Genomic DNA, 57,671 nt, shown 5'->3' with positions numbered 1-57,671 from the left:
GCGCAGGGGTCAGCGCAGGCTCCTGCCTGACCGGATCCGGTGCGGCTGCGGCGGTCTCCACGACCGGCTGGGGGGTAGCAGGCGCGGCCGAAGCGGCAGACACAACAGGATCAGAGGTTGGCGCCGCTGCTACGGCCGCCTCTACCTGGCGGAACAGATCCGCGGGCACCGACTGCGGCAACGGCGCGGAGACCGAGCCTCCCAGCGCCAGAGAAGAGGGTTTCTCGGCGCCGGGATTTAGCTGATTGAGGATCGCCCAGTCGCCGTGTTCCCGCGTGGCGGCTTGCGAAGAAAGATCCTGAAAGTTGAGGTTTTGCGTCCGCGTTTTTTCTTGAAAGCGCTGCAGATCATCATAATGGTTCATTGATAACCTCATGATTTTAAAAATTTCATATTAAGTTTGTTGTTATTTTCTGGGTATATTAAAAATATCGTGACGCTTCTGGGATGGCAGATAACGCGCCGATGGTGACGTACCAATGCACACGATTGACAGGGTTATAATAGTTTAGAATTTGATTTTCGGGATGATTCCACGGCAGAAGTATCGCTACACTAACATTTCCCTTGCAGAAGGGTAGCCCCATTTTTTAGGTATGCGTACATCCTTAACTTCCCGCAATCACCACGCTTCCCAGTCGTTTTTATATAAAAGTATTAGGTCATGATGAAATCATAGCGTCAGATCAGCGAAAGAATAAACCTGAACCATTTTAATTTCTCTTTAATTCTATAAAAATGGACTGAAAGGCTTATTTTTTCGGATAATCTACGAAGAATGCTCTGAGAGCGTGACATAAACTGCGGCAATATGCGTAAGCGCCCGGTTTTATCCACGGCGGGAGAGAAGCTCCCGGCCATGGGACCGGGAGCGCGCCATCAGGCGTGGGTCTTTTGCGGATTCTCATCCTGGTCGACGGCAAAGCAGGCCACCAGCTGGCCGCCGTAATCCTTCAGCTGCGGCTGGAGCTGAGTGCAGGGGCCAAAGCGACGGCGACAGCGCGCGTTAAAGGCGCAGCCCGGTGGCGGATTTAGCGGGCTCGGCAGTTCGCCGGTCAGCTTGATCCGCTCGCGCCGGTCGTCTGGGTTCAGACGCGGCGTCGCCGACAGCAGCGCCTGGGTGTACGGATGACGCGGATTGTTGAAGATCTGGTCTTTGGTGCCCTTCTCCACGCAGCGGCCGAGATACATCACCATCACTTCATCGGCGATGTGCTCGACGACCGACAGGTCGTGGGAGATAAACACGTAGGACAGCCCTAAATCCTGCTGCAGATCCATCATCAGGTTCAGCACCTGGGCGCGTACCGAAACGTCCAGCGCGGAGACCGGCTCATCGGCAATCACCACATCTGGATCCAGCATCAGCCCGCGAGCAATAGCGATACGCTGACGCTGACCGCCGGAGAACATATGCGGGTAGCGATCGTAATGCTCGGTTTTCAGGCCCACTTTCGCCATCATCGCCAGCGCTTTTTCACGCCGCTGCTCTTTGCTCAGGCTGCTGTTAATCAGCAGCGGCTCCTCCAGAATCTGCCCCACTTTTTTACGCGGGTTCAGCGAACCATACGGGTTCTGGAACACAATCTGGATTTTTTGCCGCCGCAGCTTCTGCGCCTGCGGGTCGTGCTTAAGCAGATCCTGCCCCTGATAATAGAGCTCGCCGCCGGTGGGGATCTCAATCATCGTCAGCAGACGACCGAGGGTCGATTTGCCGCAGCCCGACTCCCCCACTACCGCCAGCGTTTTACCGCGCTCAAGGGTAAAGGAGACGCCGTCCAGCGCCTTCACCAGCCGTTCCGGGGCGAATAACCCCTTCTTCACCGGATAGTGTTTTTTCAGATCAATGGCCTGCAACAGCGGTTGTGGCGTGGCGGCCTTTTGCGTACTCATAATCCAGGCCTCCCGGCATCATCGAGTGGGTAGTGACATTTAGACTGGCGGCCGCCGGTCAGATCCGCGAGCGCCGGCTCTTCGCTACGGCATTTATCCGTGGCATAGGGGCAGCGCGGATTAAGCAGGCAGCCGTTGGGACGGTCATATTTCCCCGGCACCACGCCCGGCAGCGAGGCCAGACGCGCTTTATCCTGGGCGAATTCCGGCAGCGCGCGCAGCAGCGCCTGGGTATAAGGATGGCGCGGCGCGCGGAAGATATCTTTCGCGTCACCGGTCTCCACCACCTGACCCGCGTACATAACGATAATTTTATGCGCGGCTTCCGCCACCAGCGCCAGGTCGTGGGTGATCAGCACCAGCGCCATATTCTCCTGCTGCTGCAGATCCAGCAGTAGCTCAATGATTTGCGCCTGAATGGTCACGTCCAGCGCGGTGGTCGGTTCATCGGCAATCAGTAGTTTTGGCCGACAGGCAATCGCCATCGCGATCATCACGCGCTGGCTCATGCCGCCGGAAAGCTGATGCGGATAGACGTCCAGCCGCGAGGCCGGATCGGGAATGCCCACCAGGTTCAGCAGGTCGATGGCCCGCTGGCGGCGGGTTTGCTTATTACCACCCTGATGGACCTTAATCGCTTCCATAATCTGGTAGCCGACGGTAAAGCACGGGTTGAGGCTGGTCATTGGATCCTGGAAGATCATCGCCACTTCCGCCCCCACCAGCTGGCGCCGCTCTTTTTCAGAGATGCGCTGCAGATCGCGGCCGTTAAATTCCAGTTTGTCCGCCATCACCCGGCCGGGATAGTCAATCAGCCCCATAATCGCCAGCGAGCTGACGGATTTACCGGAGCCGGACTCTCCGACGATACCGACCACTTCACCCTGCTTCACGCTATAGCTGATGCGGTCTACGGCGCGGAACGGCGCGTTTTCATCGCCGAAATGCACCGATAATTTATCTACATTCAATAACGCCATCTCGAACCTCTTACTGCTTCAGTTTGGGATCGAGCGCGTCACGCAGACCGTCACCCATCAGGTTAAATGCCAGCACCGTCAGCAGGATCGCCACGCCCGGGAAGGTGACTACCCACCAGGCGCTCTGCGCGAACTGCAACACGTCGGAAAGCATGGTGCCCCACTCCGGCGTCGGCGGCTGCGCGCCCATGCCGAGGAACCCCAGCGCTGCCATGTCGAGAATGGCGTTGGAAAAGCCCAGCGACGCCTGAACGATCAGCGGCGCGAGACAGTTAGGGAGAATATTAACGAACATCTGGCGCATCGCGCCGGCGCCCGCTACGCGGGAGGCGGTCACGTAGTCACGGTTGACCTCCACCAGCACCGCGGCGCGCGTGAGACGCACATAGTGCGGGAGCGCCACGAAGGTTAGCGCCAGCGAGGCGTTGACGATGGAGGGCCCGAAGATTGCCACCAGCACCAGCGCCAGCAGCAGACTCGGCAGCGCCAGCATAATATCGACGACGCGCATGATGATTGAGTCCACCACTCCGCCGAAATAGCCCGCCACCAGGCCGAGCACCACGCCGAGGATCAGCGACAGAACCACCACCAGGCAGCCCACCAGCAGCGACAGGCGGGCGCCGTACATCAGGCGCGACAGAATATCGCGGCCCACGTCGTCGGTGCCGAGCAGATGCGCCATGCTGCCGCCGTCCTGCCAGAACGGCGGCGCCAGCAGCGAATCACGGAACTGATCCGCCGGGTTATAGGGGGCGAGGAAGTTGGCGAATACCGCGATGACGATCATCACCACCACGTATACCAGCCCGACGACCGCCCCTTTGTTGCGTTTGAAATAGTGCCAGAACTCCTGCAGCGGAGTCATGGGTACCGGCGCAGCGATAACTTTATTTTCAGTAACTTGTGACATGATGGCCCCTTACTTCTTATGCCGGATACGCGGGTTCACCACGCCGTACAGCAGGTCGACCAGCAGGTTGACGAGGATAATCATCGTCGCCACCAGCAGCACCCCGCCCTGCACCACCGGATAATCGCGACGCTGCAGCGCGTCGATCAGCCAGCGACCTAAACCAGGCCATGAGAAAATGGTTTCCGTCAGGATGGCGCCCGCCAGCAGGGTGCCCACCTGCAGACCAATCACCGTGACCACCGGCAGCATCGCGTTACGCAGCGCGTGGATCACGATCACCCGCATCCGGGTCAGGCCTTTAGCGCGCGCGGTACGGATATAGTCTTCGCCAAGCACTTCCAGCATCGACGAACGGGTCATACGCACGATCACCGCCAGCGGGATGGTGCCCAGCACGATAGCGGGCAGGATCATATGCATTAAGGCGTCAATAAAGTCGCCCTGCTCGCCCCAGATGGCGGTGTCGATCAGCATAAAGCCGGTCAGCGGCAGGGTATCGTCAAGGAAGACCGTATCGCTGATACGCCCGGAGACCGGCGTCAGGTTTAGCTGCACCGAAACCAGCATAATCAGCATCATGCCCCACCAGAAGATAGGCATTGAGTAGCCGGTCAGCGCCAGGCCCACCGCGGTGTGGTCAAAGATGGAGCCGCGTTTTACCGCAGCCAGCACGCCCACCGGAATGCCGACGGCGACGGCGAAGATCATCGCGCAGACGCCCAGCTCAAGAGTGGCTTTAAAGCGCGGGACAAACTCCTGCCACACGGGAATGCGGCTTTTCAGCGAGATGCCTAAATCGCCGTGCAGCACGCCCCAGATATAGTGGGCATATTGCTGCCACAGCGGCTTATCAAGGCCCATTTCGGCCAGCAGCTGCGCGTGACGTTCGGGGGAAATACCACGTTCGCCCGCCATAATCATCACCGGATCGCCGGGGATCATATGGACGAAAGCAAAGGTGAGAAGGGTGATACCGATAAATGTCGGGATGACTAGTCCCAGACGTCGGAGAATAAACTGCAACATAACCCGGATTCTCTCTAGTGACGCCCCGCCTGGCGACAGGGCGTCTGTATTGCTCACAAAAGCATTCCCCGGAATAGCGGGAATACGCCCCCCGCCTCTCCCACGCGGGGAGAGGGGGTCAGGCATCGTGCTTATTATTCGACAGAGACGTTATCGAAGTGGTGTTTGCCCAGCGGGTCCACCACATAGCCTTTGACTTCTTTACGCACCGGCTCATAGACGGTGGAGTGAGCAATGATCAGCGCCGGAGCCTGGTCATGCATCACTACCTGAGCCTGTTTGTACAGTTCAATACGCTTGTTGTGGTCGTCGGTAGCGCGGGCCGGCTGAATGAGATCTTCAAACGGCTTATAGCACCAGCGCGAGTAGTTGGAGCCGTCTTTCGCCGCGGCGCAGCTGAACAGGGTCGCGAAGAAGTTATCCGGATCCCCGTTGTCGCCGGTCCAGCCCATCATCACGCTCTGGTGCTCGCCCGCTTTCGCCCGCTTCAGATACTCGCCCCACTCGTAGGTGACGATCTTGGCCTGGACGCCAATCTTGGCCCAGTCAGCCTGAATCATCTCCGCCATGCGGCGGGCGTTCGGGTTGTACGGACGCTGTACCGGCATCGCCCACAGATCGATGGTGAAGCCTTTTTCCAGGCCCGCTTCTTTCAGCAGCTGCTTCGCCTTCTCCGGATCGTAGGTGTAGTCCTTAACGTCGTCGTTATAGCCCCACATGGTCGGCGGGATCAGGTTCTTCGCCGCCTGGCCTGCGCCCTGGTAAACCGCTTTGATGATCGCTTCTTTGTTGACCGCGTAGGTCAGCGCCTGACGTACTTTGACGTCGTCCAGCGGTTTCTTCTCGGTGTTAAAGGAGAGATAACCAACGTTCAGACCCGGCTGTTCCAGCAGGGTAATGTTCTTATCTTCCTTCATGCGCGCGATGTCCGCCGGGTTCGGGTACGGCATCACCTGGCACTCATTTTTCTGCAGCTTGGCATAGCGCACGGAAGCGTCCGGGGTGATGGAGAAGACCAGACGATCGATCTTCGGCTTGGTGCCCCAGTAGCCCGGGAAGGCTTTATACAGAATGCGGGAATCTTTCTGGTATTGCAGCAGCTGGAATGGGCCGGTACCGATAGGATTGAGATCCACTTTTTCCGGCGTGCCGGCTTTCAGCATGTTGTCAGCATACTCTTTCGAAAGAATGGAGGCGAAGTCCATGGCCAGATCAGCGAGGAACGGCGCTTCCGGACGGGTCAGGACGAACTGGACGGTATTATCGTCCACTTTCTTCACTTCGCTAATCAGGTCCGGTAAGCCCATCCCTTCAAAGTATTCATAGCTGCCGCCAGAAACTTTATGGTACGGGTTATTAGTATTCTTCTGGCGATCGAAGGAGAACACCACGTCATCGGCGTTCAGGTCACGGGTTGGTTTAAAGTCTTTATTATCCTGCCACTTCACACCCTGACGGAGGTGGAAAGTATAGGTTTTGCCATCCGCACTGACTTCCCATTTCTCAGCAAGTCCTGGAATAACTTCCGTCGTACCGGTTTTAAATTCGACCAGGCGGTTATAGATCGGTACGGAGCTGGCATCATAGGTGGTGCCAGAGGTGAAGAGCTGTGGGTTAAATCCTTCCGGCGAGCCTTCAGAACAATAAACCAGGGTTTTCGCTTGCACGCTGGCGGCGACGGTCATGGCGACCAGGCTCAGACCAAGCTTCAGCATCCCTGATTTCTTCAAGGAAATACTCATTATTCTGCTCCAAAATTGTGATGTTGTTTGCATATATCCGCCGGACCTTTATTTATTTTTTACCCGGTCCGGTCGGTGGTGCCCGAAGGCGTAGAGAGAGATGGGGATTCCTTTCGCAAAAACGACTGAGTTGCAGTACGGATTCTCCATGAAATGCCCCTCATGCCCTACAATCTGTCAACAGAATGGGGAAACGTCAATACAGCCAGCCGGGTTTTACATCCAGCGTGAGAAACGGCAGGCAAAGATTAAAAAAACTTCAGGACGCTATTTTCAGCAGAGAAATTTATGCTACTGGCAATTCAGCAGAATAAAGACCTTATTAATTTGCAACACCCAGTGGGAAACAATGCCAGCAAATGAGAAAAATTTCTTGCTGTGTGACCAATATGTGAGCGATTAATAGCGTGAACGTTAAAACGCACAGCGGAAAATGCTGCATTCAGCCATAAGCTTCGCGAAAAAAGATCTGTTCATCGATAAAAAAATGCAATGGAAGATGTCACAAAATAGCGAATAGCCGGCTGAAAACCTGAGTAAAGACGTTTATTGTGATTTTGGTGGTATTTTTGGCCAGTTGTGCACTGATGATGCCCGGCGGCGCTGCGCTTGCGCGGGCCTACGAAACGCGAGTCGAACCTCCTGCCCCCGGAGGTTCTCATCCTCACAGGCCCCAGATGCAAAAAAGCCTGCTCATTGAGCAGGCTTTTCGAATTTGGTCGGTGATAGAGGATTCGAACCTCCGACCCCTTCGTCCCGAACGAAGTGCGCTACCAGGCTGCGCCAATCACCGAATGCGGGGCGCATCTTACTGCTGGGATGCCTACCCGTCAATGCCTTATTTTCAAAAAATCGCTCAACCGGCGAGAAACTCAGCAGCCTGAGCAGCGAATCGCCGGTTGCTCAACGTTTTTAGCGGCAGTTGACCTCAAACGTTTTGCGATACTCGGATACCTTACATGTCACCGGCTCGCCGAGATAGGTTGCGCCCGCCGGGGTGAATGTAAACTCTCCCAGTAGCATCGTCAGCTCCCCCAGCTCCGGGCAGGATTGCTGATGACGCATAATATCCGGGCGGGTATCGTTATTCACCGCCCGGGCGATGTCGCTGTATGCCAGCTTGTCGGCAAAGGCATTAGCACAAAACTGCAGTTCGCTTTGCGCCATATGCGCGGCCTGCCCCTTCAGCTCGGCATGCTGTGCCAGCAGCAGTTGGCGAACCTCGCCGGCCCGGCTGTAGCCAATCGCCGTATAGCCGGCCTTATTGCTGAGGTTGACGCTGGCACCAGCCGCAAGCAGCGCCTCGACATTGGCTTTATTATTCATTTTGACCGCCAGCATCAGCGGGCTGAGATCGTTGGCGGAAAGCTGGTCCACCTTTGCGCCGCGCTGCGCCAGCGCCGCGATCACCGCAGGCGCCCCCTGACCCGCCGCCACCTGCAGCGCCGTGAGTCCTTCACGGTTCGGCTTATCCACTTCCACCCCGGAGGCCGACAGCGCCAGCACCAGATCGGGATCATCCCCCGCCGCCGCCAGCATCAGCGGTGTGGTGCCGGATTTATCCGCCAGGCTGGTGTCCGCCCCGGCGTTGGCCAACGTCGTGATGGTTTCCGCCGATCGCGCGTGATCGACAGCGAGGAAAAAGGCCGATTCCCCGGACGCGTTGACGGCCTTCACGTCCGCGCCGTGCTTGAGGAGCAGCGCCACTATCTCGTCGACGTTCTTCTTAAACGCGCCGGGCGCCAGTTGTAACGCCATGTCTTCGGTCATCAGCGCGCGATTGCCCGTCGCCAGCGATTTCGCCGCCGTTGCGCCAACTATCTTGTCCAGCGTACTCTCCTCTTCGACAGGCGCATCGGGCTTTTTCATCGCAAGAATATGCTGATAGTCGTTTCTGACGTCCCCGCCGTCGGAGATGGCGGACATCAATGCCGTACTCTTGTCGATGGAGGTCTGATTCACCGACGCTCCCGCCTGGAGAAGATCGCCGATAATCGCGGTAGCGCTGCCACGCGCCGCCGCCAGCATCAGCGCCGTGACGCCCTGGCGCGTCTGGAGGTTCGGCTTCGCCCGACGCTTAAGCAGCAATTCAACCACATCGCGTCGATTTTCCGCAGCAGCGACCATCAGGCCGCTTAAGCCGGTTTTATCCTGACCATCCACATCAATGCCATTATCCAGCATGGCTGCGATCGTCGCTGGCGCATCGTATTTACAGGCCAGCAGGAACTGGCTGGTCTCTTCCTCAGACTGGCAGCCCGCGAGCATCATCAGGCACAGTAGGACCAACCCCTTTATCACCTTCATCCTTTCTCTCCATGAAAAGTTCATGCACAGGGGAAGCGAGGAAACAGGGGTAATCAAAGAAGAAGAGGTCACCTGCCAGACACGTCCACTGTGCGAAAAAAATCCCTCGCGCGGCGTCGGCCGGCGAGGGATTAGCTTATCCTGGGCTCAGGAAAGGAAAACAGACCCGAGAATCTGAAAACTATCGGGCCTTACTTTTTCCACCGGCACCAGTTGTTGTTCTCATTGATCCCGCCATCCGGCGAGGTATAGCCGAGGCAGCCCATAATGGTGTCGTACAGCTCGACGTGACGGCGCGGCACCTTCATCGCGGCCTGCTGCTGCAGATGGGCAAACGCGGCGGCGTGATCGGGATTTTCCAGGTACTTATCCGACATCCACACCATCATCGGCACGCGGAACTGCTCCGGCGGCGCCATCTTGCGCGGCGTACCGTGCAGGTGTTCACGCTCGTTAATCGACTCCCCGTGGTCGGCGGCATAGAACACAATCGCTTTCTTATCCCGCAGCTGGTCGAGGACGCTGACGATAAAGTGATCGACATAGGTCACGCTATTGTCGTAGGAATTGATCAGTTCCGCTTTCGAGCACTTGTTGTCGACGCCGACGCACTCCGGTTTCCACTGGGCGAAGCTGCGCGGGTAGCGTTGGGTGTAGTTAAAGTGGGAGCCTTTGGTGTGGAGAATGATCAGATGCTTACCGGAGGCGTTGCCCTGCGCCATACCGCGCTTCATCTCATCCACCAGCAGCATATCGTCAACGCTCTTACCGCGGTTGCGCGGCTCGGCGCCAATCTGCTCGCGGTAGGCGATATTGTTGGCCATCGTGTTGCTGTAGAACCACATCTCGCTCTGCATGGCGTACAGATTGCCGCTGAAGCCCAGCTGATGCAGCACGGCAAAGACATTCTGCTCTTTGAGCGTCCGCTGGGGGTTATCTTCCGCCCCGCCCTCGCGCACAAACATGCAGCGTAACGACAGTTTGGTAGCGGTATCGCACGAGTAACCGCGGAAGGCGACGAGATTCTTCTCTTTCTCCAGCTCTGGCGTGGTATTGCGGCTATAGCCGAGGATGCCCATATGGTCCCAGCGGGTCGTTTCGCCAATGATAAACACCACGTAGGTATCATCCAGACCTTCCGGCGCGACGTAGGTGAACTTCTTCGCCGGGTTAATCAGCGATTTGTTGTCTGAGGATTCATCCACCTGCGCCCAGGCGTACAGTCCCAGCGCCGACAACCAGTTCGACGGCAGGTAAGAGTTGGCGATCACCCCGCCATAGCTCGGCATATCCACTTCCGAATGGCGCTCCACATCATGCTGGCGCAGCTCTAGCAGGCGGATGGGTCCCCAGACAATCAGTCCGGCCAGCACCACGATCAGCACGTTTTTAACCCGCTGGCCCGGGGTTCGCAGCTGGCGCAGCAGCGTATGGCGGCAGCGGTTGCTCCAGATGAACAGCAACGGCGGCGCGCTCACCGCCACCAGCCAGAGGATCAGGTGCCAGCCGATGACCTCTTTCGACAGGTCGATATCGGTGGTCATCACCGAAGCGATAATCCCGTAGCCAATCACCACATTGAGGAACGTCATGTAGTAACTCGCCGCGGCGGAAAACAGGACAATCAGCGTCGCCAGAATGCGCCAGATACGGCGGCCGAACAGCGACAGAAGACGTAACAGGAAGAAGGTGACAAATACCGTGGCAACCAGTTCAACAACACCGGAAAGCCCTTTCCAGAAAGTGAACTCTTGAGCATAACCATCGAAACGCCGGAAAAAAACGGCGACGTTCATAAACCAGCCGATGTACAGCGCCAGCCAAAAACTAAGCTTCTGCTGCGTCATCGTTCTAATATATTTCATGCAAGCAAACCTGGAAAAAGAAGAATAAAACACCGCCTGACGCTGTGGCACGAGTCAGTAGGCTAATAGGGTGCGTTAGGGTTGGTTATCAGAAACCTCTACAAACCGCGATAAGTAGACCACAGGGAACGAGAAAAGTATCAGGAGGGAATGTGATCCAGCCAAACATTTACAAAACATTTGGCTGGATTGGCACTATTTGCTTAGGGAAATAACCAGGGGCACGTTTCACGCTGCAGGTTTCAGGCGTGCGCCTCGTTATATACCGTGCTTTTCGGCTGACGAATGGTGGTGGATAACGCCAGCGAGAGGATCAGCAGGGCGAAGATCACGCAGAAGGTCACGTAGAAACCGCCGAACAGCGAAGCGATGAGAGAGCCGCAGATGCTGCCGATACCGAAGCCCAGATAAATCACGCCATAGTTTTTCGCCAGATTGTTCAGACCAAAGAACTCACTCACCAGCGACGGGAAGACGGTAATGGTGCCGCCGAAGTTAAAGGCGACGCAGGCGATGGCGGCGAAGAAGGTCAAGGCATTCAGCGGGGCGAACAGCAGCGCGGCCATCCCCACCAGCGACACGACCTGACCGATGGTAATCACGCGAATGCGGGAGATTTTATCAGACAGGATACCTAACACCAGGCGACCACTGAGGTTCGCAATCGAGATAACCGTTACCGCGTTGGCCGCCGTGGCGACATCCAGGTGGACCATTCCCTGGGCAATATCTTTCGCTACGCCAATTACGTACAGACCGCTCATGCAGGCCGTCAGGAACATCACTGCCAGCATCCAGTACTGCGGTTTACGCATCGATTCGGCGAGGGTGAAGTCGTTTTCCACGACGCCGTTGGCCGCGGTGGCTGCCGGGTGATTTGGCGCATCTTTCATCAGGGTCGCGCCAAAGACGATCATCACCAGCACGATAGCGCCCCAGATAACGAAGGTTTTTTCCAGGCCAACGGTGGCCAGCAGGTGGGAATCAATGAATTTGAACCCCAGGCTGCCGAGACCATAGGAGCCAATGGAGAAGGCGGAGATCAGCCCTTTACGTTCCGGGAACCATTTCACGCAGTTCGACAGGGTCAGCAGGTAACCGGCGCCGTCCGCCAGCCCCACCAGCACGCCCGCGCTCAGCCACAGCATCATCAGGCTGCTGGAGTGCGCGGTCAGGAAGAAGCCCAGGCCGAGCAGGATCCCGGAGGCCATGGTGACGCGCTTCACGCCAAAGCGCTCCTGCAGCTTGCCGGCGACCGACGAAGAGAGCGCCAGCCCGAGGCTCAGCAGACCAAAGGAAAAAGCCACCTGACTGACCGGCTCGCCCAGTTTGTCAGACAGCGAACTGTTAAACAGGCTCCAGGTATAAACCGAACCGAGAGCGAATTGGGTGATGATGGTGCCGATCAGTGTCAGCCAGCGGGTCGATTGACGGTTTGCAGCGTTCATAGCAGTTGTCCTGATAAATTAACTGCCGCCACAATAGCGAAGGCCCCTCATCCAGTGGGGGAAAAAGGCATGAACTGCCATCAGCGGGGAATGAAATGCATTAATGTTGGAATGAATGGCATTGCATAACATTCATTCCGTAAATTACAGGCAAAAAGTTAGTGTGCGCTATCTCACAGAAATGCGCCATTGCTGAGATTTAACAATAACCACATCGTTTCAAATGCGTAACAATTCCCGATTAAAAATTGGCGCTGACCCCCATCAAATAGAGCGTATTTTCCCCTGACGGCAGGTTATCCGCCTGCGACAGCGTTGCCCATGCCGCCACGTGGGATCCCAACCGCATATCAGCGCCCAGGGTGACATCGCTCCAGCCTCCCTCCCTGGCACGGGTCATCGGCGCCCAGACATCGCTGGCGAGCGACTGGTTATAGCTCACCTGCGCCCAGGGATGCACGCCCCACAGCGCCTGATAATCCATGCGCCAGCCGAGCGTGTTAACGTAGCCCGCCTCGCCTGCGCTTCTCACCGTCGGCGCGGTGACGTCGCTGCGCAGGCTGGCCACCGGCCCGGAGGTTACGCCGTTTGCCAGCGGATAATTCCAGCCAACGCTCAGGCCGCGGCCGCTGTCCGGCGGCGCCAGCCCCTGGTTTAACGCCAGCCCGCCGGGCGTCTCAGAGGACTTCATCCGCTCGGCGAGAATATCTTCATAACGTGGTTGGTGATCGCTATCCCATGTATAGCGTTCCGACGTATTACTTTTTGTATCGATAGCGATATATTCCTGTTGCCAGGCATTCGCTCCAGAGACACATGACACCCAGACGGATACGCTCGCCGGGATCAAGAACACCCGGAGGCCATTGCATTTCTTTATTATCATTAATGCGACTCCAGAAAAGAGCCGAATCGGCAATATTGCTGTGTTTTTAGTGGGGATACGATTTCCCTGTATTAACTATTATCTTTATCTTTCAGCCGTCAAGGCGGGCGTCCACTTTTTTAGCGCAGAGGGAGAAACAGCTATGCAGCGTTGCGGATGGGTGAGTCAGGATCCGTTATACATCGAGTATCACGATACCGAATGGGGTGTGGCGCAAAAAGAGGGTCGCCAGCTGTTTGAAATGATCTGCCTTGAGGGCCAGCAGGCCGGTTTATCGTGGATCACGGTGTTAAAAAAACGGCAGAACTACCGCCAGGCTTTTCACCAGTTCGATCCGGTGCGCGTGGCGGCGATGGGTGATGACGATATCGAGCGACTCCTGCAGGATACCGGCATCATTCGCCATCGGGGAAAAATCCAGGCCATTATCGGCAACGCCCGCGCCTATCTGGCGATGGAAGAAAATGGCGAGTCGTTCACTGATTTTGTCTGGTCCTTCGTCGACAATGCGCCACAGGTGACCCGCGCTGCGACGCTGGCGGAAATTCCCACCACGACGCCGGCCTCCGATGCGCTGTCGAAGGCATTGAAAAAACGCGGCTTTAAGTTTGTCGGCTCGACAATCTGTTATTCCTTTATGCAGGCCTGTGGGCTGGTCAACGACCATGTCACCGGCTGCTTCTGTCACCCTGGAGGTCAGGATGATCCGCAAGTGGGACACTGAAGATACCGCGCCGCTGCTGGCGCTGTGGCTGGACAGCACGATTCATGCCCATCCTTTTATCAGCGAAAGCTACTGGCGCGACAGCGTCGCGGTAGTACGGGATGTCTATCTTCCCGCCGCCAGCACCTGGGTCTGGGAGCAGGATGGCGAGTTAAAAGGCTTTGTCAGCGTGCTGGACTCCCGTTTCGTCGGCGCGCTGTTTGTCGCGCCGGGCGCCACCCGCCAGGGCATTGGCCGGGCGCTGCTGGATGAAGTCAAACGGCACTACGCCTGGCTGAGCCTTGAGGTTTATCAGAAGAACGAATCGGCGGTCAGTTTCTACCATGCGCAGGGCTTCCGGATTGAAGACTGCGCATGGCAGGACGATACTCAGCACCCGACGTGGATTATGCGTTGGCCGGCGGATCAAATGCCGTAAGCGGCAGCGCCGGGCCGGTATATTTCTCCAGCCACGCCAGGGCGGTGTTCCCGGCACAGCCGTTGCCCAGCCGGGATGTCGGAATATCTTTGGTTAAGACGTTCACCGCCCCGTTTTTGCAGATGCCGACCTGCGGATCCAGGTCGGGCCACGCTCCTTCATGCAGGCAAATCACCCCCGGGCGGATCCCCTCCGTCACCACGGCGCCGGCCAGCACCTGACCGCGGGCGTTCCATACCCGCACCAGATCACCATCGACAATCCCGCGCGCCTGCGCATCCTGCGGATGAATAGTCACCGGTTCGCGCCCGGCGACGGCATAGCGCTCGCGCAGCGCGGTGTGGTTCAGTTGACTGTGCAGACGGTGGGCCGGATGGGCCGACAGCAGCTGCAGCTGCCCCGCCTCTGCGTTGCCATGCCACTCGTCGGGCTCCAGCCACATCGGATGCGGCGGACAGTCGGCGTAACCAAAAGCGGCGATGGTCGGCGAGTGGATCTCTATTTTACCGCTCGCCGTTTTCAGCGGGTTGGCCTGGGGATCGGCGCGGAAGGCGGCGAAACGCGCAAAACGGGCATTCTCCGGCTCCTCCGGCATCTCAATCAGCTGGTTAGCCTGCCAGAATTCGGCAAATGGCGGCAGCGTCACCTGCTGCTGGGCGCCGCGCCGGGCGGCCATCTGATAGAAAGTCTCCAGCCACTGCAAATCACTCTTCCCTTCGGTGAAGCGTTCGCGGCCACCCGCCTCCCAGCGTTCGCTGAGGTCGGCAAAGACCGCGAAATCGTCGCGCGCTTCATCTCGCGGGGCAACCACCTGCTTCATCGGCACCAGATGCTGGTTACTGTAGTCCCCGGTCATGGTCAGATCGTTGCGCTCAAACGAGGTGGTCGCCGGCAGGACGATATCGGCATGGCGCGCGGCGGCGGTCCAGAAGCATTCGGAAATGACGATAAGCTCCGGTTTCTGCCACGCCTGAATCAGTCGGTTGGTGTCCTGATGATGAGTAAAGTTGGCGCCGCCGGCCCACCAGATAAAGCGAATATCGGGAAAGCGCCGCGCCATGCCGTTGTGCTGATACTCCGCCCCCGGATTCTCCAGCGCCTCGACAATTCGTGCGACCGGGATCTTCTCCACCGCGTCCACGCCTCCGGCCACGCTCCCCTGCATCGAGCCCAGCACCGCCGCGCGGCGGGTCGGGTTGCCGCCGTTGGCAAAATGATAGGAAAGACCAAACCCGCCACCGGGGGTGCCGATCTGTCCCAGCATGGCGGCCAGAGTGACCAGCATCCAGTGTTTCTGCTCGCCATACTGCTGACGCTGCATGCCCCAGCCGGCCATCAGCATAGTGGTATTTTCGTGGAAAAGTTGCGCCAGTTCGCGGATTTTATCTGCTTTAACGCCGCAGATCGCTGCTGCCCACTCAGCGGTTTTCGCTACGCCGTCGCTTTCGCCGGTCAGATAGCGGGCAAAAATATCGTAGCCGCTGGTGCAGCGGGTAAGAAACGCATCATCCTGCCAGTCATTTTCCACCAGCGTATGGGCGATCCCCAGCATCAGCGCGACGTCGGTGCCCATATGCGGCGCGATCCACTCCATCGAATCGCCAAAGAAATCGACGGTTTCCGATCGCATCGGATCGATGCAGATCAGCCGCTTACCGCTCTGGCGCAGCCGATCAAACCACGGGATCCCTTGCTCGTCGGAGGCATTCCAGGCAATTTTCAGCGTGTTCAGCGGGTTGGCGCTCCACAGCACCACCACTTCGCTGTGCTCGAGCACCAGCGGCCAACTGGTCTGCTGCTGATACACCTCATTGCCGCCAACGACATAAGGCATGATCGCCTGCGCCGCGCCGGTGGAGTAATCGCCAAGATGGCCGGTATAGCCGCCCGCCAGGCTCATATAGCGCTGCAGCAGCGTCGCCGCCTTATGCAATACGCCGTTAGAGCGCCAGCCGTAGGAGCCGGCAAAAATGGAGGCCGGACCGTAGCTGTCGCGGATCCGCCGATGCTGGGCATCGATCAGATCCAGCGCCTGCTCCCAGCTCACCCGCACGAATTCATCCTGACCGCGGACCCCCTGGGGCTTGTCCGGTGAAGCAAGGAAGCCTTTACGCATCATTGGATAGCGCACGCGGGTTTTGCTGTGCACCTGATCGCGCACTGCCGTTTGCAGCGAGTTGGCAAACGGTGTCGCCAGCGCGCCGCGGGAAGAGAGGACGTTTTCCCCGTCCGTTTCCACCAGCATCGGTCCCCAGTGGGCGGCGGTTAAGATGGTTTTGGTTGCAGATGAGGTTGGCAAGGGCGGCTCCTGGTCAGCGAATGCAGGTGTCATGACGGCGTGATGGGCAACCGTTCAATGTTATTTACAAAAAGAGATGGTATCCGGGGAATTTTCTCCGTAATCGCGCGTCATAATCAACCGTCACGTTCGCTGTGACAAAGAATAAAAAGGATTAAGGACATTAAATGAAAAAACGCGTACTTATGATTGCGGCGCTGGTCAGCGGCACTCTGGCCATTTCTGGCTGCACCACCAACCCCTATACCGGTGAACGTGAAGCAGGCAAATCCGGTATTGGCGCAGGTATTGGCTCCTTAGTGGGCGCTGGCGTCGGCGCGCTCTCCTCTTCCAAACATGACCGCGGCAAAGGCGCGCTGATTGGCGCAGCGGCCGGCGCGGCGCTCGGCGGCGGCATTGGTTACTACATGGACGTGCAGGAAGCGAAGCTGCGCGACAAAATGCAGGGAACCGGGGTCAGCGTGACGCGAAATGGCGACAATATCGTGCTGAACATGCCGAATAACGTCACCTTCGACAGCAATAGCGCCAACCTGAAGCCGGCCGGCGCCAACACCCTGACCGGCGTGGCCATGGTGCTGAAAGAGTATGAGAAAACCGCCGTTAACGTGGTCGGCTATACCGACAGCACCGGCAGCAAGGATCTGAATATGCGTCTGTCGCAACAGCGTGCGGACAGCGTCGCCAGCGCGCTCATCACCCAGGGCGTGGCGGCCAATCGCATTCGCACCACCGGCATGGGCCCGGCGAACCCTATCGCCAGCAACAGCACAGCGGAAGGCAAAGCGCAGAACCGTCGCGTGGAAATTACCCTCAGCCCGCTGCAGTAAGCGCAACCTCATGTCGCCCGGCAGCCGCTCTGCCGGGCAAAATGCTTGATATCGCTATTTTTCGCGCTAAGGTGTTGGCAGATTTTCAGCAAAGGAAGCCACCATGGCGAAAGCGGCGCGTGCAACTATCAGCGATGTGGCGAAAGCCGCAAAGACCGGCAAAACCAGCATTTCACGTTATCTTAACGGCGAGAAGCATCTGCTTTCCGACGACCTGTTATCACGTATTGAAAAAGCCATTGCCGAACTCGACTACCGCCCCAGCCTGATGGCCCGCGGCCTCAAGCACGGCCGAACCCGCCTCATCGGCCTGATCATCGCCGATATCACCAATCCCTACTCGGTCAACGTCATGAGCGGCATTGAAGCAGCCTGCCGGGAAAAGGGCTTCACCCTGCTGGTGTGTAATACCAATAACGAGCTCGATCAGGAGCTGCACTACCTGGACCTGCTGCGCAGCTACCAGGTGGAGGGTATTGTCGTCAACGCGGTCGGCATGCGGGAGGATGGTCTGAACCGCCTGCAGCAGTCGGCCCTGCCGATGGTGCTGATCGACCGTAAAATCCCCGATTTCGCCTGCGATGTGGTCGGGCTTGATAACGCCCAGGCCGCCACCACCGCCACCGAACATCTGGTGGAAAAAGGATTCGAGGCCATCCTGTTTCTCAGCGAACCGCTGGGCTCGGTGAATACCCGTCGCGAGCGCCTGAGCGCCTTTCGCGCCACGCTTGCCCGCCACCACGGCGTGGTGGCCGAAAACGCCGAGGTGCAGCTTAACGACGGCGCGATGCTGGACAACGTCCTGCGTCAGTTCCATGCCCGCCACCGCGGGATGCGCAAAGCGGTCATCTCCGCCAACGGCGCGCTGACGCTGCAGGTAGCCCGCGCCCTGAAGCGCGTCGGCCTGATCTGGGGGAGCGATATCGGCCTGCTGGGCTTCGACGAACTGGAGTGGGCGGAGCTGGCCGGCGTCGGTATTACCACCCTCAAACAGCCGACGTGGCAGATCGGCTACGCGGCGGTCGAACAGGTTATTCGGCGCATTGCCGGCACTAACGACCCCATCCGCGAACGGGTATTTTCCGGCGAGCTTATCGTCCGCGGATCAACCTCCCGTTAACGATCCTTCGTGATGCCGATCATAAATTAAACATCTCGCCCTTTCTTATGGAACCGATACCATCTAGCGTATTAAGGAGATTAAGCAACAAACGCCGGGAGTAAGAGCGCGATGGCCAGAAAAATTATTGTCGTTACCGCTGCGTATGGTAATGACCATGTTAAATCCTTAGGCGGGCAGGCCGCCGTCCTGCCGTTTATCGCCAACGCCGGGGCGGACGGCGTCGAAATCCGCCGCGAGCTGTGCAGCGCGGAAGAGCTCAACGCTCTGCCCTCGCTGGCGGCCACCATTGAGCGCCACGGCCTGCTGGCCTGCTACTCCGCGCCGCAGGCGCTGTTCACCGACAACGGCGAGCTTAACCCGGATCTCCCGACGCTGCTCGCGGAAGCGCAAACTCTGAACGCTCTGTGGCTGAAGCTCTCCCTTGGCCATTTCCTCCACAATCAGCAGTTGGATGAGCTGCGCGATATCCTCAGCGACAGCGGCATGGCGTTGGTGGTAGAGAATGACCAGACCGACTGCGGCCAGCTGGCGCCGATGCAGCGCTTCAAAGCCGCCTGCCGGGTCCATCAGCTGCCGATCACCTTAACATTTGATATGGGCAACTGGCTGTGGGTTGGCGATTCGCCGGAAGAGGCGGCACGTCATCTTGCGCCGGCGGTCAGCTATATTCATGTTAAAGCGGCGGAGCCTCATCATGAGAAATTCCGCGCTGTACCGCCGGATCAGGCCGCCGAACGCTGGCTGGCCCTGCTCGATAATCTTCCCGCCGACGCGCCGCGTGGAATCGAGTTTCCGCTGACTGGCCATGACCTGACGGCCGTGACCCGCCGCTACGTCAACCTGTTACGCGAGGATTAAGTCGTGGAAAATTTAGATGTCATCACCATCGGCGAAGCTATGGCCATGTTTGTCGCCACCGAAACCGGGGATCTGGCCGAGGTGGAGCATTTCATGAAACGTGTCGCCGGCGCCGAGCTGAACGTCGCCACCGGCCTGGCGCGCCTGGGTCTGAAAGTCGGCTGGGTGAGCCGCGTCGGCAACGACAGCTTTGGCCGCTTCGTACTGCAATCGCTGGCGAAAGAGGGGATCGATAGCCACGCTGTGGCCATCGACAACCGCTTCGCTACCGGTTTCCAGATGAAATCGAAAGTCGAAAATGGAACCGATCCCATTGTGGAGTATTTCCGCAAAGGATCCGCAGCCAGCCATCTTTCGCCGGACGATTTTCGCGCCGACTACTTCACCAGCGCCCGCCATCTGCACCTGAGCGGCGTCGCGGCGGCCCTTTCTGAGAGCTCTTACGCGTTGCTGGAGCATGCGGCGAAGGTAATGAAAGCCGAAGGAAAAACCCTCTCTTTCGACCCCAATCTGCGCCCGGTGCTGTGGAAAAGCGAAGCCGAGATGGTGGAGAAACTCAACCGTCTCGCCTTCCAGGCTGACTGGGTTTTGCCAGGCTTAAAAGAGGGCGTGATTCTTACCGGCCAGCAGACCCCGGAAGGGATTGCCGATTTCTATCTCTCCCGCGGCGTCAAGGCGGTAGTCATTAAAACCGGCTGCGACGGCGCCTGGTTCAAGAGCGCCAGCGGCGAACAGGGAACGGTCGATGCCATTAAAGTCGATAACGTCGTCGATACCGTCGGCGCCGGCGACGGCTTTGCCGTCGGGGTGATTAGCGCCCTGCTGGAAGGCAAAACCCTGCTTCAGGCGGTGAACCGCGGCAATAAAATCGGTTCGCTGGCGATTCAGGTCCAGGGCGACAGCGAGGGGCTGCCCACTCGCGACGCGCTGGGCGAGTAACTTTTCTACGCAACGATAACAGCCGTCCTGTACCCTACCTGCAGCGCGGCACAGCAGCGTCCGTTTCGACGGACGTATGTCTCCTCATTGACAGAGGCAAGCCTATGAATAGCTCAACAAATGCAACGAAACGCTGGTGGTACATCATGCCTATCGTGTTTATCACGTATAGCCTGGCGTACCTCGACCGCGCCAACTTCAGCTTCGCCTCCGCGGCAGGCATTACCGAAGACCTGGGCATCACCAAGGGGATCTCCTCCCTGCTGGGGGCGCTGTTCTTCCTCGGCTACTTCTTCTTCCAGATCCCCGGCGCTATCTATGCGGAGCGCCGCAGCGTTCGCAAACTGATCTTTATCTGCCTGATCCTGTGGGGCGGTTGCGCCTCCCTGACCGGTATTGTGCATAATATCCCGGCGCTGGCGGCGATCCGCTTTATCCTCGGCGTCGTCGAAGCCGCGGTGATGCCGGCGATGCTTATCTATATCAGCAACTGGTTCACCAAATCAGAGCGCTCTCGCGCCAACACCTTCCTGATCCTCGGTAACCCGGTGACGGTCCTGTGGATGTCGGTAGTCTCCGGCTACCTGATTCAGGCCTTCGGCTGGCGGGAAATGTTCATCATCGAAGGGGTGCCGGCGGTGATCTGGGCCTTCTGCTGGTGGGTGCTGGTGAAAGATAAGCCGTCGCAGGTGTCCTGGCTGGCGGAGAGTGAAAAAGCGGCGCTGCAGGAACAACTGGATCGTGAACAGCAAGGCATCAAAGCGGTGCGTAACTATGGCGAAGCCTTCCGCTCCCGCAACGTGATCCTGCTCTGCGCGCAGTATTTTGCCTGGAGTATCGGCGTATACGGCTTTGTACTGTGGCTGCCGTCGATTATCCGCAGCGGCGGTGAAAATATGGGGATGGTGGAAGTGGGCTGGCTCTCTTCTGTCCCGTACCTGGCGGCCACCATCGCCATGATCGTCGTCTCCTGGGCCTCGGATAAACTGCAAAACCGTAAGCTGTTCGTCTGGCCGCTGCTGCTGATTGGCGGACTGGCCTTCATCGGTTCCTGGGCGGTCGGCGCCAACCACTTCTGGGTCTCCTACACCCTGCTGGTGGTGGCCGGGGCGGCAATGTATGCGCCTTACGGCCCCTTCTTCGCCATTATTCCGGAAATGCTGCCGCGCAACGTCGCCGGGGGCGCCATGGCGCTGATCAACAGCATGGGCGCGCTGGGCTCCTTCTGCGGCTCGTGGTTTGTCGGCTACCTGAACGGCGCCACCGGCAGCCCCGCAGCGTCCTATATTTTTATGGGGGTAGCGCTTTTCGCCTCAGTATGGCTGACTTTGATTGTTAAGCCTGCTAATAATCAAAACCTTCCACTTGGCGCTCATCACGCCTGAACGACTCATACTACGGAGATTCGCATGAAGCCGTCTGTCATTCTCTATAAAACGCTTCCCGACGACCTGCTACAGCGTCTGGAGGAGCACTTTTCCGTCACTCAGGTGAAAAACCTGCGGCCGGAGACCGTTTCGCAGCACGCTGAGGCCTTCGCCCAGGCTGAAGGCCTGCTGGGCTCCAGCGAAAAGGTTGACGCCGCGCTGCTGGAGAAGATGCCGAAGCTGCGTGCGACCTCCACCGTTTCCGTTGGCTATGACAACTTCGACGTCGAGGCGCTGAACGCCCGCCGGGTGCTGCTGATGCATACCCCGACCGTGCTGACCGAGACCGTCGCCGATACGGTCATGGCGCTGGTGCTGAGTACCGCGCGTCGGGTAGTGGAAGTGGCGGAGCGCGTCAAAGCGGGTGAATGGACGAAGAGCATTGGTCCGGACTGGTTCGGCACGGATGTTCACCATAAAACCTTAGGCATCGTCGGCATGGGCCGCATCGGTATGGCGCTGGCGCAGCGCGCCCACTTCGGGTTCGGCATGCCGATCCTGTATAACGCGCGTCGCCAGCATCCGCAGGCGGAAGAACGCTTCAATGCCCGCTATTGCGATCTCGATACCCTGCTGCAGGAGGCTGACTTTGTCTGCCTGATCCTGCCCCTGAGCGAAGAGACTCACCATCTGTTCGGTCAGGCGCAGTTTGCCAAAATGAAATCTTCCGCCATCTTCATTAACGCCGGGCGTGGCCCGGTAGTGGACGAGCAGGCGCTGATCGCCGCTCTGCAGAACGGTGAGATCCACGCTGCCGGTCTCGATGTGTTCGAACACGAACCGCTGGCCAAGGACTCACCGCTGCTGAGCCTGCCGAACGTCGTCGCGCTGCCGCATATCGGCTCCGCCACCCATGAGACGCGCTACAATATGGCGGCCTGTGCGGTGGACAACCTGATCGACGCCCTGAACGGCAACGTAGAGAAAAACTGCGTCAATCCGCAGGTAAAATAAGCCATAAAAAAACCCGGGTAACGGCGGCAACCGCCCTCCCCGGGTTCTTTTTGCATCCTGTCCATCATCCTGCCCGTTCGCCACAGCCAACGTCAGCCAGATGAAGCATTAACGGGTGGCGTTCACCGCCGCCGTCCATGCCTGATTAAACGCCTGATGCTGCGCCGCCAGCGGCCCAATCAGCGCATTGTACTGGCTGGCCTGCTGGGAGGTCGGGAACTGAATGCCGTTGGCCACAAAGCTCACCTGCGTCCCCTGCTGAGCGACAAAATCCCCAACCTGAACCAGCTGCTGGGTAAAGATCTGCGCGGCCGGGATCAGCGGCTGCAGCGCGTCGGCTGGCGCCGTCACCACCTTGGCGTAAACCTGATCGAAGACCGGCTTGAGATCGTCAGCCTGCTTCAGCGCGCCATGCGCGGCATCGGCCTGCATTTTCGCATTCTGCAGCTGCTGGCTGAGCACGCCCAGCGCGCCGTTCGCCTGACGCAGCGGCTCACGCTGGGTCATATAATCCTGCGGGACGCGGATCGCATTGACGCTGTCCACCACCGGGCGCAGACCAGCGTCCATCGCCTGGCTCACCTGCTGCGAGTAACCGTAGATCACCGCGTAGTCAGAGACAAAAGGCCCAAACTGTTTTTTCTGATCGGCGGTCAGCGTCGGCAGACGTTCACCGCTACGCATCGCCGTATTCTGCAGGAAGTCGATAAACGCTTTGCGCTGATCGCCCTCTTTATCAAAACACCCACTCAGGCTAACCACCATCAATAAGGCCGCCATAGCCGCAAACCAGCGAGAGCAGGACTTTCCTGTCGCCATTTTTTTACTCCTTTCAGCCAAAAAAAGCGCACAACGGCACACACGTGCCAGACGCTGACAAGGATAGTCCAGCTCGGCCTCGCAGGATACCCTTTCCTGCTAATCTTACGCGGGAAAAACACCATTTTGCACGCCATCGTCGCGCTGTAGAACGTCTGTTATGCGCATCACAAATATGGTCTTAAAATCAGGTGGGCCAGAACCTCATAATCCATTGATATTAATATAAATAAAAAGCCACAACCCGGCACTGCGCCTTAAAGCGGACGATAATCGCACGCTTTGGCACGCGTCTGGATTGCCTGCCTCGCACTTCAATGATTTGATGAATGAGCGATTAACGGCGACATGTTCGATTATCGCACAAATCAAACTCAACGACGCGAAGGCGACGATAATAATAAACCTCTGTCCCTCGCTCAGTCTGCCAGGAAAGCCGTATGACTAAGACAACCATCGACATTCAGGCCTTTATCAACGAGCACCCCTTCACCCGCTACCAGTGGATGATCCTTGCGCTCTGCTTTATCACCGTCGCGATGGACGGGTTCGATACCGCAATTATCGGGTTCATCGCCTCCGACCTGGTGCAAGAGTGGGGCGTGGAAAAATCGGCCCTCGGCCCGGTGATGAGCGCCGCGCTGCTGGGCCTGGCGGTCGGCGCCTTAACCGCAGGGCCGCTGGCTGACCGCATCGGCCGCAAAAAAGTGCTGATCATGTCGATCGTGGTGTTCGGCGGATTCAGCCTGCTCACCGCCTTCGCCACCAGCCTTAATCAGCTGACGCTGCTGCGCTTCCTGACCGGTCTGGGCCTTGGCGCGGCGATGCCGAATGCCGCGACGCTAATGAGTGAATATGCGCCGGAGCGCCGTCGGGCGCTGCTGGTGAACCTGATGTTTGTCGGCTTTCCGATGGGATCTTCGCTGGGCGGCTTTTTATCCGCCTGGATGATCCCGCACTATGGCTGGCAGAGCGTGCTGGTGCTGGGCGGCGTGATGCCCCTCCTGCTGGCGGTGGCATTAATATTCCTGCTGCCAGAGTCCGTCCGCTATCTGGTAGTGAAGCAGCACCCGGCGCAGCGCATTGCTGCTATCCTGCGCCATATCGCGCCGCTGCCGAAGGCAGTGGAATTTGTACTACGCGAAGCAGGCCAGGTGAAAGAGAAATCCGCGATCGGCGTCATTTTCTCTCCTCGCTACGCGGTGGGTACCGTGATGCTGTGCCTGACCTACTTTATGGGCCTGCTGATTTTCTATCTGCTGACCAGCTGGCTGCCGCTGCTCATCCGTGAAACCGGCGCCTCGATGAGTCAGGCCTCAATTATCACCGCCCTGTTCCCGCTCGGCGGCGGGATTGGCGTGCTGATCCTCGGCGCCCTGATGGACAAGATCAACCCCAATAAAGTGGTGGCCGTCGGCTGGCTGCTGACCGGCGTTTTTGTCTGCCTGGTGGGCTTCTCCACCAGCAGCCTGGCGCTAATGGGAGTGATGGTCTTTATCGCCGGCAGCATTATGAACGGCGCGCAGTCGTCGATGCCGGCGCTGGCGGCTGGCTTCTATCCGACGCAGGGGCGCGCCACCGGCGTCGCCTGGATGCTGGGTATCGGCCGCTTCGGCGGCATCCTCGGCGCGTTCAGCGGCGCCTTCCTGATGCAGGCTCAGCTCTCCTTTGAGACCATTTTCACCCTGCTGGCCATCCCGGCGTTCCTGTCAGCCTTTGCGCTGCTGATCAAGTACCGGGTCAGTAAATCCGTGCCGGCGACGACAGATGAGGCGAGAAGCCTGCAGAAAGCCTAACCCTATAAGCCGGCGCCCCGCGCCGGCTTTGCCGCTTTTTTCTTATCCGTTTACAAAAATTTTCGAAGCCACCTCATCGCGTTAATAATCATTCTTTTAGGCTACGCTGCCGTTTGGCTGTCGGGGCAGATTCGATAGCCTGTTGGCAAATAATCACCGACGTTACCATCCCTTGCGCCATTTTCTGACTATTCTTAATGAGCTATAGAAAAATCTTTTCCGCTGTGTGATAAAAGGAGTTCTCAATGGAATATAAAGATCCCGTGTTTGAACTGCTGAGCAGCCTGGAACACATCGTTTTTAAGGATGATAATCAGAAACTTACCTCAAACCGTAAGTCCACTGTATTTAGTGAATTTGAACAGCTGCGTAAAGGCACTGGACTTAAGATTGACGACTTTGCCAACGTCATGGGCGTGAGCGTCGCCATGGTAAGAGAGTGGGAGTCGAGACGGGTCAGACCGTCTCCCACCGAGCTGAAATTGATGCGCCTGATTCAGGCCAATCCACAGCTTTCACGACAATTACTCGATTAATCTCGCGCGCAGCGGCAAAGGCCAGTAAGGGAGCTTTTGCCGCTGCACCGTAAAAAAAGTTTGCTATCAGGTGCTGAACGTGCGTTAATGCTCGCAGGTTTGATGTACAGACCACAGAGCAGTCGAATAGAGCAGTCCTTCTAAGGTTATCCAAAGATACCCCCGTAGTGAACTTTCCCTTTATCGCTTTAAATCTGTAGTCCAGACCCCTACGCCGCAAGGCTCACTTATTTTTTTAAAGGTAATTCACTATGTCCGGTAAAATGACTGGTATCGTAAAATGGTTCAACGCTGACAAAGGCTTCGGCTTCATCACTCCTGACGATGGCTCTAAAGACGTGTTCGTACACTTCTCTGCTATCCAGAACGATGGCTACAAATCCCTGGACGAAGGTCAGAAAGTATCCTTCACCATCGAAAGCGGCGCTAAAGGCCCGGCAGCTGGCAACGTAACTTCTCTGTAAGTTCAAGCCGCTAAGAATCGAGAATCCCTGCCTGATGGCGGGGATTTTTTTTATCTGTCGCCAGTAGCCGCCAGCATAAGATGGCGGCTACTGGGCATTCAGAGCAGGGAAAAGTGCCAGCCCGTCTCCCGCCACGCCAGACTATGGGTCAGCTTCAGACCTTGTAAAAACGCTTCATCATGCGACACCACCAGCATCGCGCCGGGAAACGCCGCCAGCGCGCTTTCAATAGCCTGCGTCGATGCTAAATCGAGATGGTTGGTCGGCTCATCCAACAAAAGCAGTTGGGCAGGCTCGCGTCGCCAGAGCACGCACGCCAGCGCCGCTTTCAGGCGCTCGCCGCCGCTGAGCGCCGACAGCGGCAGAGTGACCTTATCCGCGCCCAGCTGGAGCTGCGCCAGGCGGGTGCGCAGGAGGCCCTCATCCAGTGGGGTATCTTCCAGGCTCAGGTGCGCCATTACCGACAGGGATAAATCCAGCTGCGTCAGATGTTGATCGAGGTAAGCGGCGCTCACCGAAAGCCGGACATCGCCTGACGCGGCCTGCTCCAGCCCCAACAGCGTTTTCAGCAAAGTGGTTTTGCCACAGCCGTTTGGCCCCTTTAGCGCGATGCGCATCGGGCCATCGATACGCCAGTTCAGCGGCGCAGCCGGCGCATGGTCGAGCTGCAATGCTTCCACCACCAGAACCTGCTTGCCGGCGGCCACTTCGCTACCCGGCAGGGTAAACATCACTGGGGTCTCTTCCTCAACCCGCTCCCGCGCCTGCTGCACGGCGGCATTCAGACTGCTGTTCTGTTCACGATGCTGACGGCGCAGCGCTCCCGGGCGCTCTTTTGCCGCGCCTTTGTACTTCACGCGTTCGAAGGAGGCGATATTTAGCGTATCAACGGTACGCAGCGTCTGAGCCGAGCGCCGCTGGGCGGCGTCATGCTCCTTTTGCATTCGCGCGCGGGTGCGCCGTCGGTCGGTCACGGCATGCTCCAGCGCCGCGCGCGCGGCCTGCTGCTCCGCCATACGCTGGCGCTGATATTCATCATAGTTGCCGCCGTAGCTGCGCAGCGCCGTCGGCGTCAGCTCAATAATCCTCGGCATCCGCGTCAGCAGCTCGCGGTCGTGGCTGGCGATCAGAGCCCCGCCCTGCCAGCTTTCCAGTTGGTGATAGAGCCACTCCCGCCCCTGGCGGTCCAGATGGTTGGTAGGCTCATCCAGCAGCAGATAATCGGCGCCCGAGACGAAGGTGCCGCACAGCAGAGCCTTCATCCGCTCGCCGCCGCTGAGTGAAAACGCGGGGCGATCGGCAGAGAACGGCGGGAGATCGGCTTCACGGAACGCTAAACTCAGGCGATCGGTGAGATCCCAGTGACCATCTAACAGATCGAAATCGTCGGCCAGCCCTTGGCCCTGTTCAAGGCGAGACAAGGCGGCAAAAACCGACGCATAGCCCAGCAGCGTAGCGAGGGTGGTCTCCGGCGTGAGCGTCGGCTGCTGCGCTACCCAGGCAACGGCGGCGGCGCGCTCAATATGGCCGCCGGCAGGAGAATCAAGGCCCGCCAGCAGACGCAGCAGACGCGTCTTGCCGACGCCGTTCCGGCCAACCAGGCCGCAAAGCGACGGTGCCAGCGATAAATTCAGCGGACCGAAAAGCGTATCTCCCGTCGAAAACTGACAGGTGACCTGATGCAAAATAAAAGAAGGGGATTGGGCGCAATGAGCCATAAGCACTCCTGAATGAAATCAATACTCCCCTACCCGCAACGTCTGCGAGGTAAGGCGTGAAATTCATCAGTCGTGTTTGTTCATTTGTGGGGCGCGCTCCGGTGAGACGAGGGATTCGTCGGGACATAGGATAGCCACACTCCGGTATGCGTTGCAAGCCTGTTTTATTCAACGATCTTGTAAAAATAAAAAGGCCTCCTGATATCAGGAGGCAAAGGATTTATTTGGTGAACAATGAAAGGGTGCATTGAGAATGCCTGACACCGCAAGCATGGTGGGGACAGATCCCCACCAAATGCTCTTACTGTTTAATATCACAGGCTAAGAATGCCACCAGCTCAATATTTCCCTGCCTGATCTGTAATTCACATAGCGAATCACGAACCATCCAGGTCAATAATAAAATAGTGAAGCAAATCACTACTAAGCCAAACAACAGATACTTTTGCGGCATTCCTCGCCTCCAGTGTTGATTTTCAACAAGTAAGAGGCTACTCTTATGGTGTTGATGCATAGGGGAGCCTCACTTTGATTACTATCAGGTGGGGCTTTTCTCTGTGTGTCTCCCGCTGAATACCTGAGACACACAGTCTCAAGCACCCGCCGCCATTCTAGCGTAAATACCTCACGGAATTATGTTTATATATTCCTAAAACATTTCTTATCGATGAATGTAAATAATGAAGATATCAATGACAGAATTATTAGCGGTTCGGCTACCTATATTTTACGTATAAAAAAACCTGCACCGCGGCAGGTTTTTTATTATTACCGATACGCTTACTGCAGCAGAGAAATATCCGCCACCTGCAGGAACAGTTCACGCAGTTTGGACAGCAGCGTCAGACGGTTGATGCGAACATCTTTGTCTTCAGCGTTAACCATCACGTTCTCGAAGAACTCATCCACCGGCTCGCGCAGCGCGGCCAGCTCAATCAGCGCATCCTGATAACGGCCTGCGGCGAAATACGGCTGCAGCTTGTCGCGCAGCACCACCAGATTACCCGCCAGCTTAATTTCCGCCGCTTCTTTCAGCACCGAAGCGTGAACGATGTCGTTCAGCGTCTCATCGGATTTCGCGAGGATGTTGGAGACACGTTTGTTTGCCGCCGCCAGCGCGGAGGACTCTTCCAGAGTACGGAAGTGCGATACCGCCTTCATACGCGCATCGAAATCCGCCGGGCGGGTTGGACGACGCGCCAGTACCGCCTGGATCGTGTCGACGCCGTAGCCTTCGTCCTGATACCAGGCACGGAAGCGGCCCAGCATAAAGTCGATCACATCATCAACCACGTTGGCGTTGGTCAGCTTCTCACCGTACAGACGAACCGCTTCTTCGGTCAGCGTCTGCAGATCGAGATCCAGGTTCTTCTCAACGATGATACGCAGCACGCCCAGCGCGGCGCGACGCAGCGCAAACGGGTCTTTATCGCCTTTCGGATGCTGACCGATACCAAAGATACCCGCCAGGGTGTCCATCTTATCGGCAATCGCTACCGCGCAGGCCACCGGATTAGACGGCAGCGCGTCGCCAGCAAATCGCGGCTGATACTGCTCGTTCAGCGCCACGGCCACGTCTTCCGCTTCGCCGTCATGGCGCGCGTAGTGCATCCCCATCACGCCCTGGGTGTCGGTGAACTCGAAGACCATGTTGGTCATCAGGTCGCACTTGGACAGCAGGCCCGCGCGGGTTGCGTGGTTCACGTCAGCGCCAATCTGTTCGGCAATCCAGCCCGCCAGCGCCTGGATGCGATCGGTCTTGTCGCGCAGGGTGCCCAGCTGCTGCTGGAACAGCACGGTTTCCAGACGCGGCAGGTTATCTTCCAGACGTTTTTTACGGTCGGTATTGAAGAAGAACTCGGCATCGGCCAGACGCGGACGGACCACCTTCTCGTTACCGGAGATGATCTGCTGCGGATCTTTGGACTCGATGTTGGCCACGAAGATAAAGTTCGGCAGCAGTTTGCCGGCGTTGTCGTAGACCGGGAAGTACTTCTGGTCGCCCTTCATGGTGTAAACCAGCGCTTCAGACGGCACCGCGAGGAATTTTTCTTCGAACTTCGCCGTCAGCACCACCGGCCATTCCACCAGCGAGGTGACTTCTTCCAGCAGGCTTTCGCTCAGATCGGCTTGACCGCCGATCTTACGCGCCGCCTCTTGCGCATCAGCTTTGATTTTGGCTTTACGCTGTTCGTAATCGGCAATGACTTTACCGCGCTCCAGCAGGATCTGCGGGTACTGGTCGGCATGGTCGATGGTGAACTCCGGCTCACCCATAAAGCGATGCCCGCGAATCACGCGATCGGACGGAATACCGAGGATAGTGGCCGGGATCACTTTGTCACCCAGCAGCAAAGTCACCGTGTGTACCGGACGCACGAAGTGGACGTCAGACGCGCCCCAGCGCATCAGTTTCGGGATCGGTAGCTTCGCCAGCGAGCTGGCAATCATGTTCGGCAGCAGCGCTTCGGTGCTTTCGCCCTTCACATGGGCGCGATACAGCAACCACTCGCCTTTGTCCGTGGTCAGACGTTCGGCCTGATCGACGGTGATACCGCAGCCGCGCGCCCAGCCTTCGGCCGCTTTGCTTGGCTTGCCTTCGGCATCGAACGCCTGGGCAATAGCCGGGCCGCGTTTTTCCACTTCGCGATCGGCTTGCGCCGCCGCCAGGTTGGCCACCTTCAGCGCCAGACGACGCGGGGCGGCAAACCATTCCACTTTACCGTGCGCAAGGCCAGCGTTATCCAGCTCCGCGGTCACATTCGCAGCAAAAGATTCCGCCAGGCTGCGCAGCGCTTTTGGTGGCAGCTCTTCAGTGCCGATTTCCACCAGAAAAGTATTCTCAGACATGGCCGCCTCTTATTTATTCTTGTTGCACATCGGGAAGCCGAGCGCTTCACGGGAAGCGTAGTACGCTTCCGCCACTGCTTTAGTCAGGGTGCGAATGCGCAGGATATAGCGCTGACGCTCGGTGACGGAGATGGCTTTACGCGCATCCAGCAGGTTGAAGCTGTGAGCCGCTTTCAGAATACGCTCGTAGGCCGGCAGCGGCAGCGGGGTCTCCAGCGCCAGCAGCTGCTGGGCCTCTTTCTCATACTGTTCGAAGCAGGTGAACAGGAAGTCGACGTCGGCATATTCGAAGTTATAGGTGGACTGCTCCACTTCGTTCTGGTGGAACACGTCGCCGTAGGTGGTTTTCCCCAGCGGGCCATCGCTCCAGACCAGGTCATAGACGCTGTCCACACCCTGGATGTACATCGCCAGACGCTCCAGACCGTAGGTGATCTCGCCGGTCACCGGCTTACACTCGAGGCCGCCGACCTGCTGGAAGTAGGTGAACTGCGTCACTTCCATGCCGTTGAGCCACACTTCCCAGCCCAGACCCCAGGCGCCTAGCGTCGGGTTTTCCCAGTTGTCTTCGACAAAGCGAATGTCGTGGATAGTCGGGTCCATACCCAGCTCTTTCAGCGACCCGAGGTACAGCTCCTGGATGTTGTCCGGAGAGGGTTTAATCACCACCTGGAACTGATAGTAGTGCTGTAAACGGTTCGGGTTTTCGCCATAGCGGCCATCGGTTGGACGACGGGAAGGCTGTACGTAGGCGGTCGCCATCGGCTCCGGTCCTAACGCGCGCAGGCAGGTCATCGGGTGAGAGGTGCCGGCGCCGACTTCCATGTCCAGTGGTTGAACAATGGTGCAGCCCTGACGAGCCCAGTAATCCTGTAAGGTCAGGATCAGGCCCTGGAAGGTCCTGGTATCAAACTTTTGCATATGATTTCGTGCTGGATACGTGTGGATTTAAAGGAAGGAGTCAGTATACCCGCTGGCTGCGAGATATACAGTACGAAACGGCGTTGTTTCAGGAAAACGGACGAAATTTACGCCAGGCGGGGTCGATTCAGCGCATCGAAAGATGCATAAACTGGCCGTCCGGGTCAAAGGAACAGATGAAACGCTCATTCTTGCCGGTACGGCCAGAAAGCTCATAGCTCGCCTGGAATTGTTCAAAGTGGTTCACGTCAACGAGCTGCGTTTGCGTGTTATAGCGGATAGCCGCCTGATCCTTGCAAAGCTGCGCCATATTGAGCGTGGTTTGCGGCGTAATACGAGCGCGCTGCGCTTTTTGCGTCGGCGGGGAGACGGTCTCGCTGCAGCCCGCGAGGAGCAGCACCAGCATGACGGAAACAACACCTTTCACCACGTTCTCCTCCACCGCCTTGTTAGCAAGTTGTTATCCTAAAGATTCAGTATTACAGGTATTTTGCGAATATCATGAAACTGCGACAAGTCTGTGACCGAAAACTCAGACTAATCTATTGCGACACCGGGAAACCGGGCAGGTCATATCTTATTTCGCCAGCAGACATTGAGGGACTGATGCAAGAAAAGATACACTGGATCACCAACCTGCGCGGCATCGCCTGCATGATGGTGGTGATGATCCACAGCACCAGCTGGTATATCACTCACCCCCATGCGATTACCCTGCTGCAATGGGATATCGCCAATCTGCTCAATTCCGCCTCCCGCGTCAGCGTGCCGCTGTTTTTTATGATCTCGGGCTACCTCTTTTTTGGGGAACGCAGCGCCCAGCCGCGCCATTTCTGGCGGATTGGCCTGTGCATTGCGTTCTATAGCGCGCTATCTCTGCTGTATATCACGCTGTTTACCCATATCAACGTCGAGCTGTCGTTAAAGAATTTGCTGCAGAAGCCCGTCTTCTACCACCTGTGGTTTTTCTTTGCTATCACCGTCATCTACCTGCTCTCGCCGCTGCTTCAGGTTAAGTCCACCAGTAGCACAATGCTGCTGGCGCTGATGGCGATCCTCGGCATTCTGGCCAACCCCAATATGGTCAGCGTTAAAGCCGCCGGGATTGAGTGGCTGCCAGTCAACCTCTATATCAACGGCGACACCTTCTACTACGTGCTCTACGGCGTGCTGGGCAGAGCCATTGGCACCCTGGACACCGATAAAAAATGGCTAACACCGCTCTGCGCCGCGCTGTTCATCGCCGCCGTGTGGGTCATTTCCCGCGGCACGCTGCATGAGCTGCGCTGGCGCGGAGACTTCGGCGACACCTGGTATCTCTACTGCGGACCGGCGGTGTTTGTTTGCGCGGTCACCCTGCTGACGCTGGCCAAAAACTGGCTTAACGCGCGTCCCCTGCCCGGTATCGCCTGCATTGCGCGACATTCGCTGGGGATCTACGGCTTTCATGCCCTGATAGTGCATGCGCTGCGCGCCAGCCATCTGGAGCTATCCCGCTGGCCGCTGCTGGATATTGTGTGGATATTTAGCGCCGCCCTGCTCGGCAGCCTGCTGCTGTCAGGCCTGGTGCAGCGGATTGATAGCCGCCGGCTGGTCAGCTAACGGTCCGCCGCCCGGAGGGGCCCGACTTACGTCTCAGGCCCCTCTTCCGTCACGCTGAGAGGTTCCCGTAAGCGCGTCGGGTCCCAGACATCACGCACGTTTTTCTGTACAGCAACAGCGCCAAACAGGCTCAAAAAATACGCCAGCCCATAGAACCCTTTCTCGCTGAGCAGCAGAGTGGCATTCCACAGTCCGATAACCAGCAGACCTACAGCGATAACGAAGACCACCAGACAGGTGGTGTAGTACAGCGCGGTGGTCGGAATGGCTTCATACTTATCGCGCACCGTCTTTTGATAAGATGCCGCGGCAAACAGCCCCAGTACCAGGACGGCAAAATAATAGCCTTTCTCATTCAACTGCATATCGGCATTCCACAGCCCCACCAGATAGGTGACGATGCCGCCGATCAGGGCAATCCAGGAGATCAAATGAAACGCAGGAGAATACGTCGCGTGCTTGTTTTCCATCACTTTTTACCTTTTACGCGCCTCGGGGCGGCGCTTATTCCGTTTTTTGCATCGCGCGGGCGATGCGGGTCCGTTCGGGGGTTGCCGATGCGCCGTATAAGCAGACAAACCATGCCGCGATATAGACGGCTTTTTCATGCCAGTCTGCCGGTACATACCAGGCGCCGACCAGCAGCAGGCCGACCGATAGCAGCAGCACCAGCCGGCATAAGGCAATAAAACCGTCGTCCTGTTCCTGCCACTGACTGGCGCGCTGATGGGCGAGAACAGTAAACATCCCCATCACCAGCACGCCGAGAAAATACCCTTTGCCGCTGAACAGCGGGCAGGTCCGCCAGATACCGAGCAGATAAACCAGCGATCCTGTCGCCATCATCCCCCTGGCAATATTGCGTTTTGTGATCATCTCACCTCCCTGGTCGACAGGGGCTGATTATGACCGACTCCCTCGGCGATGCCTCAGATTACGTACGACAAAGCGGAGATTTCGGAATAAATAAATACGCATTTATGGATGGATGTAGCCGGGACATTCAGGAAGGGAATCCGCCCGGCGCTGCCGGACGGACTGAGGCTAAGACATCAGCGGTTTCAGTTGCTGATAAATCTGGCGGAAGGTTTCCCGCTGCGGCGCATAGTGGGCCACACGGCGATCGTCCGGGCGATGGGCTTGTTCAAGCGGCAGCGGCTTCAGCAGCCCGGGGCGGTCTGCCTCGTCGTGAACCGCCAGCTGCGCCAGCCTGGCCGCCCCCAGCGCCGGGCCGACATCGCCCCCGGTACGGTAATCGAGCTGCAGGCCGCTGATATCCGCCAGCATTTGCCGCCAGTAAGCGCTGCGCGCCCCGCCGCCGATAAGCGTGATGCTCTGCGGCTTGATGCCGCAGGCGTGCACCACGTCCATACCATCCGCCAGCGCATAGCCCACCCCCTCCAGCACCGCCCGCGCCAGCTCTGCCGGCCCATGCTGATGCGTCAGGCCAAAAAAGACGCCCTTAGCCTGCGGGTTGTTGTGCGGCGTGCGTTCGCCAGACAGATAGGGCAGGAACCACACCGGACCGGCGCTTTCATCCGCCGTCTGCGCCGCCGCGATCAGCGCCGGCACGCTGGCGAGACCGGTTAATTTTGCCGCCCAGTCCAGACAGGAGGCCGCGCTGAGCATCACCGACATCAAATGCCAGCGGCCCGGCAGGGCATGGCAGAAGCTGTGCACCGCGCTTTCGGGTTTGCTAAGGAACCCTTCACTGACGGCGAAGTAGACGCCTGAGGTGCCCAGCGACAGCATCGCCTGACCGGCATCGGCCATGCCGACCCCGACCGCGCCCGCGGCGTTGTCGCCCCCGCCGCCCACCACCAGCGCCGGCGGCATATTCCACGCCTGCGCCACCTCAGGTCGCAGTTGCCCGGTGACATCGCTGCCTTCGAACAGCGCCGGCATCGCATCCCGACTGAGATCGCAGGCGGCGAGCATCTCGTCGCTCCAGTCGCGCCGGGCGACGTCCAGCCACATCGTGCCGGCGGCGTCAGACATATCGCTGGCGAGCTCGCCGGTCATGCGCAGGCGCAGATAATCCTTGGGCAGCAGCACTTTATCGACCTGGCTGAACACCGCCGCCTCGTGGCGCTGTACCCATAAGAGCTTCGGCGCCGTAAAGCCCGGCATCATCAGGTTGCCGGTGATCTGCCGGGAAGCGCTGACTTTGTCTTCCAGCAGCTGGCACTCTTCGGCGCAGCGGCCGTCATTCCATAAAATGGCCGGACGCAACACCTGTAACGATTTATCCAGTAGGGTGGCGCCGTGCATCTGTCCGGCAATGCCCAGCGCCTTCACGTCGCGCAGGCTATGCTGCGCGCCCAGGGCTTTCATCGCCGTGTCCGTCGCCAGCCACCACTGTTCGGGATCTTGCTCCGACCACAGCGGATGCGGACGCGAGACGGTGAGTTTTTCGGTATGCGATGCCACTACCTCACCCTGCTCATTGAGCAGGATGGCTTTGACGCCCGACGTCCCCAGATCGATGCCGATATACATACTCCCTCTCCTTAAACGCGCGCCACGGCTGAGCGTGGCGCGAACAGAGCATCCTGGTTGCGGCGCCGGTCACGCCGGGCGCCGCCGCATGATTACTTGTCAAACAGATAATGGTTGACCAGATTTTCCAGTTGTTCCTGCTGGCCGCTGCGATGCTGCGGCGCCAGCTGATGCTGAGCGGCATACTGGGCAATATCGCTCAGGGTCATCTGCCCGTTAAGGATCTGCTGCCCCAGCTCACCGTTCCAGCCAGCGTAGCGTCTGGCCACGCGTTTATCCAGCTCACCGTCCTCAATCATCCGCGCCGCAACTTTCAGCGACAGCGCCATGGTATCCATCGCGCCAATATGACCATAGAACAGGTCGTATTTGTCGGTGCTCTGCCGGCGCACTTTCGCATCAAAGTTGAGGCCGCCGGTAGTGAAGCCGCCCGCTTTAAGAATTTCATACATCACCAGCGCATTCTCTTCGACGCTGTTCGGGAACTGGTCGGTATCCCAGCCCAGCTGCGGATCGCCGCGGTTGGCGTCGACGGAGCCGAACAGCCCCAGCGCGATGGCCGTCGCAATTTCATGATGGAACGAATGGCCGGCGAGCGTGGCATGGTTAGCTTCAATATTCAGTTTAATCTCTTTTTCCAGACCAAACTGTTTGAGGAAGCCGTAAACGGTAGAGGCATCATAGTCATACTGATGCTTGGTCGGCTCCTGCGGTTTGGGCTCAATCAGCAGCGTGCCTTTAAAGCCGATTTTATGCTTATGCTCCACCACCAGCTGCATAAAGCGGCCAATCTGCTCACGCTCCTGGCGCAGGTCGGTATTCAGCAGGGTTTCATAGCCCTCGCGACCGCCCCACAGCACATAGTTTTCACCGCCCAGTTGATGGGTGGCATTCATGGCGGTGACCACCTGGGTGGCCGCCCAGCTAAATACTTCCGGATCCGGGTTGGTGGCCGCGCCGGCGCCGTAGCGCGGGTTGGTAAAGCAGTTTGCGGTCCCCCACAGAAGCTTCACGCCGCTCTGCTGCTGTTTCTCAGCCAGCACCTCGACCATCCGGGCGAAGTTATTGCTGTACTCCTTGAGCGAAGCGCCTTCCGGCGAGACGTCAACGTCGTGGAAGCAGTAGTAAGGCACGTTGAGTTTATGGAAGAATTCGAACGCCACATCGGCTTTACGTTTGGCCATCTCCAGGGCGTCGCCAGGCTGCTGCCAGGGACGATCAAAGGAGCCCACGCCAAACATATCGGCGCCATTCCAGCAGAAGGTGTGCCAGTAACAGGCCGCAAAACGCAGATGATCTTCCATCCGTTTGCCCAGCACCAGTTCATCCGGGTTGTAATGACGGAAAGCCAGCGGGTTAGTGGATTTCGGGCCTTCGTAACGAACGCGATCGAGTTGATCGAAATAGGTCTGCATAGAGAACTCCATATTCAGAGATGCGGCGAATAACCAATCAGATACCCTAAATAATTCGAGTTGCAGGAAGGCGGCAGGAGCGCAAGTCCCCGGTAACCAGGGGCGGAGCAACGAATGTCACCAACCCACCTACAACTTGAAGTATGACGGGTTTAAGCCAATATAGAATTTCGCTTTCATTTTCCTCAATTACGTTATTTCACACCGCCATTGAGAGAATCCACAAACGTGCGCCAGCTCGCAAAAATAATATCCAGTCGCCGTTGCGCCGCTTTGTCAGAGACAGTCCAGTGCAATAATAAGAGCGTGCATGAATAAAATACGATCGCCGTCATAATTTGCACATTAAACGAAATTTCATAACGGCAAAATAAGAACCGGTAATTGCCAGCCCTGCTTTCCGCGTTAAGAATCTGTAACGTATCCGCAACCTCATGTATCAAACATTATTTTCCGTTCGTCTTACCTACCCTTACAAAAAAGGTATCGTTATTATGAAGATAAAGAACCTTTGCCTTACGCTTTGCGCCAGCTCCCTCCTGCTCGCCAGCATGGCGGGGATGGCGAAAGAAGTGAAGATTGGCATGGCCATCGACGATCTGCGTCTGGAGCGCTGGCAGAAAGACCGTGATATTTTCGTCAATAAAGCGGAATCCTTAGGCGCCAAAGTTTTTGTCCAGTCCGCTAATGGCAATGAAGAAACGCAGATGTCGCAAATTGAAAACATGATCAACCGCGGCGTCGATGTGTTAGTCATTATTCCTTATAACGGCCAGGTACTCAGTAACGTTATTAAAGAAGCCAAGCAGGAAGGTATTAAAGTCCTGGCCTATGACCGTATGATTAATAATGCCGACATTGATTTCTATATATCTTTCGATAATGAAAAAGTTGGTGAAATGCAGGCGCAAAGTCTGGTCGACAAAGTGCCGCAGGGTAATTATTTCCTGATGGGCGGTTCGCCGGTGGATAATAACGCTAAACTGTTCCGCGCCGGACAGATGAAGGTTCTCAAGCCGTATGTCGATGATGGCAAAATTAAGATTGTCGGCGATCAGTGGGTTGACGGCTGGCTACCGGAGAACGCGCTGAAAATAATGGAAAATGCGCTAACGGCGAATAATAACAAGATCGATGCCGTGGTCGCCTCCAATGACGCCACCGCTGGCGGCGCCATCCAGGCCTTAACCGCCCAGGGGCTGGCCGGCAAAGTGGCGATCTCCGGTCAGGATGCTGACCTGGCGGGCGTGAAGCGCATTATTTCCGGTACCCAGACGATGACCGTCTATAAACCGATTACCACCCTGGCCAGCAACGCCGCTGAAATCGCCGTTGAGCTGGGTAACGATAAGCAGCCGAAGGCCGATACCACGCTGAATAACGGCTTAAAAGACGTCCCTTCGCGCCTGTTAACGCCAATTGAGGTGAATAAAGAGAATATCGACGCCACGGTGATTAAAGACGGTTTCCATAAAAAGAGTGAACTGTAATGGCTGACGCCCCGCTGCGGGGCGTCATTTTCATCCCGCCGGATATCACTGTTGCGGAGTCTTTATGACCTGGCTACTCGAAATGAAGAACATCACCAAAACCTTCGGCGCTGTTAAAGCCGTGGATAACGTCAGCCTGCGCCTGAACGCAGGCGAGGTGGTCTCGTTATGCGGTGAAAATGGGTCGGGGAAATCGACGCTGATGAAGGTGCTGTGCGGTATCTATCCGCACGGAAGCTATGAGGGCGAGATTATTTTTGCCGGCGAAACGCTGCAGGCAAACCATATTCGCGATACCGAACGCAAAGGCATCGCCATTATTCATCAGGAGCTGGCGCTGGTGAAACATCTCACCGTGCTGGAGAATATTTTCCTCGGCGCCGAGATCTCCCGCCATGGTCTGCTGGATTATGAAACCATGACGCTGCGCTGTCAGAAGCTGTTGGCGCAGGTCAATCTGCCCATTTCCCCCGATACCCGCGTCGGCGACCTCGGCCTTGGTCAGCAGCAGTTGGTGGAGATCGCCAAGGCGCTGAATAAACAGGTTCGCCTGCTGATCCTCGACGAACCGACCGCCTCCTTAACCGAACAAGAAACCGCGACGCTGCTGGCGATCGTTCGCGATCTGCAAAACCACGATATCGCCTGCATCTATATCTCGCATAAGCTCAATGAGGTCAAAGCGATCTCCGATACGATCTGCGTGATCCGCGACGGCCAGCACATCGGCACCCGCGATGCCAGCGGCATGAGCGAAGACGATATCATCACCATGATGGTCGGCCGCGAGCTCACCGCGCTCTATCCCAGCGAGCCGCACGCCCACGGCGAGGAGATCCTGCGGGTTGAACATTTAACCGCCTGGCACCCGGTAAACCGCCATATTAAACGGGTCAATGACGTCTCATTTTCCCTGCGTCGCGGAGAAATCCTCGGCATCGCCGGGCTGGTCGGCGCCGGACGTACCGAGGCGGTACAGTGCCTGTTCGGCGTCTGGCCGGGGCGCTGGCAAGGGGAGATCTTTATTGATGGCCAGCCGGTGAGCATCTCTAACTGCCAGCAGGCCATTGCCCACGGCATCGCCATGGTGCCGGAAGACCGCAAAAAAGACGGCATCGTGCCGGTGATGGCGGTGGGCAAAAACATTACCCTCGCGGCGCTCAACCAGTTCACCGGCGCAATGAGCAGCCTGGACGACGCCGCCGAGCAGCACTGCATTCAGCAGTCCATTCAGCGTTTGAAAATTAAAACCTCCTCGCCGGAGCTGGCGATTGGCCGTCTGAGCGGCGGCAACCAGCAAAAGGCGATTCTGGCGCGCTGTCTGCTACTCAATCCGCGCATTCTGATCCTCGACGAACCCACCCGTGGCATCGATATCGGGGCGAAGTATGAAATTTATAAACTGATTAACCAGCTGGTGCAGCAGGGCATCGCGGTCATTGTCATTTCATCCGAACTGCCCGAGGTGCTCGGTCTCAGCGATCGGGTGCTGGTCATGCACGAAGGCAGACTAAAAGCCAATTTGGTTAATCAACATCTGACCCAGGAACAGGTGATGGAAGCCGCGCTGAGGAGCGAACGCCATGTCGAAGAACACGTCGTCTGAAATCAAACTCACCCCAACCGCCCCCGCGGCCCTGCCGGCGCTAAAAGGGCTGAATCTCCAGGTCTTCGTGATGATCGCCGCCATCGTCGTCATTATGCTGTTTTTCACCTGGGTTACCGATGGCGCCTACCTTAGCGCACGCAATATCTCCAACCTGCTGCGGCAGACAGCCATCACCGGCATCCTCGCCGTCGGCATGGTGTTTGTGATTATTTCGGCAGAAATCGACTTGTCCGTTGGCTCGATGATGGGGCTGCTGGGCGGCGCTGCGGCGATCTTTGACGTCTGGCTCGGCTGGCCGCTGCCGCTCACCATTCTGGTGACGCTGGTGATGGGCCTGCTGCTCGGCGCGTGGAACGGATGGTGGGTAGCCTATCGCAAAGTGCCCTCGTTTATCGTCACCCTTGCCGGGATGCTGGCGTTTCGCGGCATTCTGATCGGCATCACCAACGGGACCACCGTCTCGCCCACCAGTCCGGCGATGTCGCAGATCGGCCAAAGCTACCTGCCAGACGGCATCGGCTTCGGCATCGGCGTTGTCGGCATGGCGGTGTTTATCGTCTGGCAGTGGCGCGGGCGGATGCGCCGGCAGGCGTTAGGTCTGGCGACCTCGTCCTCCACCGCCGCCGTCGGCCGCCAGGCCATTACCGCGGTGATTGTGCTGGGCGCAATCTGGCTGCTCAATGACTATCGCGGCGTACCGACCCCGGTGCTGATCCTCGCCGCCCTGCTGCTGGCGGGCCTGTTTATGGCCACCCGCACCGCCTTTGGTCGCCGCATCTACGCCATCGGCGGCAACCTGGAGGCGGCCCGTCTGTCCGGGATTAACGTCGAGCGTACCAAGCTGGCGGTGTTTGCCATTAACGGCCTGATGGTCGCCATTGCCGGGCTAATCCTCAGCTCACGGCTCGGCGCGGGGTCGCCTTCGGCGGGCAATATCGCCGAACTGGACGCCATCGCCGCCTGCGTCATCGGCGGCACCAGCCTGGCGGGCGGCATCGGCAGCGTCGCCGGGGCGGTAATGGGGGCGTTTATTATGTCGGCCCTGGATAACGGTATGAGCATGATGGACGTCGCCACCTTCTGGCAATATATCGTTAAAGGCGCCATTTTGCTGCTGGCGGTGTGGATGGACTCTGCCACCAAGCGGCGCGCATAAGGAGAGACTCTCTGAAGAATGTCTGAATTCTTTGCGCTACCGCCAAACTTCGCCATAAGGCGCTTGAAATATCTCGGGCATTAGCCGGTAGTGTATACCCAACATCATTCGGGTTGCAGACGGCGCCCCCGGCCGCGTACCGGCGTACGTGGCCGGGATGAGTGGTAAGTCAGGCCATCGGCAACATCTTGAATGAAGGGGTATGACCGGGGTTAGAGCAGGAACATTATCTATGTTTGAAAAGCGTCACCGTATTACGCTGTTATTTAACGCCAACAAAGCTTATGACCGCCAGGTAGTTGAAGGTGTCGGCGAGTATCTGCAGGCCTCCCAGTTGGAATGGGATATCTTTATTGAAGAGGACTTTCGGGCACGCATCGAAAACATCAAAGAGTGGTTGGGCGATGGCGTTATCGCCGACTATGACGATCCCGAAATCGAAAAGCTGCTGGCCGATGTCCACGTGCCCATCGTCGGCGTCGGCGGATCTTATCATCAGCCAGAGCAGTACCCGCCGGTCCACTATATCGCCACCGACAACGCCGCGCTGGTGGAAAGCGCTTTTCTCCATTTGAAGGAAAAAGGGGTGCACCGCTTCGCGTTTTACGGACTCCCCACCTCCAGCGGTAAACGCTGGGCGGTAGAGCGCGAGTATGCCTTCTGCCAGCTGGTCGCGAAGGAGAAGTATCGCGGCGTGGTCTACCAGGGGCTGGAGACAGCGCCGGAGAACTGGCAGCACGCGCAAAACCGGCTCGCCGACTGGCTGCAAACCCTGCCGCCGCAAACCGGCATCATCGCCGTCACCGACGCCCGCGCCCGCCACGTCCTGCAGGCCTGCGAGCTGCTGCATATCCCGGTGCCAGAGAAACTGTGCGTTATCGGCATCGATAACGAGGAGCTAACCCGCTATCTCTCTCGCGTCGCCCTCTCCTCTGTCGCCCAGGGCACCCGCCAGATGGGTTATCAGGCGGCAAAATTACTCCACCGGCTGTTGAATAACGAGGCCCTCCCGCTGCAGCGCCAGCTGATCCCGCCGATGCGCGTCGTTGAGCGACGCTCCACCGACTACCGGTCGTTAAACGATCCCTCCGTGATACAGGCGATGCATTACATTCGCAACAATGCCTGCAAAGGCATCAAGGTGGAACAGGTGCTCGACGCCGTGGGCATCTCTCGCTCTAATCTGGAAAAACGCTTCAAAGAGGAGGTCGGGGAGACCATCCACACGGTGATCCACAGCGAAAAACTGGAAAAGGCGCGCAGCCTGCTGGTGTCCACTAGTCTGTCGATCAATGAGATTTCGCAGATGTGCGGCTATCCATCGCTGCAATATTTCTATTCGGTGTTTAAGAAGGAGTACGACGTGACGCCGAAGGAGTACCGCGATCGGCACAGCGAGGTGATGCTGTAGGGTAAAAAAAATGCCCGGCGACAAGGCCGGGCATCCGGATTACAGATGGGCGGCGATGAGCCGCTGATTGTCCTGATACATCGCGAAGAGATAGTTGTTGTAGCTCGACCCTTTGGTCGAATACCCCTTCAGCTTATGGATCATGGTGCTGGCAGTTACTTCCTGATCCGCCTTGCGCAGCTGCAGGCGCGACTTGCGGAAAGAAGAATAGGCCGGGTGGGTGTTCAGGTTTGTTACGTAAGCCTGCACCGACTGCTCTACCGACTCAAACTGCGAGTAACCTTTCATCGCGCCGCGGCAGCGACCGGCGCCGCACTTCATGCCGAACAGGTTGTTATTCTCGCGCGCCAGCCTGGAGGTACCCCAGCCACTTTCCGCCGCCGCCATGGTCGCCACCATGCTGTTCGGAATAATGTCGACACGCTCAAGCAGCGCGTTCCAGGGCACATGACGCGTATTACCTGACCACTTCACCTTATAACGGGAAGCGATATCCTTCAGGCGCGCCTTCTCAGTCGGTGACCAGCGAGCATCGTACTGCTTGGAAATAAGCCAGTTACGATCCGCAGTAATCGCCTGATTCTGCTTGGTAATATAAGGCATGACCGTCCGGAGAAACGCTTTTTTCCTTGGTGTTCCGGAAGGGTATTTTCGCAAGTCAGGAAGTGAACTGCTCTTTACACTATTGCGAGAATACTCTTGTTTACTGCTTACCTTAGTACTACTTATCTTCTTTACCGTTGGGGCTTTATGACTCTTTGTCGCTGTGTGCGTTGTCGCCAACACACTACCTGAAAAGATGCAGGTTAGTAACATAAGTATGGCGGCCCCATATCGTCGTATGGGATTCGATATCATCAGGTCTCCTGGTCGGATATATGCATTCCAACACCTTGTTTTTCACAAAAAAACGATAGCTGAATCGCTAATAGTATCAAAAATACGCACTGAGGGCATCAACAGAAATAGTCCAATTCCGAATTGCTGTCATCTGAAATCGGTTTCTGCGGCGCATCGCCAGCGCTAAATTGCTAGCTTCGTCTCATTTTTAGCCTATTTTTTGAGCGGTGTCACTCACCCCTTTTCATCCTCCTGGTAAAACGCGCGTCAGGAGGAGTTCACCCGCGCGGCGACAAGGCACACTAGATAAAAACCGCTCACAGGATCTCGCAATGAAACTCGCTGCGCTTGCCACGTTATTCGTGCCTGGGATGGCCTTTGCCGCCTGGACTACCACCGACTTTCCTGCTTTTACCGAAGAAGGGACCGGCCGATTCATCAGCCAGAAAGTGGTTGAGAAGGGTACACGTCCCCTGCAGCTAAATTTTGACCAGCAGTGCTGGCAGCCTTCCGGCGGCATTAAGCTCAACCAGATGCTGTCCATGGAGCCCTGTCGCGGCACACCGCCGCAATGGCGCATCTTCCGCCAGGGTCTGTATACCCTGGAGGTGGATACCCGTTCCGGCACGCCAACGATGATGATTTCGCTGGAGGAAAAAGAGACCAGCGCCGCGGCGCCGCAAATCCGCCAGTGTCCGAAGTGGGACGGAAAACCTCTGACCATCGACGTCAGCAAAACCTTCGCCGAGGGCAGCAAGGTCCGCGATTTCTACAGCGGCAATGTCGCGACCGTCAGCGGCGGCAAAATCACCCTGCAGCCCGCCTTCGGCAGCAATGGCCTACTGCTGCTTGAGCGCGCCGAGACGGCCGCCCCGGCGCCGTTTGACTGGCACAATGCCACCGTCTACTTCGTCCTGACCGATCGCTTCGTAAACGGTAACCCGGCCAACGACAACAGCTATGGTCGCCATAAAGACGGCATGCAGGAGATCGGCACCTTCCACGGCGGCGACCTGCAGGGATTAACCAGCAAGCTGGATTATCTGCAGCAGATGGGAGTTAACGCCCTGTGGATCAGCTCCCCGCTCGAGCAGATCCACGGCTGGGTCGGCGGCGGCACGAAGGGCGATTTCCCTCACTACGCCTACCACGGCTATTACACCCAGGACTGGTCGAAACTGGACGCCAACATGGGGACCGAAGCGGATCTCCGCCGACTGGTGGATGAAGCGCATAAGCGCGGAATACGTATTCTGTTCGACGTGGTGATGAACCATGCCGGCTACGCCACCCTGGCCGACATGCAGGAGTTCCAGTTCGGCTCCCTGTATCTGCAAGGAGATGAGCTGAAAAAAACTCTCGGCGAGCGCTGGACGGACTGGAAGCCGGGCGCGGGACAGACCTGGCACAGCTTTAACGACTATATCAACTTCAGCGACAAAGCCGGGTGGGAGAAATGGTGGGGTAAGAAGTGGATCCGCACCGATATCGGCGATTACGACAATCCGGGCTATGACGATCTCACCATGTCGCTGGCCTTCCTGCCGGACCTGAAAACCGAATCGAAGGAGGTCTCAGGCCTGCCGAACTTCTATAGCCATAAACCAGACACCGCAGCGAAAGCGATCCCGGGCTATACGCCGCGCGACTATCTGACACACTGGCTGAGCCAGTGGGTACGTGACTACGGCATCGATGGCTTCCGCGTCGATACCGCCAAACATGTGGAGATGGACGCCTGGCAGCAGTTAAAAACCCAGGCCACCGCCGCGCTGGCGGAGTGGAAGAAAGCCAATCCGGATAAAGCGCTGGATGCGGCGCCGTTCTGGATGACTGGCGAAGCCTGGGGACATGGAGTGATGCAGAGCGATTATTATCGCCACGGTTTTGATGCGATGATCAATTTCGACTACCAGGACCAGGCGGCGAAAGCGGCGACCTGTATGGCCAATATTGACCTCACCTGGCAGCAAATGGCGGACAAGCTGCAGAGCTTTAACGTCCTGAGCTACCTCTCCTCGCACGATACGCGGCTGTTCCGCGAAGGCGGCACCACCGCGGCGGAGCTACTGCTGCTGGCCCCTGGCGCCGTGCAGATTTTCTATGGCGACGAATCATCGCGCCCGTTCGGCCCCACCGGCTCGGACCCGCTGCAGGGCACCCGCTCGGAGATGAACTGGCAGGATGTCAACGGCAAGGCGGCCCGCAGCGTTACCCACTGGCAGAAGATCGGCCAGTTCCGCGCTCGCCATCCGGCAATCGGCATGGGCAAACAGACAACGCTGTCGATGTCGCGTGGTTACGGGTTCGTGCGTGAGAGCGGTGAAGACAAAGTGATGGTCATCTGGGCCGGGCAGCAGCAGTAATCCACATGTGGCTCTCCGCCCTGCGGGGAGCCACCATTCAGAACAAAATGCTAACAAAATAGCAATATACAGGATAAAGATAAAAATCCGCCTCCTCCCGCCGATTTGCACCACGCCAGCGCTGGCGTTATGGTTAGCCACTTTCCAGAACCACCGATAGACTATTCGCGATGACATTTTCCCTTTTCGGCGACAAATTCACCCGTCATTCAGGCATCACCCGCTTGATGGAAGACCTTAATGACGGTCTGCGCACGCCGGGCGCTATTATGCTGGGCGGCGGCAACCCCGCTCAGATCCCGGAAATGAATGACTACTTCCAGCAGCTGCTGGCCGACATGCTGGATAATGGCAAAGCCCTTGATGCGCTTTGTAATTATGATGGTCCACAGGGCAAAAGCGAGCTGCTGGCTCTGCTGGCGAATATGCTGCGCGACGAGCTGGGCTGGGAGATCGAACCACAGAATATTGCGCTAACAAACGGCAGTCAGAGCGCATTTTTCTACTTATTTAATCTGTTTGCAGGCCGTCGGGCAGATGGCACCACCCGTAAGGTACTGTTCCCACTGACGCCGGAATATATCGGCTACGCCGATGCCGGTCTGGAAGAGGATCTGTTCGTTGCCACCCGGCCGAACATCGAACTGCTGCCGGAAGGCCAGTTTAAGTACCATGTTGATTTTGAGCATCTGCAGGTGACGGAAGAGACCGGGATGATCTGCGTCTCGCGCCCCACCAACCCGACCGGCAACGTCATCACTGATGAAGAGCTGATCAAACTGGATGCGCTGGCGAATCAGCACGGGGTCCCGCTGGTGATTGATAACGCCTACGGTGTACCGTTCCCGGGCATTATCTTTAGCGACGCCCGACCGCTGTGGAATCCGAACATCGTGCTGTGTATGAGCCTGTCCAAGCTGGGCCTGCCGGGCAGCCGCTGCGGGATTATCATCGCCAACGAAAAAATCATCACCGCCATCAGCAACATGAACGGCATTATCAGCCTCGCCCCTGGCGGCATCGGGCCGGCAATGATGTGCGAAATGATTAAACGACAGGATCTGCTGCGCCTGTCAGAGACGGTGATCAAGCCCTTCTATTACCAGCGGGTGCAGGAAACCATCGCCATTATTCGCCGCTATCTGCCGGAGGAGCGCTGCCTTATTCACAAACCGGAGGGGGCAATCTTCCTCTGGCTGTGGTTTAAGGATCTGCCGATCTCCACCGAGCTGCTGTATCAGCGGCTGAAAAAGCGCGGCGTACTGATGGTGCCGGGGGATTACTTCTTCCCTGGTCTGGATAAACCGTGGCCGCACACCCACCAGTGTATGCGCATGAACTATGTACCGGACCCGCAAAAAATCGAAGCCGGAGTGAAAATCCTCGCCGAAGAGGTTGAATTTGCCTGGCGCGAACAGGAAGCATAGTCTCGGACGCCGCGGGCGGGTAACGTTCGTCAGCGACCCCATTCACGCCAGCGCCAGCCGCTGGCGTTTTTGCGCGCATAGCGCTTCCAGCTCTGCGGGAACCATCACCCGCAGCGCCTGCGTCGGGCAGGCGGCCACGCAGGCCGGTCCTTCGGCGCGGTGATGGCATAGATCGCATTTCAACGCCTGCGCCTGCTGGTTCATTACCGTAACGGTCATCGCGCCGTACGGGCAGGCCACCATGCAGCTTTTGCAGCCGATGCAGCGCCGCTGGTCGACCCACCAGACGTCATTGTCGCGCTGAATCGCCCCCTGTGGGCAAACGCTGGCGCAGGGCGCATCCTCGCACTGCCGACAGGCCATCGCCGTCGATATGTCACCGCTTTTCACCACCCGGATACGCGGCGCGAAATGGTTCGTCGACAGGGCGGCGACATCCTGCGCCTGCTGGTGCGCCACCGCGCAGGCCACTTCGCAGGTACGACAGCCGATGCACCGCTGGGCATTGGCAATAAGAAACTGGTTCATCCTCTGCTCCCTGGGGATAAAACCGCAGGGTGCCAGAATATCCCCTGCCCGCGCTTTGATCCTGAATGGAATCAGCGCTGTTTTTTGTCAGATGGCCGGCAGGATGTGGTCATTTGCCTGACGCTTCACGCACCGTGAAACCCAGCTCACGCGAAATTGCTTCGGCGGTCTCACGTAGTGGTTTTAACAAGTTCTTTTCGCCAGCTCCCCGGCACGAAGTCCGCCGGGGAGCCGACGTTAATGATTACCGGAACAATGCCTTATCGCGCAGGATATGATCGTTGCCGCGACGGCGGGTGAAGCCAATCCGATCGAAATACTCCAGGATCTGGATCGCCAGCTTCCGCCCTACGTTTAAGGTATCGCGGAAATCCGCCGCGCAGGTTGAACCGCGCAGCCGATCCAGCTCGCGCACCCGCTGGGCGAACTGCACAATGCGATCGTTGCGGTAGTAACGATCCTTGACGATCGCGGTAATCATCCCCTGCTGCGCCGCCTGGCGCAGCACCGCGCGCATCAGGGACTCTTCAACATGGACTTCGCGCGCAAGATCGCGCACCCACCACGGATCGTCGCCGAACAGAGTCTCCACCTTCTGCCAGACCGCCTGCTGCTCGTCGGTAAACCCGGCTTTATGCTCCGGCAAATGCAGCCAGCCGTGATGGCTGTGGACTAAGCCGCTCTCGCGCATCTGCTCAATCAGCAGCAGCACCAGCGCTTCATCTTCCATCGGCAGCGCGATGCGGCGCAGGCGCTCCCGGCCAGGGCCCGGCTCGTCTCGATGCTGCTCATGGTAGCGCGCAAGGGCATCCAGCAATTTTCGCTGCCAGCGGGCGGCAAGCGGCGCGCTAAGCAGGCGCTGTCCGGCCTGCAGATAGTCCGGTCGCTGGATCAGGGCCGCCATTCCGGCTTCGCTGAGCTGCCGCGCCCAGGCGAAGCGCTCAAGCCGGACGGCATCCCGCTGCAGATGCAGCTCCAGCGCCTGCGCATCGTCAGCGCCGACCGCTGCCAGGGCGTGCAGCCACTGCAGATATTCCGGTTTACGTTTGCCGCGACGCGGAGGATCCAGCGTCACCACCCGTGCGCCCGCCAGCGTCAAGCGAGCGGAGATATCGCGGAGCACCAGCCGGTCGTTATCCGCCAGCCACAGCGGAGTATCCAGCACCAGCTCCGCCAGGTTGCCCTCAAGAAGCGACACCCGGCCGGTAATGTGGCTGGCAGCATGGTGAATATGCAGCGGCTGCCACTGGCTGAGCGGCGTATGGCACTGCAGCTCGACAATCACCCGTTCTGCTGGCTCCGGCGGTGGTGAGGAGAGCAGCCAGTCGCCGCGGTGCACTGCCTCTTTTTGCGCATCGCCGACAATATTCAGCGCAATGCGCTGCCCGGCGTGCGCCTGCTCAACCGCTTGATTCTGGGCATGCAGGCCGCGGACGCGCATCGGCGTGTTGACGCCGGTAAGCCACAGGGTATCCCCGACCCGTACTTCGCCGGAGAGCGCCGTCCCGGTGACCACCAGCCCCGCGCCTTTGACAGTAAAAGCGCGATCCAGCGCCAGGCGAAACCGCTGCTGCTGCGGGCGGGGGCGCTCTGCAAGCTGCAGCAGATGGCTGCGCAGTTCCGCAATACCGATGTTTTCCGCCGCCGCGGTGGGAAAGAAAGCGACGGCGTCAAAGCCCAGCTCGCCCAGGGTCTGCTCGACCTCTGCCTGAACCTCCGCCACCCTGGCGGCCGTCACGCGGTCCGTTTTGGTCAGCGCCACGGTCAGCGTCGGCTTTCCGGTCAGCTGCAGGATCGCCAGGTGTTCGCGGGTTTGCGCCATCACCCCGTCATCGCAGGCCACCACCAGCAGCGCATGGTCAATACCGCCCACCCCCGCCAGCATGTTGGACAAAAACTTTTCGTGCCCGGGAACGTCAATAAATCCCAGCACCCGCCCGTCCGGCTGCGGCCAGTAGGCATAGCCGAGATCGATCGTCATTCCCCGCGCTTTCTCCTCCGGCAAACGATCGGCATTCACGCCGGTTATCGCCTGCAGCAGCGTCGTTTTGCCGTGGTCAACATGTCCAGCGGTGGCAATAATCATCGTAACAACATCTCCATAAAGCGGGTTTCATCTTCCAGACAGCGCAGGTCCAGCCAGAGCCGACCGTCATAAATGCGGCCAATCACCGGACACGGCAGCGCGCGCCAGCGGGCCGCCAGCGCCTCCAGCCGGCTACCGCGGCCGTCATGCGGGGTAAAGGTCAACGCCGCGCTGGGCAGGCGGTCGACGGGTAACGAGCCGCTGCCAATCTGCGACTGGCAGGCTGCCACGCTGACGGCAAAATCAGCATAGTGTGCCGCCAGGTCAGGCTGCAGGCGTTCAGCCAGCCGGCGGATCTCCTCCGCCGGACGGGTGAGCAGGCGCAGCGTCGGCAATTTCTCCCTCAGCGCCTCCGGGTGCTGATAGAGGCGCAGCGTAGCCTCCAGCGCCGCGAGGGTCATTTTATCGGCGCGCAGGGCCCGCTTCAGCGGGTGGCTTTGCAGCTGGGCAATCAGCGCGCGTTTGCCGACGATAATCCCGGCCTGCGGGCCACCGAGCAGCTTGTCGCCGGAGAAACTGACCAGGCTCACCCCGGCGGCGATCATCTCCTGCGGCATCGGCTCCTTTGGCAGGCCATACTGACTGAGATCCACCAGCGACCCGCAGCCCAGGTCGGCTACCACCGGAACATCCAGTTCGCGGCCAATGCCCGCCAGCTCCGCTTCGTCGACGGCTTTGGTAAAGCCCTCAATACTGTAGTTGCTGGTGTGGACCTTCATCAGCAGCGCGGTATTGTCATTCACCGCCTGGCGATAATCTTTGGCATGGGTGCGGTTGGTGGTACCCACTTCGTGCAGCTGGCAACCCGCCTGGCGCATCACGTCGGGGATGCGAAATGCCCCGCCGATCTCCACCAGTTCGCCGCGAGAGACCACCACTTCGCGACCGCTGGCGGTGGCCGCCAGCATCAGCAGAACGGCCGCCGCGTTGTTGTTCACGATACAGGCGTCTTCCGCGCCGGTGATCTGGCACAGCAGATCGGCAATGGCGCGATCGCGATGGCCGCGCCCGGCGTCGTCGAGATCATATTCGAGCGTCACCGGCGCGCGCATCGCGCTGGCGACCGCCTCCACGGCCGACTCCGCCTGGATGGCGCGCCCCAGATTGGTATGCAATACCGTACCGGTGAGATTAAACACCGGACGCAGGGCGCTCTGCCGGCCGGCGGTGAGCCGCTGCGCGCAGGCGCTCGGCCAGTCATGGCTCCAGTCCGGCAGTGTCTGATACTGGCGGATTTGTTCCCGCGCCTCATCGAGCATCTGGCGCAGCTGCGCCACCACCTGCGAATGGCCGTGCTGCGCCAGCAGGGGAGAAAAAGCGGGGTCGCGTAGTAAGCGGTCAATGGCCGGAAGCCGGGTATAAAGCGCACGAATTTCGGTAGTCATGAATGGGCCTGGCGGTAAGTTATTTTCCCCCCTCCCGACGGGAGAGGGAGTCAACAATCAGCGGCGATTGTAACGCCTCCTTGCGCAAACTGTTACCTGCCTGGGTCAAGTCCGCGGCGGTTCAGTGCGCGCAAAGCTGGCGCGCTGGAACAACGCATCCACCAGCTTCACCAGCTGCGGCCGGGTGGCGCACCAGCCGGGCGCGACCCGGCGAAAGTTCAGATAAGCAATGGCGCAGGCCGTGGAAATGGTCGCCAGATTAACCTCGTCGCCGCGCAGCGTTCCGTCTGCCGCGCAGGCTTCCAGCCTGTCGAGACCGCGAGCCACTTTCTCCCGCTGGCGGAGCAGTTCTTGCTCTGACTGTTGCGCGCCCGGGCGAGCCTTTTCACGCACCAGCGCCTGGGCGGCCTCCATCACGCCATCCGCCAGCGCCTCTAGCTGGCGCATCCTGAGAGCGGCTCTGGGGTCGGCGGGGATCATCGGCGGCGCCACGCCCAGCAGCTCCAGATACTGGGCGATGACCGGGGAGTCAAACCAGCACTCACCGTCGTCCGTCACCAGCGCCGGTACCTTGCCCAGCGGGTTATAGCGCGCCACACCGTTGCTTTCGCTGTAGGGGGATTCGTTGACAAACTCAAAAGGGATGCGCTTTTCCAGCAGGATCACCGATATTTTGCGCACAAAGGGACTGGTGTAGCTGCCGATCAGTTTCATAGCCTGCTCCTTATCGCCAACAAATTATCGCCAACAAAGATATGAGTATGGCTCAGGGCAGGACAAAAGGCAGGTGAGCGTCCCGCTCAACCTGCCGCCGATCGCATTAATGATCGAGATAGAGGTAGTGCATCCAGCTGGTCATCCGCAGCAGCACTTTACGCATCACCGAGACGTGGGTGAAATGGTCGGAGTAGACCGCTACCTGCGCGTAGATGCCATCGGGTAGCGCATCAATTTCGGCATTGGGGTCGAGCTCGATGGTCGCCAGCACGCCATCACTGCCCGGCGTCACGGTCAGCGACTGTAACGCCCCTTGCGCCTGATAACTTCCTCCCGGCACCACCGGTAAAATACTCACCAGTTTGCCGTGGAACACCTGCCCGGGCAGGGCGTTAAACACCGCTTCCGCGTCGTCGCCTTTCTCCAGCCTTAACAGGGAATTTTGCCGAAACTGGGCGACGATCAGCCGTTTTTGCTCGGGGATAAACACCATCACCGGACGCAGCGGCAGCGAGGCGGCATAGGTCCCCGGGCGGATCAACACCTGGGTGATATACCCATCGCTGGGCGCCCGCACGGTGGTCTGGTCGAGATTGTATTTCGCCTCCGCCAGCTGGGCGCGCAGGCTGGCCACTTGCGACTGTTCGCCGTTGATCATGCTGTCCAGCTGGCTCTGGATCTGCGCCTGCTCCGCCACCGACGCCTTGACCAGCGCGTCCTGGGCCAGATAATTCTGCCTGGCGTTATCGATGTCGCTTTCCGAGAACGGATTCACCCGCGCCTGGCTCCCTTTCAGGTAGCGCTGATAGTCCTTGTATAAGCGATCGCGTTCCGCCGACACGCGGGTGGTGTTGGCCTGGGCTTCAGAGAGCTGCGCCTTGAGGGTGTTAATACTGTGCAGCGCCGTCACCAGGTCGGCCTGCAGACGGTCGACCCGCGCCTGATAGCGCGCCGGGTCAATGGTAAAAAGCACCTCACCCTTTTTGACGCGCTGATTCGCTTTGTCGGTGACGCTGTTAACCACTCCGGTAACCTGCGGCGTAATAGGAATAGATATCACCGCCTTTTGCGCCAGAAAGGTGTAAGGGTGGTTATAGTTCATTAATAAAATAAGCGCGCTAACAATAAATACGCCCCCCAGCGCCGCGGTAGGTACCGTCCATTTATTTACCGGTATTTTGAAGATTTTAAATATCGACCAGGCGATGGCCACGTAGGTCAAAATTATCAACAGATCCATAGATTATTTCTCCGCCGCAGAGGTGGACTGCGGCCGCTGGATGGCCGCCACCTGGTGTTCAAGGTCGCTCAGTCGTTGGCGAAGCTGTTGTATATCGGTCTCTTTTTCAGGTTCATCAGGGGCCGTATTCGCCTTATGCTGCATGCCCCAGCCGCGCTCAGGCTGGTACAACGTGGCCCAAATCCATAAAAACGGCCAGATGACGTGGAGCGTAAAAAGGCTCACCCATCCGGCGACATGAATAGCATCGGAATGAGGGTGGTTGCGTTTTTTGGCGATCAAATAAGGAATATCGTGAATAATGATAATTCCATAAAAAATGACCAGAAAAACGAAGATCAGAACGCCCAGCGCAAAATAATTGAGAAACATAATTCCCTCGGCTTTACGCTAATAATTTATATGAATTTTATTCACGGCCCACTGACATCCGGGCCGCTATTTTGAGCATAATTCACGCCTTTCATTTTTGCCATCCGGCGTAAAAAAGTTATTCGGCAGTTAAGGTTGCTTAGTTACAGGGTCATCCCGGCGTGGAAGCAAAACCGGGCCGAGATCACAGCGGCGTAAACCCCTCGCGAAATTCTTTGTGATCAAAATCACAAACAAACAACAAAAACACGAAACAAAAATGTGACAAATATCACACAAAAAGGCAGATCAGCGGCTAAAAAGGCGCTGTGTTGTTTTTTTACACAGTAATTTTGTGATCATCATCACTATAAAACCCTCTTAGCCCCCTATATTCATGTGATCCAAATCACATAAAAGGGCGCCGGCTGGACAGCTAAACGATTCAGTGCCAGATTTCGCACTATCAATCAGGGCCCGGCTACCTCTGCCGCCACATTAACAACAAACCTCGGGCTTTAAGCCTGCGCGCTACGCAAAACAGAAGAAGGGGTGTTTTATGTCATCCGATATCAAGATCAAAGTGCAAAGCTTTGGTCGTTTCCTCAGCAATATGGTGATGCCGAATATCGGCGCGTTTATCGCGTGGGGTATCATCACCGCGCTTTTCATTCCGACAGGGTGGTTGCCAAACGAAACGCTGGCGAAGCTGGTCGGTCCGATGATCACCTACCTGCTGCCGCTGCTGATCGGTTACACCGGCGGTAAATTAGTCGGCGGCGAACGTGGCGGCGTGGTCGGGGCGATCACCACCATGGGCGTTATCGTCGGCGCGGATATGCCGATGTTCCTCGGCTCCATGATTGCCGGCCCGCTGGGCGGCTACTGCATCAAGAAATTCGATAACTGGGTAGACGGTAAGATCAAATCCGGTTTTGAAATGCTGGTGAATAACTTCTCCGCCGGCATCATCGGGATGATCCTCGCCATTCTGGCCTTCCTCGGCATCGGCCCGGCGGTCGAAGTTCTGTCGAAAATTCTGGCGGCTGGCGTTAACTTTATGGTGGCGCACGACATGCTGCCGCTGGCGTCTATCTTCGTCGAACCGGCAAAAATCCTGTTCCTTAACAACGCCATCAACCACGGTATCTTCTCGCCGCTGGGTATTCAGCAGTCCCACGAGCTGGGTAAATCCATCTTCTTCCTGATTGAAGCTAACCCGGGTCCAGGGATGGGCGTTCTGCTGGCGTACATGTTCTTTGGCCGCGGCAGCGCAAAACAGTCTGCAGGCGGGGCGGCTATCATCCACTTCCTGGGTGGTATCCATGAAATCTACTTCCCGTACGTGCTGATGAACCCGCGCCTGATCCTGGCCGTTATCCTCGGCGGGATGACCGGTGTCTTCACCCTGACTATCCTCAATGGCGGTCTGGTTTCCCCGGCTTCCCCAGGCTCTATCCTGGCGGTACTGGCGATGACGCCGAAAGGCGCCTACTTCGCTAACATCGCCGCGATTATCGCAGCGATGGCGGTCTCCTTCGTGGTCTCTGCGGTTCTGCTCAAGACCAGCAAAGTCAAAGAAGAAGACGATATCGAAGCCGCAACGCGTCGTATGCATGACATGAAAGCGGAATCCAAAGGCGCCAGCCCGCTGGCGGCCGGCAATGTCACCAACGACCTGAGCCATGTGCGTAAAATCATCGTCGCCTGCGACGCCGGGATGGGTTCCAGCGCCATGGGCGCCGGGGTACTGCGCAAGAAAGTGCAGGATGCCGGGCTGAGCAACATCTCGGTCACCAACAGCGCAATCAATAACCTGCCGCCGGATGTTGACCTGGTCATCACCCACCGCGACCTTACCGAGCGCGCCATGCGCCAGGTGCCTCAGGCGCAGCATATTTCGCTGACCAACTTCCTCGACAGCGGTCTGTACACCAGCCTGACCGAGCGCCTGGTCGCGGCCCAGCGCCACATCGACAACGAAGTCAAAGTCACCGATAGCCTGAAAGACAGCTTTGACGATACTAACAACAACCTGTTCCAGCTGGGCGCGGATAACATCTTCCTCGGTCGCAAAGCAGCCACCAAAGAAGAAGCCATTCGCTTCGCCGGTGAGCAGCTGGTGAAAGGCGGCTACGTCGAGCCGGAATATGTGCAGGCGATGCTGGACCGCGAAAAACTGACCTCGACCTATCTCGGCGAGTCCATTGCGGTACCGCACGGCACCATCGAAGCGAAGGACCGCGTGCTGAAAACCGGCGTCGTCTTCTGCCAGTACCCGGAAGGCGTGCGCTTCGGTGAAGAAGAAGATGAAGTCGCGCGTCTGGTCATCGGCATCGCCGCTCGTAATAACGAGCACATTCAGGTTATCACCAGTCTGACTAACGCGCTGGATGACGAAACCGTGATTGAGCGCCTGGCGAAAACCACCAGCGTCGACGAAGTTCTGGCACTGTTAAATAAATAATCAGCGCTATCCAACCCTCTCCTTTGGGAGAGGGTTGGGGTGAGGGGAAAGGCCTCACCCCAGCCCTCTCAGGTGAAAACATTAATTGAAGGTTAATACTATGAAAGCATTACATTTTGGCGCAGGTAATATCGGACGTGGCTTTATCGGTAAATTGCTGGCCGACGCGGGCATCGAACTGACGTTTGCCGATGTCAATCAGACCGTACTTGATGCCCTGAATGCCCGTCATAGCTATCAGGTTCACGTCGTCGGTGAGAATGAGCAGGTGGACACCGTCTCCGGCGTCAATGCCGTCAGCAGCATCGGCGATGAGGTTGTGGACCTGATCGCTGAAGTGGATCTGGTCACCACCGCCGTCGGTCCCGTCGTGCTCGAGCGCATCGCGCCAGCGATCGCCAAAGGGCTGGCGCAGCGCAAAGCGCAGGGCACCGAACGCCCCCTGAACATCATCGCCTGCGAAAATATGGTGCGCGGCACCACGCAGTTAAAAGGCCACGTGTTTAACGCGCTGGCGGAAGAAGATAAAGCGTGGGTGGAAGCGCATATCGGCTTTGTCGACTCTGCCGTTGACCGTATTGTGCCGCCATCGGCTTCCGCCACTCATGACCCGCTGGAAGTCACCGTGGAAACCTTTAGCGAATGGATTGTCGATAAGACTCAGTTCAAGGGCGCGCTGCCGACTATCCCGGGAATGGAATTAACTGATAACCTGATGGCATTTGTCGAACGCAAGCTCTTCACCTTGAACACCGGGCATGCTATAACCGCCTACCTCGGAAAACTGGCGGGCCATCAGACGATTCGCGACGCGATCCTCGACGAGAAAATTCGTGCCGTCGTGCAGGGCGCGATGGAAGAGAGCGGCGCGGTGCTGATCAAACGTTACGCCTTTGACCCGCAGAAGCACGCGGCTTATATCCAGAAAATACTTGGCCGTTTCGAGAACCCGTACCTGAAAGACGATGTTGAGCGCGTTGGCCGTCAGCCGCTGCGCAAACTGAGCGCTGGCGACCGTTTAATTAAGCCGCTGCTGGGTACACTGGAATACGGGCTGCCGCACCGCAACCTGGTGAAAGGGATTGCGGCGGCGATGCATTTCCGTAGCGAAGACGATCCGCAGGCGCAGGAGCTGGCGGCACTGATCGCCGACAAGGGGCCGCAGGCCGCGCTGGCGCAGATTTCCGGCCTGGATGCCGCAAGTGATGTCGTCGCGGAGGCCGTTAACGACTACAACGCGGAAAAATGATGCACAACCTGGCGCGGCCGACGTCGCGCCCATTACGACTCCTGTCAGATATGCAGGCAATGATGGAAGAAACACAAGCATTTGAAAACCGTGT

At 58.0% G+C, this 57,671-nt stretch carries 50 protein-coding genes, 1 tRNA gene and 1 pseudogene (2 of these 52 cut by a window edge); 21 read left to right on the top strand and 31 right to left on the bottom strand.

The window, feature by feature from the left end:
• The 12 genes from bcsO to ACR809_RS01040 form a co-directional block, all read right to left on the bottom strand.
• Window positions 1-364, bottom strand: the 5' portion of a protein-coding gene (gene bcsO, locus ACR809_RS01095) for a cellulose biosynthesis protein BcsO (protein WP_032437375.1). The gene continues 176 nt to the left of window position 1, outside the view; 364 of the gene's 540 nt are visible here — the first part of the coding sequence; it begins with the start codon at window positions 362-364; its stop codon lies off the left edge, out of view.
• Window positions 365-681: 317 nt separating this feature from the next.
• Window positions 682-861 (bottom strand): hypothetical protein, encoded by a 180-nt coding sequence (locus tag ACR809_RS01090; protein ID WP_032437376.1) that lies wholly within the window; start codon window positions 859-861, stop codon window positions 682-684.
• A gap of 18 nt (window positions 862-879) precedes the next feature.
• Window positions 880-1,893 (bottom strand): dipeptide ABC transporter ATP-binding subunit DppF, encoded by a 1,014-nt coding sequence (gene dppF, locus ACR809_RS01085; protein WP_023285621.1) that lies wholly within the window; start codon window positions 1,891-1,893, stop codon window positions 880-882.
• Window positions 1,890-2,873: a dipeptide ABC transporter ATP-binding protein gene (gene dppD / locus ACR809_RS01080; RefSeq protein WP_002921785.1), complete on the bottom strand. Its 984-nt coding sequence runs from the start codon at window positions 2,871-2,873 to the stop codon at window positions 1,890-1,892. The genes dppF and dppD overlap by 4 nt, the downstream gene beginning before the upstream one ends.
• Window positions 2,874-2,883: 10 nt before the next feature.
• Entirely contained in the window at window positions 2,884-3,786 is a 903-nt protein-coding gene (dppC, locus tag ACR809_RS01075) for a dipeptide ABC transporter permease DppC (protein WP_004145207.1), read from the bottom strand.
• Between the two features lie 9 nt (window positions 3,787-3,795).
• On the bottom strand, window positions 3,796-4,815 hold the full coding sequence (gene dppB, locus ACR809_RS01070) for a dipeptide ABC transporter permease DppB (protein ID WP_002921786.1): 1,020 nt from the start codon (window positions 4,813-4,815) through the stop codon (window positions 3,796-3,798).
• A gap of 134 nt (window positions 4,816-4,949) precedes the next feature.
• A complete protein-coding gene (dppA, locus tag ACR809_RS01065) occupies window positions 4,950-6,557 on the bottom strand; it encodes a dipeptide ABC transporter periplasmic-binding protein DppA (RefSeq protein ID WP_002921789.1) in 1,608 nt (535 codons plus the stop codon).
• Window positions 6,558-7,273: 716 nt separating this feature from the next.
• A tRNA-Pro gene (locus tag ACR809_RS01060) sits at window positions 7,274-7,350 on the bottom strand.
• 119 nt (window positions 7,351-7,469) lie between these two features.
• On the bottom strand, window positions 7,470-8,864 hold the full coding sequence (locus ACR809_RS01055) for an ankyrin repeat domain-containing protein (RefSeq protein WP_060415949.1): 1,395 nt from the start codon (window positions 8,862-8,864) through the stop codon (window positions 7,470-7,472).
• A 191-nt stretch (window positions 8,865-9,055) separates the two neighbouring features.
• Window positions 9,056-10,729, bottom strand: coding sequence for a kdo(2)-lipid A phosphoethanolamine 7''-transferase (gene eptB / locus ACR809_RS01050; protein ID WP_004152427.1), 1,674 nt, complete (start codon window positions 10,727-10,729; stop codon window positions 9,056-9,058).
• Between the two features lie 242 nt (window positions 10,730-10,971).
• The gene (locus ACR809_RS01045) at window positions 10,972-12,177 is read right to left on the bottom strand and encodes an L-lactate MFS transporter (protein WP_002921907.1); all 1,206 of its coding nucleotides are present in this window, start codon (window positions 12,175-12,177) and stop codon (window positions 10,972-10,974) included.
• Window positions 12,178-12,418: 241 nt separating this feature from the next.
• Window positions 12,419-13,000 (bottom strand): hypothetical protein, encoded by a 582-nt coding sequence (locus tag ACR809_RS01040; protein WP_020803959.1) that lies wholly within the window; start codon window positions 12,998-13,000, stop codon window positions 12,419-12,421.
• Window positions 13,001-13,205: 205 nt separating this feature from the next.
• Between ACR809_RS01040 and tag the strand changes: the two genes are divergently transcribed.
• The gene (tag, locus tag ACR809_RS01035) at window positions 13,206-13,787 is read left to right on the top strand and encodes a DNA-3-methyladenine glycosylase I (protein WP_002921914.1); all 582 of its coding nucleotides are present in this window, start codon (window positions 13,206-13,208) and stop codon (window positions 13,785-13,787) included.
• Complete coding sequence (locus tag ACR809_RS01030) at window positions 13,765-14,205, top strand: N-acetyltransferase (protein ID WP_004181509.1); 441 nt, start codon at window positions 13,765-13,767, stop codon at window positions 14,203-14,205. Before tag ends, ACR809_RS01030 begins: the two co-directional genes overlap by 23 nt.
• On the opposite strand, the gene ACR809_RS01025 is transcribed toward ACR809_RS01030, so the two are convergent.
• Complete coding sequence (locus ACR809_RS01025) at window positions 14,174-16,504, bottom strand: molybdopterin guanine dinucleotide-containing S/N-oxide reductase (RefSeq protein ID WP_122051033.1); 2,331 nt, start codon at window positions 16,502-16,504, stop codon at window positions 14,174-14,176. The genes ACR809_RS01030 and ACR809_RS01025 overlap by 32 nt on opposite strands.
• Window positions 16,505-16,671: 167 nt before the next feature.
• Here ACR809_RS01025 and ACR809_RS01020 point away from each other — a divergent pair, with 167 nt between their 5' ends.
• From ACR809_RS01020 to ghrB, 6 genes are all read left to right on the top strand, one after another.
• A complete protein-coding gene (locus tag ACR809_RS01020) occupies window positions 16,672-17,334 on the top strand; it encodes an OmpA family lipoprotein (RefSeq protein WP_002921917.1) in 663 nt (220 codons plus the stop codon).
• A 103-nt stretch (window positions 17,335-17,437) separates the two neighbouring features.
• Complete coding sequence (locus ACR809_RS01015; protein WP_002921918.1) at window positions 17,438-18,454, top strand: LacI family DNA-binding transcriptional regulator; 1,017 nt, start codon at window positions 17,438-17,440, stop codon at window positions 18,452-18,454.
• Window positions 18,455-18,565: 111 nt separating this feature from the next.
• Window positions 18,566-19,315 carry a sugar phosphate isomerase/epimerase family protein gene (locus ACR809_RS01010; protein WP_002921919.1) on the top strand — a complete coding sequence of 250 codons (750 nt, stop codon included), beginning with the start codon at window positions 18,566-18,568 and terminating at the stop codon, window positions 19,313-19,315.
• A gap of 3 nt (window positions 19,316-19,318) precedes the next feature.
• Window positions 19,319-20,254 carry a sugar kinase gene (locus ACR809_RS01005; RefSeq protein WP_002921921.1) on the top strand — a complete coding sequence of 312 codons (936 nt, stop codon included), beginning with the start codon at window positions 19,319-19,321 and terminating at the stop codon, window positions 20,252-20,254.
• A 104-nt stretch (window positions 20,255-20,358) separates the two neighbouring features.
• Window positions 20,359-21,639: an MFS transporter gene (locus ACR809_RS01000; protein WP_002921927.1), complete on the top strand. Its 1,281-nt coding sequence runs from the start codon at window positions 20,359-20,361 to the stop codon at window positions 21,637-21,639.
• Between the two features lie 24 nt (window positions 21,640-21,663).
• On the top strand, window positions 21,664-22,635 hold the full coding sequence (gene ghrB, locus ACR809_RS00995) for a glyoxylate/hydroxypyruvate reductase GhrB (protein WP_004145219.1): 972 nt from the start codon (window positions 21,664-21,666) through the stop codon (window positions 22,633-22,635).
• A gap of 108 nt (window positions 22,636-22,743) precedes the next feature.
• Here the strand turns inward: ghrB and ACR809_RS00990 are convergent, their stop codons facing one another.
• Window positions 22,744-23,454: a DUF3053 domain-containing protein gene (locus tag ACR809_RS00990; RefSeq protein ID WP_002921929.1), complete on the bottom strand. Its 711-nt coding sequence runs from the start codon at window positions 23,452-23,454 to the stop codon at window positions 22,744-22,746.
• Between the two features lie 440 nt (window positions 23,455-23,894).
• Between ACR809_RS00990 and ACR809_RS00985 the strand changes: the two genes are divergently transcribed.
• The 3 genes from ACR809_RS00985 (at window position 23,895) to cspE (ending at window position 26,250) form a co-directional block, all read left to right on the top strand.
• Window positions 23,895-25,250, top strand: coding sequence for an MFS transporter (locus ACR809_RS00985; protein WP_122051032.1), 1,356 nt, complete (start codon window positions 23,895-23,897; stop codon window positions 25,248-25,250).
• Between the two features lie 245 nt (window positions 25,251-25,495).
• Window positions 25,496-25,786, top strand: coding sequence for an HTH-type transcriptional regulator (locus ACR809_RS00980; protein WP_002921931.1), 291 nt, complete (start codon window positions 25,496-25,498; stop codon window positions 25,784-25,786).
• A 251-nt stretch (window positions 25,787-26,037) separates the two neighbouring features.
• The gene (gene cspE / locus ACR809_RS00975; RefSeq protein ID WP_000014594.1) at window positions 26,038-26,250 is read left to right on the top strand and encodes a transcription antiterminator/RNA stability regulator CspE; all 213 of its coding nucleotides are present in this window, start codon (window positions 26,038-26,040) and stop codon (window positions 26,248-26,250) included.
• Window positions 26,251-26,348: 98 nt separating this feature from the next.
• Here cspE and ACR809_RS00970 read toward each other — a convergent pair whose 3' ends face one another.
• The 5 genes from ACR809_RS00970 to ACR809_RS00950 form a co-directional block, all read right to left on the bottom strand.
• Window positions 26,349-27,968, bottom strand: a complete 1,620-nt coding sequence (locus ACR809_RS00970) for an ATP-binding cassette domain-containing protein (protein WP_102098006.1) — start codon at window positions 27,966-27,968, stop codon at window positions 26,349-26,351.
• 301 nt (window positions 27,969-28,269) lie between these two features.
• Complete coding sequence (gene hokA, locus ACR809_RS00965; RefSeq protein ID WP_004205012.1) at window positions 28,270-28,422, bottom strand: type I toxin-antitoxin system toxin HokA; 153 nt, start codon at window positions 28,420-28,422, stop codon at window positions 28,270-28,272.
• 326 nt (window positions 28,423-28,748) lie between these two features.
• Window positions 28,749-30,818: a glycine--tRNA ligase subunit beta gene (gene glyS / locus ACR809_RS00960; RefSeq protein WP_002922127.1), complete on the bottom strand. Its 2,070-nt coding sequence runs from the start codon at window positions 30,816-30,818 to the stop codon at window positions 28,749-28,751.
• Window positions 30,819-30,827: 9 nt separating this feature from the next.
• Window positions 30,828-31,739 (bottom strand): glycine--tRNA ligase subunit alpha, encoded by a 912-nt coding sequence (glyQ, locus tag ACR809_RS00955; RefSeq protein ID WP_002922128.1) that lies wholly within the window; start codon window positions 31,737-31,739, stop codon window positions 30,828-30,830.
• 127 nt (window positions 31,740-31,866) lie between these two features.
• A complete protein-coding gene (locus ACR809_RS00950; RefSeq protein ID WP_002922129.1) occupies window positions 31,867-32,166 on the bottom strand; it encodes a YsaB family lipoprotein in 300 nt (99 codons plus the stop codon).
• A 179-nt stretch (window positions 32,167-32,345) separates the two neighbouring features.
• Here ACR809_RS00950 and ACR809_RS00945 point away from each other — a divergent pair, with 179 nt between their 5' ends.
• Entirely contained in the window at window positions 32,346-33,341 is a 996-nt protein-coding gene (locus ACR809_RS00945) for an acyltransferase (RefSeq protein ID WP_004173929.1), read from the top strand.
• Window positions 33,342-33,367: 26 nt separating this feature from the next.
• Here ACR809_RS00945 and yiaA read toward each other — a convergent pair whose 3' ends face one another.
• The 4 genes from yiaA to xylA all read right to left on the bottom strand — a co-directional run bounded on the left by yiaA (window position 33,368) and on the right by xylA (window position 37,255).
• Complete coding sequence (gene yiaA / locus ACR809_RS00940) at window positions 33,368-33,814, bottom strand: inner membrane protein YiaA (RefSeq protein WP_004188180.1); 447 nt, start codon at window positions 33,812-33,814, stop codon at window positions 33,368-33,370.
• A 31-nt stretch (window positions 33,815-33,845) separates the two neighbouring features.
• Window positions 33,846-34,217, bottom strand: a complete 372-nt coding sequence (gene yiaB, locus ACR809_RS00935; RefSeq protein ID WP_102098602.1) for an inner membrane protein YiaB — start codon at window positions 34,215-34,217, stop codon at window positions 33,846-33,848.
• Between the two features lie 168 nt (window positions 34,218-34,385).
• Window positions 34,386-35,840 carry a xylulokinase gene (gene xylB / locus ACR809_RS00930; protein WP_004150156.1) on the bottom strand — a complete coding sequence of 485 codons (1,455 nt, stop codon included), beginning with the start codon at window positions 35,838-35,840 and terminating at the stop codon, window positions 34,386-34,388.
• 92 nt (window positions 35,841-35,932) lie between these two features.
• Window positions 35,933-37,255, bottom strand: coding sequence for a xylose isomerase (gene xylA / locus ACR809_RS00925; protein ID WP_002922139.1), 1,323 nt, complete (start codon window positions 37,253-37,255; stop codon window positions 35,933-35,935).
• A gap of 494 nt (window positions 37,256-37,749) precedes the next feature.
• On the opposite strand from xylA, the gene xylF reads away from it, so the two are divergent.
• The 4 genes from xylF (at window position 37,750) to xylR (ending at window position 42,921) form a co-directional block, all read left to right on the top strand.
• Window positions 37,750-38,745 carry a D-xylose ABC transporter substrate-binding protein gene (gene xylF / locus ACR809_RS00920; RefSeq protein WP_122051031.1) on the top strand — a complete coding sequence of 332 codons (996 nt, stop codon included), beginning with the start codon at window positions 37,750-37,752 and terminating at the stop codon, window positions 38,743-38,745.
• A 64-nt stretch (window positions 38,746-38,809) separates the two neighbouring features.
• Window positions 38,810-40,351 (top strand): xylose ABC transporter ATP-binding protein, encoded by a 1,542-nt coding sequence (locus ACR809_RS00915; protein WP_002922346.1) that lies wholly within the window; start codon window positions 38,810-38,812, stop codon window positions 40,349-40,351.
• Window positions 40,329-41,510: a xylose ABC transporter permease XylH gene (xylH, locus tag ACR809_RS00910; protein ID WP_002922349.1), complete on the top strand. Its 1,182-nt coding sequence runs from the start codon at window positions 40,329-40,331 to the stop codon at window positions 41,508-41,510. Before ACR809_RS00915 ends, xylH begins: the two co-directional genes overlap by 23 nt.
• Before the next feature lie 232 nt (window positions 41,511-41,742).
• Window positions 41,743-42,921 carry a D-xylose utilization transcriptional activator XylR gene (gene xylR / locus ACR809_RS00905; RefSeq protein WP_004145231.1) on the top strand — a complete coding sequence of 393 codons (1,179 nt, stop codon included), beginning with the start codon at window positions 41,743-41,745 and terminating at the stop codon, window positions 42,919-42,921.
• Window positions 42,922-42,960: 39 nt separating this feature from the next.
• On the opposite strand, the gene ACR809_RS00900 is transcribed toward xylR, so the two are convergent.
• Window positions 42,961-43,779, bottom strand: a complete 819-nt coding sequence (locus ACR809_RS00900; protein WP_004188166.1) for a protein bax — start codon at window positions 43,777-43,779, stop codon at window positions 42,961-42,963.
• Between the two features lie 314 nt (window positions 43,780-44,093).
• On the opposite strand from ACR809_RS00900, the gene ACR809_RS00895 reads away from it, so the two are divergent.
• Window positions 44,094-46,127, top strand: a complete 2,034-nt coding sequence (locus tag ACR809_RS00895) for an alpha-amylase (protein ID WP_002922358.1) — start codon at window positions 44,094-44,096, stop codon at window positions 46,125-46,127.
• A 170-nt stretch (window positions 46,128-46,297) separates the two neighbouring features.
• Window positions 46,298-47,554, top strand: a complete 1,257-nt coding sequence (gene avtA, locus ACR809_RS00890; RefSeq protein ID WP_002922359.1) for a valine--pyruvate transaminase — start codon at window positions 46,298-46,300, stop codon at window positions 47,552-47,554.
• A gap of 42 nt (window positions 47,555-47,596) precedes the next feature.
• Here the strand turns inward: avtA and ACR809_RS00885 are convergent, their stop codons facing one another.
• The 7 genes and pseudogenes from ACR809_RS00885 to ACR809_RS00855 all read right to left on the bottom strand — a co-directional run bounded on the left by ACR809_RS00885 (window position 47,597) and on the right by ACR809_RS00855 (window position 53,882).
• The gene (locus tag ACR809_RS00885) at window positions 47,597-48,082 is read right to left on the bottom strand and encodes a 4Fe-4S dicluster domain-containing protein (protein WP_002922360.1); all 486 of its coding nucleotides are present in this window, start codon (window positions 48,080-48,082) and stop codon (window positions 47,597-47,599) included.
• A 109-nt stretch (window positions 48,083-48,191) separates the two neighbouring features.
• Window positions 48,192-48,284 (bottom strand): annotated as a pseudogene (locus tag ACR809_RS00880) (IclR family transcriptional regulator); the annotation flags it as partial.
• Window positions 48,285-48,326: 42 nt separating this feature from the next.
• A complete protein-coding gene (selB, locus tag ACR809_RS00875; RefSeq protein ID WP_102097836.1) occupies window positions 48,327-50,168 on the bottom strand; it encodes a selenocysteine-specific translation elongation factor in 1,842 nt (613 codons plus the stop codon).
• Complete coding sequence (selA, locus tag ACR809_RS00870) at window positions 50,165-51,553, bottom strand: L-seryl-tRNA(Sec) selenium transferase (protein WP_102097835.1); 1,389 nt, start codon at window positions 51,551-51,553, stop codon at window positions 50,165-50,167. Before selA ends, selB begins: the two co-directional genes overlap by 4 nt.
• A gap of 105 nt (window positions 51,554-51,658) precedes the next feature.
• Window positions 51,659-52,267, bottom strand: coding sequence for a glutathione S-transferase (locus ACR809_RS00865; RefSeq protein WP_004145238.1), 609 nt, complete (start codon window positions 52,265-52,267; stop codon window positions 51,659-51,661).
• Window positions 52,268-52,373: 106 nt separating this feature from the next.
• Window positions 52,374-53,510 carry an HlyD family secretion protein gene (locus ACR809_RS00860; RefSeq protein WP_004173920.1) on the bottom strand — a complete coding sequence of 379 codons (1,137 nt, stop codon included), beginning with the start codon at window positions 53,508-53,510 and terminating at the stop codon, window positions 52,374-52,376.
• A gap of 3 nt (window positions 53,511-53,513) precedes the next feature.
• Entirely contained in the window at window positions 53,514-53,882 is a 369-nt protein-coding gene (locus ACR809_RS00855) for a DUF3302 domain-containing protein (protein WP_004152044.1), read from the bottom strand.
• 538 nt (window positions 53,883-54,420) lie between these two features.
• Here ACR809_RS00855 and mtlA point away from each other — a divergent pair.
• The 3 genes from mtlA to mtlR all read left to right on the top strand — a co-directional run.
• A complete protein-coding gene (gene mtlA / locus ACR809_RS00850; RefSeq protein ID WP_002922397.1) occupies window positions 54,421-56,328 on the top strand; it encodes a PTS mannitol transporter subunit IICBA in 1,908 nt (635 codons plus the stop codon).
• A gap of 100 nt (window positions 56,329-56,428) precedes the next feature.
• Window positions 56,429-57,577, top strand: a complete 1,149-nt coding sequence (mtlD, locus tag ACR809_RS00845; RefSeq protein ID WP_004145239.1) for a mannitol-1-phosphate 5-dehydrogenase — start codon at window positions 56,429-56,431, stop codon at window positions 57,575-57,577.
• Window positions 57,577-57,671, top strand: the 5' end (the start) of a protein-coding gene (gene mtlR, locus ACR809_RS00840) for a mannitol operon repressor MtlR (protein ID WP_002922401.1). 502 nt of this gene lie beyond the right edge of the window; only the first 95 of its 597 coding nucleotides appear in the window; its start codon is at window positions 57,577-57,579; the stop codon falls past the right edge of the window. The genes mtlD and mtlR overlap by 1 nt, the downstream gene beginning before the upstream one ends.

Origin of the sequence: Klebsiella sp. CD33 (assembly GCF_051992865.1) — a bacterium.
GTDB lineage: Bacteria > Pseudomonadota > Gammaproteobacteria > Enterobacterales > Enterobacteriaceae > Klebsiella > Klebsiella pneumoniae.
The sequence above is the reverse complement of the archived record's forward strand: the minus strand, read 5'-3'. Positions and strand labels throughout refer to the sequence as shown.

Bases quoted from the DNA above. Each gene is read 5' to 3' on its own strand.
- ACR809_RS01090 (WP_032437376.1), bottom strand. From the start codon at position 861: ATGGCCGGGAGCTTCTCTCCCGCCGTGGATAAAACCGGGCGCTTACGC.
- dppF (WP_023285621.1), bottom strand. From the start codon at position 1,893: ATGAGTACGCAAAAGGCCGCCACGCCACAACCGCTGTTGCAGGCCATT.
- dppD (WP_002921785.1), bottom strand. From the start codon at position 2,873: ATGGCGTTATTGAATGTAGATAAATTATCGGTGCATTTCGGCGATGAA.
- dppC (WP_004145207.1), bottom strand. From the start codon at position 3,786: ATGTCACAAGTTACTGAAAATAAAGTTATCGCTGCGCCGGTACCCATG.
- dppB (WP_002921786.1), bottom strand. From the start codon at position 4,815: ATGTTGCAGTTTATTCTCCGACGTCTGGGACTAGTCATCCCGACATTT.
- dppA (WP_002921789.1), bottom strand. From the start codon at position 6,557: ATGAGTATTTCCTTGAAGAAATCAGGGATGCTGAAGCTTGGTCTGAGC.
- ACR809_RS01055 (WP_060415949.1), bottom strand. From the start codon at position 8,864: ATGAAGGTGATAAAGGGGTTGGTCCTACTGTGCCTGATGATGCTCGCG.
- eptB (WP_004152427.1), bottom strand. From the start codon at position 10,729: ATGAAATATATTAGAACGATGACGCAGCAGAAGCTTAGTTTTTGGCTG.
- ACR809_RS01045 (WP_002921907.1), bottom strand. From the start codon at position 12,177: ATGAACGCTGCAAACCGTCAATCGACCCGCTGGCTGACACTGATCGGC.
- tag (WP_002921914.1), top strand. From the start codon at position 13,206: ATGCAGCGTTGCGGATGGGTGAGTCAGGATCCGTTATACATCGAGTAT.
- ACR809_RS01030 (WP_004181509.1), top strand. From the start codon at position 13,765: ATGATCCGCAAGTGGGACACTGAAGATACCGCGCCGCTGCTGGCGCTG.
- ACR809_RS01020 (WP_002921917.1), top strand. From the start codon at position 16,672: ATGAAAAAACGCGTACTTATGATTGCGGCGCTGGTCAGCGGCACTCTG.
- ACR809_RS01015 (WP_002921918.1), top strand. From the start codon at position 17,438: ATGGCGAAAGCGGCGCGTGCAACTATCAGCGATGTGGCGAAAGCCGCA.
- ACR809_RS01010 (WP_002921919.1), top strand. From the start codon at position 18,566: ATGGCCAGAAAAATTATTGTCGTTACCGCTGCGTATGGTAATGACCAT.
- ACR809_RS01000 (WP_002921927.1), top strand. From the start codon at position 20,359: ATGAATAGCTCAACAAATGCAACGAAACGCTGGTGGTACATCATGCCT.
- ghrB (WP_004145219.1), top strand. From the start codon at position 21,664: ATGAAGCCGTCTGTCATTCTCTATAAAACGCTTCCCGACGACCTGCTA.
- ACR809_RS00990 (WP_002921929.1), bottom strand. From the start codon at position 23,454: ATGGCGACAGGAAAGTCCTGCTCTCGCTGGTTTGCGGCTATGGCGGCC.
- ACR809_RS00985 (WP_122051032.1), top strand. From the start codon at position 23,895: ATGACTAAGACAACCATCGACATTCAGGCCTTTATCAACGAGCACCCC.
- ACR809_RS00980 (WP_002921931.1), top strand. From the start codon at position 25,496: ATGGAATATAAAGATCCCGTGTTTGAACTGCTGAGCAGCCTGGAACAC.
- cspE (WP_000014594.1), top strand. From the start codon at position 26,038: ATGTCCGGTAAAATGACTGGTATCGTAAAATGGTTCAACGCTGACAAA.
- ACR809_RS00970 (WP_102098006.1), bottom strand. From the start codon at position 27,968: ATGGCTCATTGCGCCCAATCCCCTTCTTTTATTTTGCATCAGGTCACC.
- hokA (WP_004205012.1), bottom strand. From the start codon at position 28,422: ATGCCGCAAAAGTATCTGTTGTTTGGCTTAGTAGTGATTTGCTTCACT.
- glyS (WP_002922127.1), bottom strand. From the start codon at position 30,818: ATGTCTGAGAATACTTTTCTGGTGGAAATCGGCACTGAAGAGCTGCCA.
- glyQ (WP_002922128.1), bottom strand. From the start codon at position 31,739: ATGCAAAAGTTTGATACCAGGACCTTCCAGGGCCTGATCCTGACCTTA.
- ACR809_RS00945 (WP_004173929.1), top strand. From the start codon at position 32,346: ATGCAAGAAAAGATACACTGGATCACCAACCTGCGCGGCATCGCCTGC.
- yiaB (WP_102098602.1), bottom strand. From the start codon at position 34,217: ATGATCACAAAACGCAATATTGCCAGGGGGATGATGGCGACAGGATCG.
- xylB (WP_004150156.1), bottom strand. From the start codon at position 35,840: ATGTATATCGGCATCGATCTGGGGACGTCGGGCGTCAAAGCCATCCTG.
- xylA (WP_002922139.1), bottom strand. From the start codon at position 37,255: ATGCAGACCTATTTCGATCAACTCGATCGCGTTCGTTACGAAGGCCCG.
- xylF (WP_122051031.1), top strand. From the start codon at position 37,750: ATGAAGATAAAGAACCTTTGCCTTACGCTTTGCGCCAGCTCCCTCCTG.
- ACR809_RS00915 (WP_002922346.1), top strand. From the start codon at position 38,810: ATGACCTGGCTACTCGAAATGAAGAACATCACCAAAACCTTCGGCGCT.
- xylH (WP_002922349.1), top strand. From the start codon at position 40,329: ATGTCGAAGAACACGTCGTCTGAAATCAAACTCACCCCAACCGCCCCC.
- xylR (WP_004145231.1), top strand. From the start codon at position 41,743: ATGTTTGAAAAGCGTCACCGTATTACGCTGTTATTTAACGCCAACAAA.
- ACR809_RS00900 (WP_004188166.1), bottom strand. From the start codon at position 43,779: ATGATATCGAATCCCATACGACGATATGGGGCCGCCATACTTATGTTA.
- ACR809_RS00895 (WP_002922358.1), top strand. From the start codon at position 44,094: ATGAAACTCGCTGCGCTTGCCACGTTATTCGTGCCTGGGATGGCCTTT.
- avtA (WP_002922359.1), top strand. From the start codon at position 46,298: ATGACATTTTCCCTTTTCGGCGACAAATTCACCCGTCATTCAGGCATC.
- ACR809_RS00885 (WP_002922360.1), bottom strand. From the start codon at position 48,082: ATGAACCAGTTTCTTATTGCCAATGCCCAGCGGTGCATCGGCTGTCGT.
- selB (WP_102097836.1), bottom strand. From the start codon at position 50,168: ATGATTATTGCCACCGCTGGACATGTTGACCACGGCAAAACGACGCTG.
- selA (WP_102097835.1), bottom strand. From the start codon at position 51,553: ATGACTACCGAAATTCGTGCGCTTTATACCCGGCTTCCGGCCATTGAC.
- ACR809_RS00865 (WP_004145238.1), bottom strand. From the start codon at position 52,267: ATGAAACTGATCGGCAGCTACACCAGTCCCTTTGTGCGCAAAATATCG.
- ACR809_RS00860 (WP_004173920.1), bottom strand. From the start codon at position 53,510: ATGGATCTGTTGATAATTTTGACCTACGTGGCCATCGCCTGGTCGATA.
- ACR809_RS00855 (WP_004152044.1), bottom strand. From the start codon at position 53,882: ATGTTTCTCAATTATTTTGCGCTGGGCGTTCTGATCTTCGTTTTTCTG.
- mtlA (WP_002922397.1), top strand. From the start codon at position 54,421: ATGTCATCCGATATCAAGATCAAAGTGCAAAGCTTTGGTCGTTTCCTC.
- mtlD (WP_004145239.1), top strand. From the start codon at position 56,429: ATGAAAGCATTACATTTTGGCGCAGGTAATATCGGACGTGGCTTTATC.